Raw genomic sequence first — 57671 nt, forward strand, 5'->3', positions numbered from 1 at the left:
AGGTTGATACCATGGTATCAACCTTCCTCTATGTTTTATATCTAATATAATGCGTTGTAGCGGGAGCCTTTACTGTCCCTTTCAAGAAATATTACAGAATCATATAATATATCGTCGAAACAGAAAAAGGGCCCCGAAGGACCCTTTTCGTAGGAGTTTATTCGTTTTCATGACCTTTGTGCCACCAAGTAATACCTTTTTGAGTTGGTAAAATAGCGCGGTCGAAGATTGGATCTTCAATACCTTTAGATTTTTGATTCATGTAATCTTTGAGTGCAATGGTTACTAATTTGCCTAAACGCAAGATAGAGGTAATATTGCAAAGCACTAAGAATGCCATAAACAAGTCAGCTAAGTTCCAAACAAGATTTAATTCAGCAATACAACCAACATAGACCATGATGATAACAAGAGCACGGAATAGGTTAATAGCGAATTTGTTATTTTTTGTCATGTGCGCAATATTCACTTCGCCGTAGAAATAGTTGCCGATAATGGAACTGTAGGCAAACATGAATACAAATAATGCGATGACTGCAGGAGCCCAAGAGCCTAATTGGTGTCCAATACTGTGTTGAACAAGGGCAATACCTGTTAGATCTGTGTGCACATATTCGCCAGATACAAGAACGATGAATGCAGAGGCAGTACATACAAACATGGTATCAACGAATACCCCAAGGGACATGATTAAACCTTGTTTTACAGGGTGGTTTACATCAGCAGAAGCAGATGCATTTGGTACAGAACCTTCGCCGGCCTCGTTGGAGAACAAGCCGCGTTTGATACCTTGCATTACAGCAGCACCGATGAAGCCGCCTGTCGCAGAATCAATAGTAAAAGCCTGTGTAAAGATAGCGGAAATCACAGTTGGTAATACAGAAATATTAGAGATGACAATGTATAAGGCAATTAAGAAATATAAACCAGCCATAAAAGGCACTAAAAATTCAGCTGTTTGAGCGATACGTTTTGCACCACCGAAAATAACAAGAGCAGATAAAGCTGCTACGATAAGACCTGTTGTAGAGGCGTCGATATTCCATGGTTGCACAGCGATAGCAATGGTATTTGCTTGTACAGAGTTGTAGATTAAGCCGTATGTAACGCTGATTAAGATGGCAAATAAAATAGATAAGAACGGACTGTTCAAACCATGGCGAATGTAATAGGATGGACCGCCACGGAAGGAGCCATCAGGTAAGCGCTCTTTGTAGATTTGTCCCAATGTGTTTTCGATGAAGCTAGTAGCTGCGCCAAGTAGCGCGATAAACCACATCCAGAATACAGCCCCTGGACCACCTAAGGCAATAGCGATAGCGATACCAGCGATGTTACCAACACCCACGTGAGAGGCCACGCTAATACAGAATGCTTGGAATGGAGAAATGTGATGGTCACCTTTACTTTTTTCTCCTGCACCAGATTTTAAAATACGGAACATTTCTGGTAGTTGTCGTAATTGTACGAATCGTGTGGTTGCTGTAAACCAAACACCGGCAATGATGAGGAGAGCGATGATGATGTTATTCCAGAGGAATCCGTTTACATCGCCCAAGAGTTGAATGATTTGTTCTTGCATAAGGACATCCTTTCTTTTATATGGACATAGCATATTTTCTATAGTATATCATAGGAAGATAGGGAAATGATAGAAAGTTATAGGAATAGGAGAAAAATTGTAAAAAAATATCTATTCATACGGAGGAAAAGGTGTTACAATGAATCGATAAAAGAATGAAGTCGCTTAACTACATCCGAACCCATTCCGTACGGACTAGTTAGGCTAGCGGTTTTGATGACACGGATACTTGAAATGAACTCAAGTGATGTTTGGAAAGGGGATTGATACATGAAAACCACCGCTAAAAAAATGTCTGTATTCCAACTGACATCCATTGTGGCAGCCAATATGTTGGGTGCTGGAATTATTATGCTACCGTCTCAATTAGCACAGGTAGGCACCATTTCTATCCTATCTTGGATAATCACTGTACTAGGCTCCTTAACCTTAGCCTATATTTTTGCCCAATGTGGCTTATTTACGAAAAAGTCTGGTGGTCTAGGAGGCTATGTAGAATATGCCTTTGGTAGGACGGGTCATTTTATGGCGAACTACTCCTATGCAGTATCCTTGGTCATTGCCAATGTAGCTATCGCCATATCCATTGTAGGGTATGGAGCTGTATTGTTTGATGTGCCGCTTTCACCATTAGAAGTAAGTTTAGCAACAATAGGATTGCTCATGGTGGCAGCTCTAGTCAATGTGCGTGGTAACAAGAGCACAGGACGGATTAGCAATATTACGATTTGGGGCACCATGTTGCCGGTCTTATTTATTGGCGTGTTTGGTTGGTTTTGGTTCGATCCAGAGATGTTTGTGTCTGTTTGGAATCCGCAAGAACTACCCGTATTTGATGCGGTCAGTCAGTCCATTTCCCTTACATTGTGGGGGTTTTTAGGCTTTGAATCGGCAGCAGCAAACGCAGATGCTGTGGAAAATCCTAAGAAAAATGTACCGATTGCGACATTTTTTGGCACTTTAGCCGTAGCTGTGGTATATATTGTATCGACAAATATTATGGCAGGGATCATTCCTAACATTGAGTTAGTGAACTCCACTGCTCCATTTGGCCTTGTTTTTGCCTATATGTTTGATGGTACAGCAGGTAAAATCGTAATGGCGCTTATGGCAGTATCCTGCTTTGGGGCCATTATGGGGTGGCAATTTACTTTGAGCCGTGTTTTTAAAAGCTGTGCAGAAGCAGGTTTCTTTCCTAAAGTATTTGCCCGGGTTAATCGCGTAGATTCTCCTGTACGGGGTATTTTTATTTTGTTGGCATTACAAGCTATTTTGGCTTTGATGACCACTGATGAAAGTTTAAATGAACAATTTGCACAACTTGTTAACCTAGCAGTTGTGACAAATGTATTTCCATATATTCTTTGTTGCGTGGCGGTGAACAAGATGCTATCTGTTGAAGGGGCTAGCGTCGGATTACGTCGTCTAATCTATGTGATGAGCGCCGTAGCTATTGCCTATGATAGTTATGCTATTTATGCATGTGGAGCAATTCCTGTACAAGGTGGGGCTTCCGTCATTTTATTTGGCTATGTAGCATACCAGGCAGCATTCCATTGGCGGCCTCGTCTAGTGAAAGCTATTGGTAAAAGCTCTGCTTATTAATAGCAACATACATAGTTTAAAAATGAAGATTTCATGAACTTTGATTTTCTTCATTTTTTCTTCATGAAGATTATTTACAATTGCACATATGATTAATTGTTACAGTATTAAATCTAAAACATTTAATACTGTAATTTTTAATTTAGGAATTATAAACAATTTTATTGATTATTTTATCGTGAAAAAGTAAAGGAAAAGAACATGTTAAAAACAACAGAAAAACAACAAACATTAAAAGCGGCAGTGTTGAGCGCTGTTATGGTTATGAGTGCTATTGGAATGAATGTAGCTGATGCTGCAGTGAATACGCCAGGTACAGGTGATGATAAAGGCATTGCGTATGGTGTTGGTGCCAATGCAAAAGGAATTCAGGCAATTGCTCTTGGTGTAAATGCCCAAAGTACAACTAATAATACAATTGCTATCGGTGAAAATGCCTATGCAGGGGACAAAGAGGGAGATGGTTCTGGTCAATCTGCCATCGCTATTGGTCGTGAAGCAAAAGCGTTAAAAAACCGAGGCGTAGCTATTGGTGATAGCTCTTCTGCAGACTGGTATGGTACAGCATTAGGTTCTCGCTCTGTAGCTGCGGCGAATAGCGTAGCTATCGGCGGTGGTAGCAATGGTTCTCACGCAGAAGCAAGTTTGAAAAACTCTGTAGCTTTAGGTACTTTTGCTAAAACAAAAGAAGGTGTTAACACAACGGAAGCTTCTGTTGAATCCAATGGAACAACATTAAAATTAACTGATTTTGCAGGTACTGTTACTAATGATGCTGGCAATAAAGTAAGTTATGTAGTTTCTGTTGGTGATGAAGGTAAAGAACGTCAAATTCAAAACGTAGCAGCAGGTCAAGTGACAGCTACATCTACAGATGCTGTTAATGGTAGCCAATTACATTCTGTAGCAGCAGCAGTGGCAAATATGGCTGGTTCTGTAAAAGACATCATTGGTGGTGATGCAACAGTAGATGAAACTGGTAAAATTACTGCTACTGATATTGGTGGAACAGGAAAAGCTACTCTTCATGAAGCTATTGAATCTGTAAAAAATACAGCCGATTCCTTGAAAACAGTATTAGGTGGCGAAACTGAAGTAGATAAAGATGGAGCTGTTACTGTTAAAGATCTTGGTGGTACAGGTAAAACAAATGTTAATGATGCCTTAAAAGCTGTAAAAACAGAAGTAAAAGCAGGTACCAATGTGACTGTTGCAGAATCAAAAGGTGCTAATGGTCAACCTGTATACACAGTAGCAGTAAAAGATGATCTTACATTAAATAGTGTAACAATAGGTACTACCAAAGTAGATGGAAGTGGAATCGCTGTTGACGGTAAGCAATTTGTCACAAAAGATGGAATCAATGCAAATAATACAAAGGTTACTAATGTAGCTAATGGAGACGTATCTGCAAATTCTAAAGATGCTATCAATGGTAGCCAATTGCATTCTGTAGCAACTACAGTGGCAAATGTAGCTGATTCTGTAAAAAATACAGCAGACTCTTTAAAAGCAGTATTAGGTAAAGATGCTGTTGTTGTTGGTGAAAATGGCTCTGTTACTGTAAAAGATCTTGGTGGTACAGGTAAAACAAATATTAATGATGCTTTAAAAGCTGTGAAAACAGAAGTAGGAAACATTGAATCTACTATTAATAAAAATTTAGAAGATATCAATACTAATATTACAAATGTCAATAACAAAGTTGATAACATTAACCAAAACATGGGTTCCATGGAAAGTCGCTTGAATTCTCGTATGAACAAAGCAGTAGCTGGTTCTGCAGCGTTAGCAGCATTACATCCATTAGAGTTTGATGGTAATGATACATGGAGTATTGCAGCAGGTTATGGTAATTACCGCAACGGTAATGCATTAGCTTTAGGCGCATTCTATCGTCCAAATGAAGACACTATGGTTAGCCTTGGTGGTACTGTAGGAAATGGTGAAAAATTAGTTAATGTAGGCGTAAGCTTAAAAGTTGGTCAACGTGGACATATCCCTATGACTAAAGTGGCAATGGCAAAAGAAATTGATACATTAAAAGCTCAATTAGAAGCACAAGATCAAAAAATTGCTATGCTTATGAATGCTATGGCTGCAAAATAATTACATATAGTTAAATACTAAAAAAGAAAGTTGATATAATTTTATCGACTTTCTTTTTTTGCGAAAATTAATGTTGTATTTTAATGTTTAATGGACCATAGAAAACCCTATATTAAAGGGTTTTACGGCTTTGCGAAATGAATATTTTAAAACTTGATTTTAAATATCTAGTTATGCTATATTTGAAAAGCAATATACATAATAAAAGTATATGCTAGGTTTGTTGTGATCATGCATTATGCATTTCACATAATACTAATTATAGGTAAAGGACTGACACTTGTGTCAGTCCTTTCCTATTAGCATTATGTAACTCTAAAATTCAAAAATCTAAAAGCTAGTATGTATTGAATTTAACATTCTTTGATAGTTAATTCAGCTGTACAATGTGGACAGCGTGTTGCATCGTCAGCAATAGCTTCACGGCAATAGTCACATTTACGGATTTCCACCGGTGCTTCTGCAGGTGTAAATCGTTTGATTTGGCTGATGATAGCGAAAATACAAAAAGCAATGATAAGGAATTCAAAGACTGTATTTAAGAACATACCATAAGCCAAGACAGGGATACCAGCCGCTTTAGCTTCTGCTAAAGTCGCTGGAGCAGTACCAGTAGTTAAAGGGATGAATAGATTAGAAAAGTCCACTCCGCCTAATAATAATCCGATAGGAGGCATAACCACATCGTTTACTAAAGAAGTAACAATTTTACCGAAAGCGGCGCCAATGATAACGCCGACTGCTAAGTCTACTACATTGCCGCGCATGGCAAAGTCTTTAAAATCTTTCAAAAAGCTCATACTAATCTCCATTTCAAAATTCATACAATAAAAAGTATACCATACATTATAATAGAAATATATCGAAAAAGCTAGATGTAATCATGTACATGAAATAGTTGGATACACGACCTTGTATAGATTGTAAAAAAGCTGTCATACCGTTAGACGTTTAGGTCTAGGGATGACAGCTTTTGTATTAACGATGATGATCAACTTCTTGAATGTTTGCATAGTTCCGATATAATTCATTGGGTAATTTAGTAGTAATAATAGACGCCTTATCAATGGTGGCAAAAGTAACAGATGAAATGCGATCAAATTTAGATGGATCTGCTAAGACAAAGGCATTGTGACATTTATGTAATGCTTTTTCTTTCACAGCAGCATCGAGAGGATCTTCTGTGGTAAAGCCAGATTTATAACTTATACCATGAGCACCAAAGAAGCCTTGTGTAAAGTTATAGGAATCTAATTGATTAAGAGCTACACTACCGACAATAGATGATGAAATAGGATTTACAGTGCCACCTAATAAGATGACTTTCATATGCCGCGATGCTAAATGGGTAGCATGATGAATGCCATTAGTCACAAAGGTAGCATTGGTGTGCGGTACATAATGTAACACCATTTCAGTGGTACTACCAGCATCAATGAAGATAAAACCAGAGGAACTGATTAATTCAGAGGCAGCTAAGGCAATAGATTCTTTTGCATCGCGATACATAACGGATTTCGGGATTATATCTATATCCGTTGTGGTATGGTCAATGGTGAGGCTGGCAGCGCCACCGTGGACCTTTTGCAATAAACCTTTACTGTGGAGATAGGCTAAATCTCTGCGTATTGTAGGCGCTGAAGAAGATAAGGCTGTCACCAATTCGTGTACAGTGACCACCCGGTTTTGTTTCAAGCGTCGTAGAATCGCAGAATAACGTTCTTCAGGAAGCATAGTAAAATCACCTCCAATTTATGATTAACCTAATACTGCTTAGGAAAACGTACCTATTATTTTTCCTATATTCATGGTAATATAAATGGCAAATAAATTATAGTAGCCAATGATGGATTTCATCAAAATGTATAAAAGCAAAGGCTATATTTTGCGATAAATTAATAATCCGCTCTGTGCGGACAGGAATTGTATAATACAGATGAGGAGATATATATGAAAATAACAAAAATGCACGGTTTAGGAAATGATTTTATCGTTTTTTTTGATGATGGTACAGTACAATTTGATGTGACGGACATGGCACAACGTCTATGTGATCGTCATACGGGTATCGGAGCAGATGGTCTGGTCATTGTTATGCCTTCTAAGGTGGCAGATGTGCGTATGCGCATTATCAATTCTGATGGCAGTGAAGCTGAAATGTGTGGCAATGGCATTCGCTGTTTTGCGAAGTATGCCTACGACCGCAAGATCATTGATACAGAAGTGTTTACTGTAGAAACGTTGGCTGGTATTATGACGCCAACGATTATTGCTGAAAACGGTGTGGCTAAATTGGTGAAAGTCAACATGGGTAAACCTACATTTTCTGCGAAAGACATTCCTATGGACATAGAATCAGATAAAGTCATAGACTATACTATTGATGTAGACGGCACATCCTATGTGGTGAGTTCTGTACTGTTAGGGGTACCGCATACAGAAGTATTTGTAGAGGATGTAACAGCAGTTCCATTGACAGTATTAGGGCCGAAGATTGAAAAGCATCCACTTTTTCCAAAAGGAACAAATGTGAACTTTATACAAGTGGTGGACGAGAAAACTGTGAAAGTCCGTACTTGGGAGCGCGGTGCAGGGGCTACATTGGCTTGCGGTACAGGTTCTTGCTCTAGCGCTGTTATGGCTCATGAAAAAGGGTTAACTAGTCGATCTGTAGATGTGGAGTTATACCTAGGTGTTTTACATGTAGATTATGACGAAGATGGCACAGTATATATGACAGGACCTGCTACAGAAGTGTTTAGCTTGGAGTTGGAGGATGTCACTTGCTAGATGGGGACTAGCAATACAATGCGCTTCCAACACAAAAGAGGAAAGTTGATCAAGTGGAGTCAACTTTCCTCTTTTTGTATGAGTTATTATGAATTAGTTTTTAGCTGAACTTTCTTTCCAAACTTTTTCATAAATGCTGTCTGTGTCGTAGCATCTAATTTGTCTACGGTTAGAATTAAGCCGTCTACATTCGGTGTTGGTGTTACAGCTAGGATAGTGCCATGGGGCTCCAATTGACGATACAAGTAAGCGGCATCGGTTTGTAAATTGTCAAAGTCACCTAAGTTATAAGTACCAGTAGTAATGATGTGATTATCTAAGAAGTGTTTGTCTTTAATATAGGCGGTTTCTGCAGTGATAGCTTTCACATCGCTAGAAGATGTAAAGGAAATGACTAATTTACCATCACGCCAGAACATAGCGCCACGATGGTGGAAATCGTAATTCTCGCCAAATGTTTTCTTGATCAGAGCGCGTGCCGTTTCTTCCATTTGTTGTTGCTGAATTGTGCGCTGAATAGCAGTAGCTTCTTTAGAGAAAAGTAAACGATATGTAATTTCTGCAGCTTCACCACGAGTGATATATTTTTCTGGATTGAATAAGCCTTTTGTGCTGTAATTGATGAATCCCCATAAAGCTAGTTCACGTACTGATGATTGAGCCCAAGGAGCGATAAATTTCTGATCACTAAAGTGGATGGTATCGAGAGCTGTTGGGTCTTCAGTACGATATCCTTGGTAGTGTAAAAACTTATCAGCAACCACGGCAAATTCTTGGCGAGACATATATTGTTCTGGACGATACGTATTGTCACCATAACCGCTGATAATATTAGCTCTTGCTACACTTTCAATAGCTAGAGAAGACCAACGGTCGGAAGTGATGTCTGAAAATGAACTAGCTAACATAATAGATGGAGTATCTCCAATCATATTGCTAAATAAAGAGGCAGCTTCCTCACGAGATAGTGGGTCATTGGGTTTGAATGTGCCATTACGATATCCACTCATTAAACCTTCTTTTGTCATTTTAGTAATTGATTCATAAGCCCAAAAGTTACTAGGTACATCAGTAAATCGATATTTTTGTACTCGATCAAAGGTAGAAATCGTATTTGGTTGAGAATATGTAAATGTGTTAGGTGTGGTTACCATAGTGCTTGTAGATAGTGAGTTGCTAGTTTGTGCTTGTAATAATACTACAGGCAATACAGTTAGCAATAGTGCAGAATAAATGCGTTTCATGGTGTGCCTCCGAATTAGGAAACTAAAAATGTTTTACTATATGTATCATACCATATTTGAAAGATTCACTCCATGCGAAAAGAGTGATATTTATCAATGAATTTACTATAGAAAAAATTGAATTATAGAGCGATGGTTATCTCTTTCATGAGTTTTGGTTATAGCACTAGTTTTAAGTAGGAATTAGAGACTGAAAAGACATGTGTGTTTTAATAGAAGATTTGATATGTATTAAAATACATAAAAATTATATAATCCTTGATGCTATAAGGATTGATGAGACTAGGGAAAACGTGTGATTTTTGCTACAAATGAGCTGGTTGATAATGACTAGCAAAATGGTATAAAAATGGCTTCTTGCTAATATTGCAAGTCTTTTGTAATTACAGAAAAATTACTATATAATAAAATCATCGGAAAACTATTTAGAACCTACTGTTCTAATAGTACATAGATGGAAAACGATTGTTGCATTTCGCCAATCAAGTGATAGTAGTTTACTTTAAAGTTGAGGATGTGAAAAAATGAAAATTCATTTATTTCAACAATGTTTGATTGATATGTTCTACCCTCATGTAGGCATGGCAGGTGTAAAGGTTCTTGAAAACCTTGGCTGCGAATTAACAGTTCCTAAAAAGCAAGTGTGCTGTGGTCAGATGTTTGTTAACTCTGGTTACAACGAAGCTGCAAAAGGAGCTATTAAAAATACAATTGAACAATTTGAAAATGCTGACTATGTAGTGAGCATGTCTGGCTCTTGTGCGTTCGCGATTCGCGACGAATATCATCATATTTTGAAAGATGAACCAGAATGGTTAGCACGAGCTGAAAGATTGAGCTCTAAAATTTATGAGTTTACACAATTCATCGTAGACGTATTAGGGGTAACTGATGTGGGTGCTCGCTTTAACGACAAAGTGACATACCATAAATCTTGCCACGTAACACGTTTGATGGGAATCAAAGAACAACCTATGAAACTATTAGCAGGCATTCAAGGTTTAGAATACTTACCATTGCATCGTGCAGAACGTTGCTGTGGATTTGGTGGTACTTTCACAGTAAAAAATCCTGAAATTTCCGCTGTTATGACACGAGAAAAAGCATTAAATATTGCTGATTCTGGTGCTAACATTGTAGCAGGTTCCGACATGGCTTGCTTGATGAATATTGAAGGTATGTTAGATCGACTTTACAAAGAAGGCGAAATTGATCGCCATATCCGCGTAATGCATATTGCGGAATTATTGAATAGTCGATAGGAGGAGTCACCATGAGTAATATTGTGTACGATAAACGCCCGTTTAAGACACGCGTTAATGATGTGCTTGCTAATGACTTCAAAGTAAAAGCCATTCAAACAGCACAGGATGTATTCTATGAAAAACGTAAAGCTGTAGTAGATCAAGTAGCAGAATGGGAAGACTTCCGTAATGAATCTGCTGATTTGCGTGACCATGTATTGGCTAATTTGGATTACTATTTAAACCAATTTGCGGAAAATGCTGAAAAAGCTGGTGCTCATGTGCACTTTGCAGCTGATGATAAAGAAGCAACAGCAATTTGTTTGGAAGTACTTCGTGCCAAAGAAGCAAAAATGGTTGTTAAATCCAAAACCATGGTATCTGAAGAAATCGGATTAAACCATGAATTAATTGAAGCAGGCATCGAAGTAAATGAAACTGACTTGGCAGAATTTATTTTGCAAACAGCAGATTTCGATCCTCCATCTCATATCGTAGTACCTGCATTGCACTTTGAACGTAACCGTATTCGTGATACATTTGCGAAAAAATTAGGTTATGAAGGTACTGAAAATCCAGAAGAAATGACTCGTTTCGTACGTCGCTATATTCGCGATCGTTTCTTGCGTGCAGACGTAGGTTTCACTGGTTGTAACTTCGGTGTAGCTGAAACTGGTACTATTACTATCGTATCTAACGAAGGTAATGGTCGTATGGCAAGCTCCATGCCTAAAACGCAAATTGCATTGATGGGTATGGAACGTTTGGTGCCTGACTTCGCATCTTTGGATGTGATGATGGAAATGTTGATTCGTTCCTCTGTAGGCGCTAAAATTTCCAACTACTTCTCCATGATCACAGGTCCTGCTCGTGAAGGGGAAGCAGACGGTCCAGAAGAATTACACATCATCATCATTGATAACCGTCGTTCTGGTATTTTAGGTGGTGATTTTGAAGAAATGTTACGTTGTATCCGTTGTGGTGCATGTATGAACATTTGCCCTGTATATCGTCATATTACAGGTCATGGTTATGGCTCTATCTATCCAGGTCCAATGGGTGCTGTATTAACTCCACTATTGGTTGGTTATGAAGAAGCTGGCGATCTTCCTTACGCGTCCACATTGTGCGGCGAATGTTGGGAGCATTGCCCAGTTAAGATTCCATTGCATGAATTGTTATTGAAACATCGTCAAGTGATTGCTGATAAATTACAAATGCGTCCAGCTATCGAACGCAGTATCTTCCACACAGTGGCAGGTGTATTTGCGAACTCCTTCCTGTTCGATATGGGTACCAAAATGGGTGCTATCGGCATGAAATTAATGAGTAACAATGGCCATATGGCAGATTGGACAAAAGTATTACCAGTAGTTGGTGGCTGGGTGAAAGCAAAAGATATGGGCTTGCTCAAAATGAGTAAATTCCGTGATGAATATGCAAAACACGTAGCACAAAAGGGAAAGGAGAAATAAAATGGATCAAGCAAAAAAACAAGCCTTTTTAGGTCGCCTATCTCGTGCGTTAGGCCGTGACTCAATTCCTACATCTGTAACTCCTTTTGATTTTTCAAAAGGACCTCAAGAGACAATGTATTCTGACCTTAGCCATGAGCAAGTAGTACAGATGTTTAAAACAGAAGCAGAACGCTTAGGTACTAAACTTATCGAAGTGGATGCTTCTCAAGTAGGTCAGGCATTAGTGGACGAAATTGTGGCTCGTGGGGGCGGTAGTGTTGTGTACCCTAAATCTGCAGAAGTAGAAACATATGGTTTAGAAGCTGCATTCCAACAATTAGGGGAAGACCAAGCTACATTCTATCAATGGGATGCTACGAAAGGTCGTGAAGCGAACATCAATGTGGCGAAGGATTCTAATATTGGTATTACATTCCCAATCTTGGGGATTGCAGAAACAGCAACAGTAATCCAACCAAGTACAGAAGAATCTGGTCGTTCCTTGGGCTTATTGCCTTTAACGCATATTTCTGTATTGCGTGAAGATACAATTCATCCACGTATGACACAAACGATGGCAGAATTAGCGAAAATCTATCGTAATGATCCAGCTAAGTTCCCTACAAATGTGGTTCATATTTCTGGTCCATCTAACACAGCGGATATCGAGTTAGTTCGTGTCGTTGGTGTACATGGTCCGATTAATGTAACTTTCATCTTAGTTAAATAAGAGCTATAGTTCATAAACAATTAGGATATAGGGTAGTTGATAGGTATATCAACTACCCTATATTTTTTGGTTCGAGAGGTTTTTTGTTACCTGTTGGTGACAGCAAGTGTTTCTATACTAAATATGGAGTTATCCGTGTCATAACAGATATCATATTTGACAAAAGACCTTTTTTTTGTATACTTAAAGATAATATATTTACAAGTTTAGTTTGATAGCTATCATAGAATGTAATTGTATGTGGGTTATCTATTATATACTGTGCGTTAGTTATTGCAACATAGTTATAGGAAAGGAATAATGTATGTTATTAGCAGAAGAAAAAGTTGCCACAGCCACAGCGGTAGGCACTGAAAAGGTAGCAGAGCATGTAGAGGAAAGTATTTCCTTTGTTAATCATGTGCAATCCTTATTACTGGAATATTTACCTAGTATTATTTTAGCCATCATCGTGTTGATTATAGGCCGCTATTTAGCTTTATTTGTAAGACGGTTGTCAGTACAATTGATGAGTCGCACTGGTTATGATCAAACCGTGCGCAGCTTTGCGTCTCAAATTATTTACTACACTATTTTGTCCGTAGTCGTGCTGTCAGCTTTGTCCTTAGTGGGATTTCCGACGAATAACTTCTTGGCAGCTTTTGGTGCCTTCGGTATCGCCATTGGTTTAGCGTTGCAAAATAACATGTCCAACTTAGCTTCGGGATTAATTATTTTGGCGTTCAAACCCTTTAAAGCAGGGGATTGGATTTCTGTGAATGGTGTGGAAGGCTCTGTGAAATCTATCCATTTAATTAACACCGCCATTGCGACGAAAGAAAATCGAATTGTCTTCATCCCGAACTCGGCTATTACATCCAATAACTTGATGAACAGCAACTATGAACTAACACGCTATATTACGTTTGTCTTTGGTATTAACTATAATGCGGATCATCATCGGGCCATTGAGATTATCAAAGAAATTCTTGCGAGCACAGGCAAGGTTCATAATATGGATACCTTAGAAATCGGTATCAAAGAATTTGGCGATAGTTCTGTGAACATTGTTGCCTATCCTTTAATTAACGCCAGTGATTTCAGAGAAGTCTATTATGGTGTTATGTCCGATGTGAAAGATCGTTTTGATGCAGAAGGCATCGATATTCCGTATCCTCAACGTGTGGTACATATGGCTAACTAATAGCCTAAGAGAATCCTATTCCGTACCCGCAAGATATAGGTGGGTACGGAATATCCAAGGGCAATGCGATTCCATGCCTATCATGTATAGTGCATATGGTAAATAATACACTAAGACGATGGCATACTTGTTTACGTCGATTCGTACTCAATGAAGAGGAGGCAATCCTATGAATGAAAATATATATGAGTCTATGAAAGCTGCTGTAGCAGAATTGGCTACGACAGCAAAACTGCAAGAAGGTAAACTACTGGTAGTAGGATGTTCCACTAGCGAAGTGAGAGGTGGTCATATTGGTAAGGATTCCTCTCTCTCTGTGGCATCAGATTTGTTTACAGCGTTGTCTGAAGTACAAGATGAATATGGCTTTGACATAGCAATTCAATGTTGTGAACATCTCAATCGGGCCTTGGTAATGGAACATCATGCCGCAGAGGCTAGAGGCTATGAAGAAGTAAATGCTGTGCCTACGCAACATGCAGGAGGCTCCATGGCAACTACAGCCTATGCAACTTGGTCGGATCCTGTGGTGGTAGAGCATGTAAAGGCTGATGCAGGCATCGACATTGGAGATACTTTTATTGGTATGCATCTAAAACATGTGGCAGTGCCTGTGCGATTAAGCGTAAAAGAAATTGGAGCAGCTCATGTAACAGCAGCTCGTGTGCGGCCTAAATTTGTAGGGGGAGATCGAGCGCAGTATAATGAAGCGTTAAAGTAAGAACTGTGAGGTAATTATGGAATTTTATACCTATGCTTATGTGGTGCAACGAGGAGAGTTTACATCTCTGTTGCAATACATTATGACATCTATTTTATTAGTAGCATTGCTAGTAGTAGGTGTAAAAGTTATGTATAATCGTTTTGATACTAAGTTCCGTGACTTGGGCATTATCATTGTATTGGGGCTTGTATTTTTATTAGGATTGCAAGTTAATGATTATACTCGTGATGCTAATAGTGCAGAAGAATCGAGCTATATGGTACAATTCTTAAATAATTTAAGTGAACGTGCCGATGTACCTAAGGATAAGATTCGCGTTAATACATTGCGCGTGCAAGATCGTATGATAGTCAATATCGAGGAAGCCTATTTTGAGGTGACTTTTACTATGAATAAAGATGGCTATTCTTTGCGACCTGTGGAGATGATCAACAGTAATCCTAAGGTGGTAGATGTGAAGAAGGATGGGCAATAATATGTTAACAGGATATACATTAGTATTTATTAAGCTAGCCCTTGGTATTTTAGCTCTCATTTTACAAATGAACTTGATGGGTAAGGGAAACTTGGCGCCGAACTCGGCTTTAGATCAGGTACAAAACTATGTACTAGGTGGTATTATTGGTGCTGTTATCTACAGTGAAAGCATCGGCATCTTACAATTCTTCCTGGTATTGATTGCTTGGACGATTGTAGTTATGGGCTTACGTTTTCTTAGCGCTCATGTGCGATGGATTAAGACACTTATTGATGGACGACCTAGCATTGTCATTGATCGGGGAAAGATTCGTGTTGGAGAATGTTTGAAACGTGGTCTTCGTGGCAGTGATTTGCAGTTGAAACTTCGGAGCGCAGGGGTTACCCTTGTGAGTGATGTACGCCGTGCTGTGCTAGAGCAAAATGGTCAATTAACGCTGGTCATGAATGGTGACGATATCATTCGCTACCCTGTTATTGTAGATGGCGTAGTAGATCCAGATATTCTAGACCTAGCCGATAAAGACATGGCTTGGTTGGAAGAAGAAGTGCGAGATCAAGGATATTCCATTAGGGATATCTATGTAGGAGAATACTTCAAAGGAGATTTAATCCTGCACCCCTATGAAGGGCATCGAGTATAGTCCCATTGTATGTTAGAATAGAAGGGTGTATACTTGGAGCAGAAAGATATAAGAAGTTAGAGCATTCTTTCATAAACTCAAAAAAGGACGGTGGCAGCCGTCCTTTTTTCTTTCTATTTTCTACTCTTGTAATACTTCAGAATTGCATATGTCAAAAAATAACAATCAATCCTTGTAGAATAGGGACAAGAAAACTAGTACATATAAAGGGATACTTAAGAGATAATTATCAAATTAATTCTGTTATAATAATAGCATCTAATGTATAGCACAATTTATGATGGATTAGGTATATACCCTTGAATAGGGATAGAAAAACATGTATAATGATAGGGTAATAGCATTGGAATATGACAGTTCTATGGGGCTTGTGCAAGGAGAGCCTGTGAACCATGTCAGGCCTTGATTGGAGCAGCATTAAGCGGTCACTCTCTTGTGCCACGAGGAAACCTATAGGGCTGTCAGATTCGAGTGCTATGGTAAAGCAGCTAGCTTAGCTGCTTTTTTTCATATCTTAAGGGAAAGGAGGGGCTATGAGTTATTTAGCGTTATATAGACGATGGAGACCGAAACAGTTTACAGATGTTGTGGGTCAACATCATGTGTCGGATACATTACAACGAGCTATTCGTGAAGATAAAGTGGCCCATGCCTATTTATTTGCTGGTCCTAGAGGTACGGGCAAAACGAGTATGGCAAAAATATTTGCGCGCGCTATTAACTGTGAACAGGGACCTACAGATACACCTTGTGGTCAGTGTGAATCGTGCCAGCAAATGTTACAAGGACAAGCCTTGGATGTGATCGAAATTGATGCGGCTTCCAATCGAGGTATTGATGAAGTGCGTGCCTTGCGGGAACAGGTGAACTTTTTGCCTGTAGTAGGTCATAAAAAAGTATTTATCATTGATGAAGCACACATGCTCACCAATGAAGCATGGAATGCCTTGTTGAAAACTATCGAGGAACCGCCAAGTCATGTGATGTTCATTTTTGCCACAACAGAATCGGAGAAATTACCGGTTACTATTTTATCTCGTTGTCAGCGTTATACATTCCGCCGTATCACAGCAAAAGATATTACAGCCCATTTATTGCATGTGGCGAAGGAAAGCAATATCTCTCTTGACCCTGCGGCGGCACAAGTGATTGCAGTCCATGCAGATGGTGGGTTACGGGATGCCTTGAGTATTCTGGATCAATGTTCCGGTATGACCTCAGATATGATTACAGCTCCTTTAGTAGAATCTATGATTGGTTTAGTGAGCAAATCCTGGGTGCTAACTATGGTAGATATATTGAAATCCGGTAATGGAGCGGCTTTACTGCAAGCTGTAGATGAAGCGCTACAAATGGGTCGTGATGCTCGCCAAATTGTAACGGCCTTAGTAGAACATCTGCGAGCTATGATTGTGGCGAAAGTATTACCTGAGGCAGAAGAGTTATTGGCTTATGATACGCATAAAGAGCGATTATTGGCGCAGGCCAATGCGTTATCTATGGAGGAGATAGGACGCTATATCAATGTATTACAAACGGTGCAAAATAATGCAAAGCAAGTGGATAACCCTAGGGTCATTGTAGAAATGGGATTGCTTTCACTATTACAATTGGGAGGAGGCACTTACCAAACCTTGGAAGGTCGCATGACGACGATGGAACAGTTTGTGAATCGTCAAGAAGATACATTGCTCCAAAAGTTGAATGAGTGGGCGGAACAACGACCTGTAGTTGCCAGCTCTGTAGTAGAACCTGCACCACCTGTGGCGGATACGGATGTATATGATGGTGTCTTGGAGGATATTCCTCATCCAGTAGAGGATGAGGTGTTGTTGCCACCTGTCTCACCAGTGAGAGCTAGAACTGTAAAAGCAACATCCCCGTTACCACCGCCTCGTGTAGCTAAAGTGGCCGATTCTGTTGGTAAAAGCTCCTTGCCACCACCATTACCGAAGAAAGCATCTCCATCGGTAAAGCCTAAAACGGCGATATTTGACACGGCGCAAGAGCTAACTGTAGGACAGGGGATGGTCAGTCCTCATGAATATAGCACGATTTTAGCAAACGTGATAAAATGGTTGAGAGGCAAGAACTATGGATTGCTAAATACGATCTATCAGCAAGGAACCTTGGTGTACTTAGATCAAGAGCAAGCTATCTTGGTGTTTCCTACACCAATTGCAGGGCCTATTCTGGTGCAACCGCAACATGTAGAATGTGGGAAGAAAGCGTTTCAACAAGTGATAGGACGGCCGATTGTGGTGAAAGCCATCGATAAGAAGGACCCTAAACTGCAGGTATACTTAGAGGCAGCAAAATCCTTTGGAGGGGCTTCACAACAAAGCGGACAGTGGCAGGTACAACCAATGGTAACGACTCCTGTGGGGAAAGGTACTAAAGAAGCTGAAGGGATAGGACGACCAATTGTTGCGGCGCAAGAAACGACACCGGTGACAGCTGATGAGGAGATGCCAACTGTATCTGTAGAAACGTCGAGGCCTGATAGTGGAAAACCTACTTATGTAGGGACAAACACCACTTCAAAGGTAGGCGCCGGTAGCGACCCTACCAATGTAGATGGCATTATTGATGATTTTCTCACAGTCTATGAGAATCCAGAGGAAGTATTAAACCCCTACTATCAAGAAATGGGGAAAGGCATGCTTTCAGAAGAAGACATAGACGAGATACGAACATTGCCGAAATGGTCTTCAGCCGAGGCCAGTGATGAAGAAAAACAAGAAACTCTACTCTATGATGCTTTACAACACATGGAGGCTAGCGGGTATGATATTTATGTGAAAGAAGTAGACGATTTGTCTAAGTAATGAAGGAGGTTCACTATGTTTGGTGGCGGTAATATGCAAGGTATGTTGAAAAAAGTTCAAAAAATGCAAAAGGATATGGAAAAAGCACAAGAAGAAATTAAAAACACCGTGGTAGAAGCATCTATCGGTGGTGGTGCCGTATCTGTAACAATGAATGGAGAACAAGAAGTATTGTCCATTAAAATTGCTCCTGCTGCAGTAGATCCAGAAGATGTGGAAGCATTAGAAGATTTAATCTTAGCAGCTGTCAATGAAGCGAACCGTAAAGCAAAAGAAGTGGCAGAGAAAAAATTAGGGGCTGTCACAGGAAACTTGAAACTTCCTGGAATGCCAGGTATGTTCTAATATGACAAATCCTTTAGAACGATTAGTAGAAGAGTTGCGTCGCCTACCAGGGGTGGGGGCTAAATCGGCTAGACGATTAGCATACCATCTCATTGAGGCAGATGCAGAAGATGTACAACGCTTGGTAGAAACCATCCTTGCAGCGAAAGAAGCCACACATAGATGTTCCCAATGCTTTAATTTATCTGCTCAAGATCCTTGTGAATTTTGTGCGAGCTCTAAAAGGGACAGATCGATGATTTGTGTGGTGGAAACATCCCGTGATGTCATCGCCATCGAACGTAGTGGTGACTATAAAGGGTTATACCATGTGTTGGAAGGGGCTTTGTCCCCTATTGATGGGGTAGGCGTAGAAGACATCCGCTTGAAAGAGCTCATGTTGCGCCTTCAAGATAATACAGTGCAAGAGGTTATCATCGCCACAGATCCTGATGTAGAAGGGGAAGCAACGGCTCTATATATTGCTCGATTATTGCAACCTACGGGGATTAAGGTCACTCGTATTGCCCGTGGTATTCCCGTGGGTGGGGATATTGAATACGCTGATGAGGTGACCTTGAGCGGTGCTGTATTACATCGTCAAGAAATGAGGTAATGATGGATTACATATTACAAGCTGTAGTAGCTGTTGTTGTAGCTTGGATGATTATTAAGGTAGCATGGTTTACTATCAAACGGGTAGCAACCAATGTCTTTTTAGGTATGATTACCTATGCAGTGATTACAGAAGTATTCCATATTCCCTTGGATATGAATATTATGTTGTGGGCACTAACAGCCGTGTTAGGTCCTATACCAGTGCTAGGGTTAGCGTACTTTCATTGGTAAAATAAGGAGCAACTATGCAATCAAATACTGTGGTACTTAATGACATTCAACAACAAGTTGTACAGGAATTAGATAGAAATATTGTATTGCTAGCTTCTGCAGGAACGGGAAAAACAAATACATTGTCCTATCGGGTGGCACATATCTTGGAAACGGGACGTGCCACTGGGGATCAAATTTTGTGTTTAACATTTACGAATAAAGCGTGTCGTGAAATGAAAGAACGCATGATTGCGATTGTAGGGCAAGAGGCACAAGCTGTGAAAGTATCTACATTTCACAGCTTTTGTTATACCATTTTGCAAGAAGAAGCAAAATTACAAGAAGATTTGTTTAAAGAATTTCTCATCTTTGACGAAGAAGATGTAGAGGAATTATTGAGTGAATGTTTGCCAAATATTGTGAAAGCCTATAGTGAAGAGCATGGTTTTATGGCATTTAAAATACATGCCAAAACGATTCGTGAGGTTATCAGCGAAGTGAAAGAGCATCAATCGAAGTATCAATATTATTCTGCTAATATACAAGAGGATTACGCACGGACAATCAAGCGTATGCAACGGGAACAGTCCGTTTGGTATAGCATCATGTCAGAAGATACTGCCGAATTTTTAGAAGAAAAAGGGCTACAAGTATTGATGGAATACGAATGGCGATTACGTTCGTTGAATGGGCTAGATTTTGCAGATTTAATTACGAGGGTACACCAAATCTTTCAGCGCCCTGAGGTAGCTAATCGTTGGCGTCAGCGCTATTCCTATATTGCAGTAGATGAAATGCAAGACACTAGCGAGTTAGAATATGAAGTGATGAACACCATGTGGAAGGGTAACCATATCTTGCTCTGTGGGGATTACTTTCAAACTATTTATGAATGGCGTGGTTCTAATCCGATTACATTAATCGATCGGTATCGCAGAGAGTATAACCCCATAGAATTAGTGTTTGATACAAACTATCGGTCTAATCAGATGCTGTTTAAGGGAGCTTTTTCCATGTTGAAAGATATGTTCCCTCAACGGGTGCGAGAGTTGTATCAAAAAGAACCGAAAGCGATAGCCATACAGCAAGGTGAGCCTATTTCGATATATGCTGCTGCAGATGCTCAGGATGAGGCTAGGTATATATTTCAATCTATTCAACAGCTGAGAATTGGCGAAGAGATGCCTCCTGTAGGAATTTTGGTGCGCACCAATAAACAGGCTATACAATTGAGTGAGTATTTTAAACGATGTAATCGATCCTTGCCAGAAGAGAAACAATTGAAGTTTATTTTGGCAGATGAATTAAAATTTTTCCGACGTTTGGAAATCAAGGATGTATTGGCATTTTTTAAATGCTTAGTGAACCCTTGGGATTTGATGAGTACAAAACGGATCATTCGAACCTTTGTCAAAGGAGTTGGTGATAAGCGCATAGAGGAATTAGAAAGCACAGCAGTGAGAAAAACTGGGTTGCGGATCACCGATTTTATGAGCACAAATATCTTTACACGAGAGCCTTATGAGCAATTAGAAAAAGGGCTAGTGACTAAAGATATCATTGTATTTGATGTGGAAACGACAGGTGTAAATATCATGGAAGATCGCATTGTGCAGATGGCAGCTATCCGCATCGATGAAGAAGGCAATACCATTGATACCTTCGAACGATTTATCAATCCCGGCGTGCCTGTAGGGGATTCAGAATTAGTCCATGGCTTTAGTGATGCGCACTTACAAAAGGTTGGTGGTGATGCACGAACTGTACTGGAAGCATTCAGACAGTTTGCTGATGGGTCCATGATTGTCGGTCATAATGTGCAGTACGATATGAGCATATTAGAGCAAGAGTGTAGCCGACATGGTGTAGCTATGCCAAGGGTACAAGCCATCTATGATACCTTAGATATATACCGTAGGTTCTATCCGAATTTGCCGAACCATAAACTAGAATTTTTAAGTGGATACTTTCCCATTGATCATCAGTCCACTCATAATGCCATGGACGATATTATAGCGACGGGTAAATTATTGGTGTATGCAATGAAAGAAAATATCCTTCCTACGAAAGCACAGCGTATGGCATTTATAAATAAATATAGAGATACATTTGCCAATATTGCTGCCTCTATGGATACTTTACGAAGTAAGTGGACTACGAGTAAACCTACAGAAATTCTTACCTATATTATGAAAGATATGGGCCTAGTGGAGCATTATCAGAAAAAAGTAAAAGAAGATCCCACTGGGGAACGTAGATTAACTAGTATTCGCGAACTATACCGCATCATGAAAGAGTTAGAAGCGGAACATTCACATTATGTAGGACGTGATGGTGTGAAAGAGATATTGGAAATCTCGGCCCTTCACTCGGGAGAGGGCATGTTTCGACGGAAAGGAGATAGCCGTATTCCCATCATTACGGTCCATCAAGCCAAAGGCAGTGAATTTGAGTATGTCTTTATTGCTAGCGCACATGATGGAGGACTTCCCTTCTACTTTGCCGTTAAAGATGGTAAATTAGAAGAAGAAAAACGTATTTTCTATGTGGCGTTAACCCGTGCTAAGAAACACTTGACCATTACCTATGCAAAGGTTAATGCAAATGGGTATTGGCAACAACCAAGTCGATTCTTATCGTCCATTCCAGAAGAATTTATAAAGCGGTTGGGCTCATCATAAAGATATGGGAATTTGTAGGGAATAACTACCCCAATGTTTTCAATCTATGCTATAATAAAGTGTAAATAGTGTACGTTAGGCGCCTATTTACGAAGGTAATACTAATAATGGAAGAACTTTTAGAGCGATGACTTAATGTAGTCATTACGATAGAAAGTTCTATGATGTAATGGAGGCAATTCATATGGGAACCAATGTAGCAACAAGTATGGTAATTGGCACACAATGGGGCGATGAAGGTAAAGGTAAAATCGTTGATTATTTATCTGAACGCGCTGATGTGGTAGTACGTAGCCAAGGTGGTAATAATGCAGGTCATACAGTAGTCGTAGATGGTAAATCTTTCGCATTGCGTTTATTGCCTAGCGGTATTCTTTACGATGATAAAATGAATATCATTGGTACTGGTGTCGTTGTGGACCCTAAGGTATTGTTGGAAGAAATTGTAAACCTTGAAAAAGAAGGTAAAAGTGCAAAATCCTTATATATTTCTGACCGTGCTCACGTGATTTTACCGTATCATAATCGTTTAGATGAAGCGGAAGAATCTGTGAAAGGCGATGCTAAAATCGGTACTACAAAAAATGGTATCGGTCCATGCTATGCAGATAAAGTCAATCGTATTGGCATTCGCATTTGCGATTTAATGGATCCAGTTGTATTTGAGAAGAAACTTAACTTCAACGTAGAATTGAAAAATAAAATGTTAACAGCCGTATATGGTTTTGAGCCAGTTAACTTTGAAGAAATTTTAAAAGATTACTTAGGCTATGCAGAACAATTACGTCCATTTGTAAAAGATACAAACTTTGCCGTGATTGATGCTATCAAATCTGGTAAAAAAGTATTGTTTGAAGGGGCCCAAGCAACGATGCTTGACCTTGATCATGGTACATATCCATTCGTAACTAGCTCTCATCCAGTAGCAGGCGGTGCGTCTGTGGGCGCTGGTGTAGGTCCTAACTACTTAAAAAATATCTTTGGCGTAGTAAAAGCATACTCTACTCGTGTTGGTGAAGGGCCATTCCCTTCTGAACTATTAGATGAAACTGGTGAATACCTTCGTAAAACAGGCCATGAGTTCGGTACTGTTACAGGTCGTTCCCGTCGTTGTGGTTGGTTGGACTTGTCCGTAGTATCCTATGGCGCAGCATTGAACAGCTTAGATTACTTGGCGATTACTCGTTTAGATATCCTAGATGGTTTAGATGAAGTTAAAATCTGCGTAGGTTATACTCGCAATGGTGAGCCTGTACAAGGATTCCCTGCTAGCTTAGATGTATTAGCAGAATGTGAACCAGTATACGAAACATTCCCAGGTTGGAAAACAGATATTTCCGGTATCCGCAAGTATGAAGAATTACCAGAAGCAGCACGTCGTTATGTCGAACGCATTGCAGAAGTAACTGGCGTACAAGTAGGTATTGTATCTGTAGGTCCTGGTCGTGATCAAACGATTGACTTAGTGAATGTATTTGCTTAATCGCAATGAACCATGTAGAGACCCGTTTTGGGTCTCTATTTTATTTATGGCAGATTGATGTGTATTTGAAAGTAAGGAGCCCCGCGATGAAACGATTGTCCATAGCACTCTCTCAGGATGTGACAGAACTGTTGAAAGAGTACATAACATATCCTACGGTGGATGTGGAGACGGCAGACTTTACGGAGGTGTCTGCCATTGTGGTCAGTGATACGTATGTTAAAGATGTGGTTCACCATCCACAGGTGCAAGCCTTTTCCATTCCTCTCTTTGTAATCACAAAAGATGGAGATGCTCTTATTAAAGCTGGTGATGATTTGCCGAACATGAAAATATATACAGCACATAGACTCGATGAATCCATACTAGCAGAGGATGTTGAGACGGCAGCCATACGCTATGAATATGGGGTGTTGCCACCATTTTTTAGGGCCTTATCTAAGTATTCTACCAATGGCAATCTTCAATTTGATTGTCCCGGACATCAAGGGGGTGACTTCTTTAAAAGACATCCCGCAGGGCATGCTTTTTATGATTTCTATGGCCCTAATATATTTACCAGTGATTTATGCAATGCAGATGTGAAATTAGGAGACTTACTCATTCATGAAGGACCTGCTTGTGATGCACAACAGCATGCAGCGGATGTATTCAATGCGGATAAAACCTATTTTGTATTGAATGGTACCTCTTCCGCCAATAAAATGGTTCTCAATGCCTTGTTGGCACCAGGAGATGTGGTGCTCTATGATAGAAATAACCATAAGTCTATTTCTCATGGTGCTTTAGTGCAAGCGGGGGCGATACCAGTGTACTTGGAAACGGCACGAAATCCATTTGGATCCATCGGTGGGATTCTAGATCATTGCTTTGAAGAAAGCTATATCCGTCAGTTAGTGGCGCAAAGAGATCCAGAGAAAGCAAAGGAAGAACGGCCTATTCGGTTGGCAGTGATTCAGCTAGGTACCTATGATGGTACTATTTATAATGCACGACAAGTGGTAGATCGGATTGGACATCTTTGTGATTATATTTTGTTTGATTCTGCTTGGGTAGGATACGAACAATTTATTCCTATGATGAAAGATTGCAGTCCTTTATTATTAGAATTAGGACCAAATGATCCGGGTATTCTCGTGACGCAATCAGTACATAAGCAACAAGCGGGCTTTTCTCAAGCCTCTCAGGTGCATAAAAAAGACAGACACATCAAAGGACAAGCGCGGTATGTAAACCATAAACGGATGAACAATGCCTTTATGATGCATGCCTCTACATCGCCCTTTTATCCCTTGTTTGCATCCTTAGATGTGAATGCTAAAATGCATGAAGGATTAGGTGGTCAATTTCTGTGGAAAGAGTGTGTGAAAGTGGCCATCGAGGCTCGTAAATCAGTGCTAACACGATGTCAGTACATACGACCACTAGTGCCACCTATGGTGCATGGTCAACGTTGGGAAGACGGTAATACGGAACGCATGGCAGAGGACCTATCCTACTTCCGTTTTGAACCGAATGGAAAATGGCACTCCTTCCAAGGCTATGGAGAGAACCAATACTTCATTGACCCTTGTAAGTTTCAACTGATTACACCTGGTATTGATGTAGAAACAGGAGACTATGAATCTTTTGGTATACCGGCTACGATTTTGGCGCATTACTTGCGAGATCGCCATATCATCCCAGAGAAATGCGATTTAAATACCATATTATTCTTAATGACACCAGCGGAAACAAAGAAAAAGATGGATCAATTAGTATCTCATTTAGTGGAGTTTGAAAGGCTCATCGATAGAGATGCTCCGTTGGAAGAAGTATTGCCCTATGTGTATCATCAACACTGGAAGGCCTATGATGGATGTACAATTCGTCAACTTTGCCAAGAAATGCATGATTTTTATAAAGATCGTAATGTGAGTGATTTACAACGGAAATTATTTTTACAAGAGTGTTTTCCTGATTATGTAAAATCACCGCAAGAAGCGAACTTTGATTTTGTTCGAGGCCATGGCGAGTTAGTGCCTGTGTCTGAGGTAGTGGGGCGTATGGCGTTAGAAGGAGCCTTGCCATATCCACCAGGAGTGCTCTGTGTACAGCCAGGTGAGCGCTGGTCAGAGACGGCACGAGATTATTTCTTAGCCTTAGAAGAAGGGATTAATCGATTGCCTGGCTTTGCCCCAGAAATTCAAGGGGTGTACTTGCAAGAGCAAGAGGATGGCACTAAAAAAGCCTTTGCCTATGTTTTACAAAAGTCCTATGAATCGCGATAGTATAGAGGATTCTATATATAAATTTGTACTCACAATGAATAGAAATGGTGTATCGTACTTGTATGATACACCGTTTTTATATATACTTGTATATGAATGCATAAAACTATTTCATAGCGTGTAGACCGTACAGAATGCCTATAGGCTATAAAGTAGTTATAGATACAAATATTCTTACATAGGTATAGGAAACTTGAGCGAAAAGCTCGCTAGATTAAATAGGAGTGTATATGTTAATACAAGATAAACATGCAGTAGAGCAACGGTTGTTAATTCAATCGGCCATACTCATGTCATTTGTGGCTATAGGGGGCACTATGATGGGGGTCTTTAGCGGATCTAGTGCCATCTTGTTAGATGGGGTCGTGTCCTTTATTGCTGTGATTATTAAAGTGATGATGATCATCACATCCCGATTAGTATCAAATGAAACAAGCAAACGCTTTCAGTTTGGCTATTGGCAGTTTGAACCCTTAGTGTTGATTGCAGAAGGTAGTTTTACCTTGTTGATCGTAAGCTATGCCTTTTTATCAGGACTGACGGATTTATTGGGTGGCGGTCGTGCTGTTCATGTGGGACCTGCTATCATCTATGCTACAATTTTTACCATTGCTGATACGTGCTATTATTTCTATGTGCACCAAATCAATAAAAAATTACAATCTAATTTGGTAAAATTCGATAATATTAGCTGGTCCATCGATGCTATGTTAGAAGCTGGGATTTTAGTTAGCTTTTTAGTGGCTTTTGGGCTAGAACATTTTGGCTATGCAGAATGGGCGGTCTACGTGGATCCTATTGTGCTCATTATTTTATCGTTACAAATGATGCCGTCTGCTTTAAAAATTATCATTCCATCGGTGAAACAAATTATGGGTGTAGCGCCTTTGAAATTACATAATCGAATCCAATTTATTATGGATTCTTTCATGGAAAAGTATAAATTTAAAGATTATGTCACTAGTGTACAAGCCTATGGGAATGTAAAAATGATTGAAATTGATATTTTAATTCCTAAGAATTTCCCAAAACAAACCATTGTAGAATTAGATGAAATTCGCAATGAAATTGACCTTGCCATTGGTGGTGACCCTGCAGAGAAATGGGTGACGATCACATTTACAGCTACGAAAAAGTGGATGGCAAAAGATTATTTATTAGATGAAGAAGATGAAGATTGAGATTAATAACTATCTTCCGATGAGGAGACAACAGTGGATTATGTATTGACCATCATGGAGACATATGGGTATGCAGCCATGTTTATTTGCATGGTGCTAGAAAATGCGAACATTCCGATTCCTAGTGAAATTATTTTAGGGTTCGCAGGGTATTTAGTATTTCAAGGCGTATTTGATTTGAATACAGCTATTATTGTAGGTGTTGTAGCGGGTATTGTGGGTTCTGTATTATCCTATTGGCTAGGGGAATATGGTGGCAGACCTGTATTGATGAAATATGGGAAATATATCTTATTTAGTGAAGATAAATTTGGTGCTGCAGAAAAATTGTTCAATCGCTATGGTGGTGCCGCTGTGTTTATTGGCCGTTTATTACCGGGGGTGCGTACATTTATTTCCTTCCCTGCAGGAGTGGCTAAATATCCGATGACCCCCTTTGTGATTTGGACTACTTTGGGCACAATCCCTTGGACTATCTTGCTAGTTTGGCTAGGTATGAAATTAGGAGAACATTGGAAAGACTTGATTGAGTATAATCATGAACTATTAATTGCTATGATTGTAGTGTTTATAGTGGTAGCTGTAGTATATGGTTTGAAATATTGGAAACGTCGTAAACAATAGGGAGATGCTTATGAAATTACATCGTGTAACCTATGTAGTATTTCTCTTTTTCTTAGGAGTTTATGTACTAGGGAACCATCTATTACCAGTGTCGGATCCAGTAGAGTCGAATTACGCTTTAACCGCAAAAGAGATGGTCCTTTCCGGAGATTGGTTGTCCCCACAAATTTATGGGCACTATTGGTTTGATAAACCAATTATGATTTATTGGCTATTAAGTTTGTCCTATTCTGTATTCGGTATGACAGACTTTGCAGCACGTTTTCCGTCAGGTCTTTTTGGGGCTTTATCAGTGGCTATGGTTTACCAAGGGGTGCGCACCCTAACAGGGCAACGATTAGGCGCTTTGTTATCAGCATTCATATTAGGCACATCTCTCATCGTATGGACCATTGCCCATGGTATCATCACAGATATGGTGTTGTTATTTGCCACGGTAGGTACCTTTTATTACGCCTATCGTGGACTACTAGTTAAGAATCCATGGTATATGGCAGTAGCCTATGGCTTTGCGGGGATTGCAGTATTGACGAAAGGCCCTGTAGGGCTGGTATTACCGGGATTGTTGTTCCTGATTTATGCAGGGGTTAAACGATCTTGGTCTATGGTGAAAGCATTATTTCCATGGCAAGGTATCCTCATATTCTTAGCTATAGTCTTGCCTTGGTATGGATATATGTACCATACTCATGGTATGGAATTTATCAATGGGTTTTTAGGACTTCATAATATAACGAGAGCAACCCAATCTGAACATCCCGAGGTAAATCATTGGTGGTATTATCTACCTATTTTCCTAGGGGGCTCTCTCCCTTGGACGGGGGCTATTCTATATGGCATGTATCGGGGTTGGAAAACACGAACTGATGCCTATCTATATACCATGATTATGGGCTGGGGAACGATTTTGTTCTATACAATGATGGCCACGAAATATCCAACCTATGCTTTTATTTCCGCCATTCCTTTTAGTCTATTAGGGGCTTATGGGGTGATTTCTTTGAAAGATGCTAGTCACCGTGCTTGGTGGTGGGTATTAGGACCGACTTTAGTGTTATGGTGGGTTCTTGGGATTGGAACATTCTTTGCACCGTGGGGCTTTTGGTGGATTCTTCGAGCTGTTGTCGTAGTCCTTACCTTATTCCTAGGGGGGTGTTATTGGTACCGGAAACGATTGATGATGCCTTTCACAGTGGGGATGGGTACCTTGATAGTACTAGGTATTGTGCTTATGGAAGGGTTGGTACCATTCTTGGGTTTGCGTTCTTCTGTGACCTATCATGAACAGATACGCAGCTTTCATGGACCTGTGTATTATTATGGGGAATATGCGGCGTCAGTGCCGTATTATTTAGATGTGACACCAGTGCGAGTAGAGCCTAGTCCAGAACGATTGGCGAAGTATAATGTACAGCGCAGTGCGAAGTGGAACGGTAAGAATGTGATGCCTCAAATTGAGGAAGAAGAATTATTTAAACGCTTGCAATCTGGGGAACAGATGCTCATAATTACCAATAAAAATTATGGTAAAGAATTAGAGGAATCTTCAGTAGGTCAATATTTAGAACGTGATGAAAGTAGTCCTAAGGTAGTACTATTGCATTCCAAATAGTGAGGTATCTATGTCAGTAGAACGATTGATGCGACAATTAAAAGGATTTTCTAGTCCTCATGTGTATAATCCTTGGAATGACTTTGATGGACGCTACGATACGAATCAACGAGCGAGTTCTATTCGTAGAAAGCAGTTGCAGGCTTATTTGGAGCAGCGATTAGAGCGTGCTAAAATTCTCATCATAGCAGAAGCGGTGGGCTATCAAGGAGGGCGATTTACAGGGATTGCCATGACCTGTGAAAGAATGCTCTTAGGGCATCACCCTACGGTAACCCCCTCTATGGTATTTACTGGATTGGAGCCGAAACGAACTAGTAATCCAAAGAACGAGTATATTATCAAACCGACACAAAAAGAAAAGGGCTTTAATGAGCCTACTGATTCTGTGGTGTGGAATGCCATGTTAGAAGCTAATATAGATCCTTATGAAGTGGTGTTATGGAATATTTTTCCATTTCATCCCTTTAAAGGAACAGATGGCTTGACGAACCGGACACCTATAAAGCAAGAATTAGACTTAGGGTGGACCTATACGAAACAACTGTTAGATCTATTTCCACAGGCTCAGATTATTGGAGTGGGTCAAAAAGCGAGTCTTACCTTGGCGGAGTATGGCGTAGAAGTACAAGCTACCTTGCGCCATCCAGCTAATGGAGGGGCGGGGCTCTATAAAGAACAATTTAGGGAATTTTGTAAAACCTTATAGAGTGAAAAGCCGTGGCGCTTCTAAAAAGACGAAAAGCCGCAGCGCTTCTGAAAAGTAGAAAAGCCGCAGCGCTTCTAAAAACAGACCTACGCTAATGTTTTTAGTAAGCACTACGGCTTTTCTTGCGGTGGATTAAAAAATAGAGGAAGGTTGATATGGCTCAACTTTCCTCTATTTTATTTGGAGCTTATTTTGTTGTGCTCCTTTTATGGGAATTCAAGAGAAGCTTTGTTATAAGGTCTTTTGTATTGGTAGTCTTTGCAATACTTGGATAACTCTTTGTAATTCTTCTTCTGTGTGTGAAGCGGTTACGGTTAAGCGCAATCGTCCGGTGTTGACAGGGACTGTGGGAGGGCGAATGCCACTGAGGATAATGCCTTCTTTTTTACATTGGAGACTGGCTTCTAATGTATCTTCGTTAGAGCCGATGATGATAGGAAATATCGGTGTATCATCGCTGCTAGGGATTCCTAGTGATTGCAAAGCTTGGTTCATATATTTTGTATTGCTTCGCAGGCTTTGATATACACTAGGCTCCTCAGCTAATACTTCTAAGGCACCGATGCTTGCCCCAATGTCAGCAGGGGACAAAGCGGTGGCAAAGATAAAGGGACGACTGTGGTTAATGATATAGTCTATGATGGTTTGGCTACCGCAGACGTATCCACCTATGGACCCTAAGGCTTTACTCATAGTGCCAGTGGTGATGATACGTGGGCTTTCACAGTGAAAGTGATGTGCTGTACCACGGCCCTCACCAATGACGCCAGTAGCATGAGCATCATCCACAATCAGTAGGGCATCGTAGCGTTCTGCAAGTTCCAATAGTTCAGGCAAAGGAGCTATATCCCCATCCATGCTGAATACTCCATCAGTGATGATAAAACGCATACCATAGGGCTTAGATTGGCTTAATAAGGATTCTAGACCTGCCACATCCTTGTGAGGGTAGACTTGTACTTTAGCGCCGCTGAGACGACAGCCGTCAATGAGGCTAGCGTGATTCAATTCATCACTAAAGATAATATCCCCTTTATGCACTAGGGCAGAGATTGTCCCTAGATTTGCCATAAACCCAGCTGTGAAAGTGAGTGCCTTTTCACAGTCTTTCCACTGTGCGAGACGGTGCTCTAGTTCTTGAAATAAAGGGAAAGAACCAGAGGTAAGTCGAGCGCCACCAGAACCAGTGCCATATTGTTGGATGGCCTGTAAGGCTCGATCTTTCACGTGGGGATGATGGGTTAAGCCTAGGTAATTATTTGATGCCATCATTAGATAGGTGGAACCTTCATACATAACATGAGTAGCATCGATAGGAGTATAGGTGCGAGGAGAACGAAATTGTGATTCCTCTTGGCGCTTGACTAAGGCTTCGGAGTATCGATTAAACATGGTGAATCCCTTTCGTTGTGACCCACGTAGGAGTGGATGTAAAATACTGTATTACTTCTTCTATCGGTGCATCGTCAGTGATAAAGAAGGCACGACCACCAATAGGACTACCATAGACTTTCATAGGGCTTAACCGATGGTAGGTAGTGCCATAGGACACATAGCCCGTCGTATACTCTGGATCATCGGACCAACATAGTTCACCTAGTACGTAAGGCGATGCGAGGACCTTGCTTGCTAAGATGAGAGCCTCCCTAGAATGGATGGAAGAACAACCATAATATTGCAAATGGTGGTGTATGTCTGCATCTGATTCGGCATCCATACGGGACACGCGTACTGTTTGGGGGTATACCTCACCAGTAGTAGCATTGACGAGCCAAGCACCACTTATAGTTTCTGTGTTTTGGCTGAGTTTGGTAAAAGCCTTTTGAATCGCCTGTTCATGGATCTGTGTTTGTTGTAATAGTTGGGTAGCTACCCGATGAGAGTCCTCGATTGTTTCTGATTCTGTAGTAGCCACCATGAGAGCAGGGACTTTCACGATGGAGTCATCAGGAATCTCATCAATTTGTAAATTGATAAAATCTGGACGACCTTTGCTGTGTTGTAATGCTCGTTGTAAAAATTCTTCTGAAATGCGTGATAAGGATTCTAAAGAGACGAGACGTTCCGCTCCAGAAATATGAGAACCTCCTTGTTCATGAGGGCCGCCCTTAGCAGCGCGCATACGAATGCTGTAAACCATAAGTGACTAACCTTGATGTACTTTCAACGTAGTAGCCAAGCGTGGTAGACGTCGCAAGATACTATAGAAGATAGGGCTTACAATGACTGTGAAAATCATGCCAGGTACTGCCATCACAAGCATAGGAATGACCATTTTGCCAAAGGATAAACCAATGGTGATACGGGCGATAGCAGACGCAATAGGACCAGAGATAAGAATAGACCACATGCGATTTTTGCCAATCCATAAAATGAGTCCTACGATGAGGCGGAATTGCATGGCAATGGCAACGTTTAATAAGTTTTGTGTGCCTAATACAAGACCAATCAAACTAGAAAGACAGCCGCAGATGATGTACTTGCGGAATCCGAAGGCAGCGCAAATTGCTACCGCTAAAGGAGCAGATAGTTGGAACTCTACACCGGGAATTAAGTTGGGAATTTTGATGCCTCCTAGAATTGTCATCATCGCCGTTAAGATAGCGATCTCTGCAATTGTGTGAATACTTACATTTTTCATTTTGTGACCTCCTATTGTAAACTTTCAAAAACCTTACTTAGTTTACATTATAAAACGCAATTGCATATAGTGCAATATTCAATTGCAAATTTTATGGATTAGGGAGAGGCGCCTTAGTTGCTTAGGGTGGATTTTCTATAGTATAATAAAGGTAATTATTTTGATCGGCTTATGAACCTTATGGGTTCCCAAATGTTTCACAGTAGAAGTATGTATAGAGGGTATATGCTTTGCTGTGTAGAAGAATGTGACATAGATAGTGAGAAAGGTTTCTCACAGTGTTTTGCTGTATGAATACGAACAGAAATAGATACTTATTTGTGCTTACATGCCGATACATGCTTAACCATCTGAGGGTGGGATTATATAGTCTTGGACTATGGTAGTATGTATAGACAGTACGACTATAGTCCTGTAGGAGGAAATTTTGAATATACAAGAAGAAAGAACAAATATAGCTGCACCGGTAGGTGAAGCTACGCAACAACGACCACGTTCTACAACACGTACACGCCGCACGACGGGTCAAAATCGTCGTACCACTGTGAAAGCTGAGGGGGAACGTACCAGTCGTCCGCGTCCACAAGGCGATAATGGCGAGCGCCGTCAATCTAATCGTGGTCCGCGTAAACCACAACGTGCCAATACAACTGTGGAAAAACATGAACAAATAAATCGTTCCCATGCGCGAAAAGATAAATTGCAAATCATTCCATTAGGTGGCCTAGGTGAGATCGGTAAAAACATGACCATTTTCCAATATGGCGATGATATTGTCGTGTTAGATGCGGGATTAGCATTCCCAGAAAATGACATGTTAGGGGTAGATATTGTAATCCCTGATATGAGTTATTTAATCGAGCATAAAGATAAAGTACGTGCCGTGGTGATTACTCATGGTCATGAAGACCACATTGGATCCTTGGCGTATTTATTAAAAGAAGTGAACGTACCTGTGTATGCTACGAACTTAGTATGTGGCTTGATTGAAGGTAAATTAAAAGAACATCATGTAAAAGCTAAAAAATTACAAGTTGTAAAAGCTGGTGATGAATTTAAAATTGGCTGCTTCAAAGTGGGCTTTATCCAAACAAATCACTCTATTCCAGATGCATGTGCCATCTTTTTAGAAACTCCAGTAGGTACTGTGGTACATACGGGGGACTTCAAAGTGGATCAAACTCCTGTAGATGGGAAATTGATGGACGTTCACAAATTTGCAGAACTTGGTAACAAAGGCGTATTGGCGCTTATGTCCGACTCCACTAATGTGGAAAAGCCAGGGTTTACTCCATCTGAAAGTTCTGTAGGACCAGCGATTATGCGTGCTGTCGCAGAAGCTACGGGTCGTGTTATTTTAGCTACTTTTGCATCTAATGTGTCCCGATTGCAACAAGCTATTGATGCAGCGGTAGCCACAAAACGTAAAGTAGTGGTATTAGGTCGTTCCATGGTAAATGTTACAGAAATCGCTCAAGAGCGTGGTTATTTAACAGTGCCAGAAGGAACTATCATCGGTGATGATGAAATGAATCGCTATCGTGCTGATGAAATTATGATCTTAACAACGGGGTCTCAAGGGGAACCAATGGCAGGTCTATCTCGTATGTCTACAAACAATCACCGTACCGTAGAGATTACACCAAATGATACTGTTATCATCTCCGCTACACCAATTCCAGGTAATGAAGCGGCCGTAGGACGTACCATCGATAACTTATTGCGCCAAGGTGCTCATGTAGTATACGGCAAGGATCGTGGTATTCACGTATCTGGTCATGGTAGCCAAGAAGATTTAAAAACTATGTTGAATTTGGTGAGACCTAAATTCTTTATTCCAGTTCATGGTGAATACCGCATGTTGAAAAAACATGGTGAACTGGCTGTGTCCATGGGGATTGTAAAACCTAGTAATGTCTTGGTAGGTGATAATGGACAAATTTTTGAGTTTACTACTCGTACAGGTCGTTTAGCAGGTCGTGTGCCAGCTGGTAAAGTCTTTGTGGATGGATTAGGTGTAGGCGATGTAGGTAACATCGTTATCCGTGATCGTCAGCAATTAGCGCAAGAAGGTATGGTTGTGGTTGTTATGGCAATGGACCGTGCTTCTGGTACGATTGTAGCGGGACCAGATATGTTATCTCGTGGCTTTGTGTATGTTCGTGATGCAGAAGAATTATTAAGTGAAGCACAACGTCGTGTAGATGCAGCAGTAGAGAAATGTGAAATGGATCATATCAAAGATTGGACAACGATCAAAACTGTGGTGCGTGACACATTAGGAAAATTCTTCTATGAAAAAACACGTCGTCGCCCAATGATTCTACCAATCATTCAAGACGTATAGAGAATATGATATAATAGGCATATGACGATAGTCATATGTCTATTTATTGTATTGGCATAGAACTATGTTGAACCTTTGAGGAGAGACATAGTATGGGGTTAGTATATGAATCAAACAAGTACAAAGTCCGTCGTAGAGTCTGGTATCTTAACGGCATTGATGATTGTCTTTGCCATGATAGGTCTCAGTGTACCTATGCTTGGATTTTTTGGATCTATTTTTGTGCCTATGACGATTGCCATTGTAGGTGTACGTCATGGCTTTCGTTGGAGCCTATTATCTGTTGTATCAGCGATGATAGCCATTGCCTTTTTATTAGGACCTTTGACGGCCATAGTAGAAGGGGGAGTCTTTGGTGTGATTGGTATTTTAATCGGTTATGGATTAAGCAAGCACTGGTCGATTTCTAAATTGTTGATGATTCCTGCTGTGGTATTAATGCTAGCAGTAGTAGTTCAGTTTTGGGCATCTGCTTTGGTGATGCAGGTAAGTCCTACAGAGATGTGGTCATCTTTGGAAGAACAAATTACAGTATCCATGCAAGATATGTATGTGCAACAGGGGCTTTCAGAGGAACAAGTGACAACGGCGATGACCGCCTTACAAGATCAAATTGAAATCATGAAAAAAGTATTGATTGCAGGTTTATTTTGCTCTGGTGTGGCTATTTCTTATATTATTAATCGTCTTACGTATATTGTGCTCAGTCGTATCGGTACTTACCATATTCCTGAAATGCCTACTATTAAAGGTTGGCGTGTACCAGATTGGGCATTACATATTTTTTTAGTGGGGGTCATTTCTTATTTTGTGAAACAATATATTCCGCTCCTTGAATATGTAGGCTATAATTTGATGTACTTAGGTGGTATAATGCTATTTATACGAGGCATATCTTGTGCTTGGCGTATTAGTAAAAGTTATCATCCACCGAAGTTTGTACCGTGGATTGTACTAGGTTTATTTATTATGATGTCACAGTCCGCCGCTATATTAGGAGCTCTAGATGTATTCTTGCACCTAGAGGAACGATGGGGCAGACGAAGTGAGTGAAATTAGAGGAGGTAGTATGGATATACAAACTGAATACAGTTCTATTGAAATTACTGCTGCCGTTCTCATTCTTATCTTATTAGGTATTATTTTCTATTTGAATTGGCAACTAGCCATGTTGGCTTGTATAGTGGTAATCGCTGCGTATTTGTACGTGGGACGTACCATTCGAAGAGGACGACATTTTAGAAAAGCTCAATTTGACTGTATGGCGAAAGGAATTACGCAGGCCTCTACCTTTGCGCTACAAAACTTGCCAGTAGGTATTGTTATCATCGATGAACATAATGTTATCTGCTGGAGTAATAGCGTATTTAGAGATTGGTTGCCCAGTGATTCTGATAAAACAATGAAATTAAGTGGATTTATTCCTACCTTGCGGATTGATAAATATTGGGGCAAGTCTGGGTTCTTTCACGAGGAAATTGATGGTAAGTATTATCGCGTACTTTACAAAACCTTGGTAGCACCAAAGTCTAACTATTCTGATGTAAAGAGTGATGAATTAGAGTCTTATATGGCATTTTACTTTGATGATATTACAGATATTGAAGCAGAAAAACATAAGGCTATTTCTATGCTTCCAGCTCTTGGTTTCATTGCTATGGATAATATCGAAGATTTGCGTTCTGGCTTGAGCGATATTGAATATACACAATTGTGGTCCGATATGAACCGATTGATTGTGATGGAAATCGATCAACATGATGGTTTTATTCGGAATGCTACAGAAGATACGTATACCTTTAGTATTAGTAAGGCTGCCATGTTGCACATGATGGAATCGAAGTTTAGTTTATTAGATAAAATTCGCGCTTTAACTACATCGAAACATATCCCTCCAACCATCAGTATGGGTATTGCTTTGACAGAGGATACTGTGAAAGTACAAGGAGAAAAGGCAAAAGCTGCCTTGGAGATTGCTTTAGGACGTGGTGGCGACCAAGTTTGCGTATACCATGGTGAAGAAGTCAAGTTTTTTGGTGGAAAATCATCAGGAAATGAAAAGAATACTCGTGTCCGTGCTAGGGTCGTATCTCATGCATTACATGAAATTATGTTGGATTCTGATCGTGTGCTTGTGATGGGTCATGATCGGGAAGATTATGATAGTATTGGTGCTTCTGTAGGCGTAGCAGCGATGGCAAGAGCTCTTAAGAAACCAGTGAATATTGCCTTGAGTTCGCATCCTACAGCAGTTCGTAAATTAGTAGAAGTATTGGTAGAACATCCAGATTTTCAAGGTCTAATTATTGATGAAGAAGAAGCAGCTCAGTTTGTAACAGATAATACAGTTGTGATTGTGACAGATGTGCATCGTTCTGAGATGGTGGCAGCTCCATCAGCTTTGAAAAAGGCAAATCGTCGTGTTGTCATCGACCATCATAGAAGGGGTTCAGACTTTATTGAGTCTCCATTATTGACCTATTTGGAACCATCTACATCATCTACTAGTGAACTGGTAACAGAGTTAATTCAATATTTCCCAGAACATGTAGAGATTAAGCATATTGAAGCTAGTGGTTTATATGCGGGTATTGTAGTAGATACAAAAAACTTTGTGGTCCAAACAGGGGCGCGCACCTTTGAAGCAGCCTCTTTCTTGCGCCGATCAGGTGCAGATGTATCTTTAGTACGACATTTATTTATGGATAGCTTTGAAGGTATGCGTATACGTTCTGCTATGCTAGCGTCTGCAGAAGAAATAGAAAATATGGCTTTTACAGAGGCACCGCAAGATGCGAAGAATGCAACAGTGATAGCAGCTCAAACAGGTGATAAATTAATTACGCTAGAGGGTATTGAAGCTAGTTTTGTATTTTATGTATTGCCAGATGGTGGCATTGGAGTCAGTGCTAGGTCACAAGGCAAGTTAAATGTACAGTTAATTATGGAATCTGTCGGTGGCGGAGGTCATCGTACCGTGGCGGGCGCTCAGATTTACAATATGTCTATGAAGGAGGCGCGTCAATGGGTGACTGAAGTAGCCGTATCCCATATGACAGAATTACAAAGAGAAACGAAGGAGGACTTAACATGAAAGTAATTTTATTAGAAGATGTTAAAAAAGTTGGTAAACGTGGCGAAATCATAGAAGTTTCTGAAGCTTATGGTCGCAATGTGCTTATTAAAAAAGGTGTTGGCCTTGAAGGAACTCCTCAGAATTTGAACAACGCGAAACAAAAATTGGGGGCTCAAGCTCATAAAAAACAAGTGGACTCTGATGAAGCTACTGTATTGGCTAGCCAATTGTCGAAAGTATCTATTACAATCCCTGTAAAAATGGGAGATGGTGGCCGTGTATTCGGTTCTGTAACAGGTAAAGATATTTCTGATGCATTGCAAGCGCAAGTAAAAGTTGATGTAGATAAAAAGAAAATTGACTTAAAAGAGCCAATCAAAACATTGGGTACTCATGAAGTGTTAATTCGAGTGCATCCAGAAATTACAGCTAAGATTACTGTAGAAGTAGTTGCGGGTTAATAGAAAGAGGGGCTAGGCCCCTCTTTTTTGCATAAAATATGTAATTGTATATAGGGAGGGTATGTATGTCAGGACGGATCCCACCGCATAGTATAGAAGCAGAACGAGCCGTACTAGGAGCTATTTTGCTCAATAAAGATGCCTTTGATGCAGTTAGCTCTATTGTAAAAGCAGAAGATTTTTACAGTGATAATCATCGAGTAATTTATGAAGCGATTGCTAGTATTGTAGGAAAAAATCAGCGAGCAGACTATGTTTTATTATCTGAAGAATTAAAAAAATCCCAAAAATTAGAGGCTGTAGGAGGTATTTTATACCTTACAAATCTTACAACAGATATTGTAGATGTATACAATGTAGAAGATCATGCAAAAATTGTGAGAGATAAAGCCCATTTGCGTAAACTTATTCATGTAGCGAATGCAGTGGAATCTATGGCCTATCGTGAAGAAGAAGAGACAGAAGATATCGTCAATCGAGCAGAACAAATGGTATTAGATGTAAGCGGCACCACCAAAGGAGAATCCTCGTTTAGTTCTATGCGAGATGTGGTGTATGAAACGATTGATCGTATCAATGAATTACAACGGCATAAAGGGATATTGACTGGCGTATCTACGGGATTTAAAGACTTAGATAACCTAACTAGTGGATTGCAAAAATCAGATTTAATTTTAGTAGCAGCCCGCCCTTCTATGGGTAAAACAGCATTTACATTGAACATTGCTCAAAATGTAGCTATGAAATCGAAGAAAAATGTAGCCTTTTTCTCTCTAGAAATGTCTAAGACACAGCTTGTAGCCCGTGTGTTGGCAGCAGTGGCAGGTATTAACTCTGGACGAATCCGGAATGGTCAATTGAGTCAAGAAGACTGGGGAAAAGCGATTAGTGCCTTGAATGATTTAGCAGAAGCTCCCTTATATATTGATGATACTTCAGGTTTGACGCCACAGTTAATGAAGAAAAAATTGCGCCGTTTAATTCAAGAGCATGGTGAATTAGGACTTGTGGTGGTGGACTATATTCAGCTCATGGAAAATGGCGGTAAAAAAATAGCGGATAATCGCCAACAAGAAGTATCTGCCATTTCTCGACAATTAAAAATTATGGCACGAGAATTTAATGTGCCATTGATTGCCTTGTCGCAGTTAAGTCGTGGTGTGGAAAGCCGGGCAGATAAAACGCCGATGTTAAGTGATTTGCGTGAATCTGGCTCTCTAGAACAAGATGCGGATATCGTTGCTTTCTTGAATCGTGAAAATTATCAAGATACAGAAGATACTAGTGATGGTGTAGAAACACAAGTTATCATCCGTAAGCATCGTAATGGTGAGTTAGGGATTGTAAAACTATGGTTTGAAGGGGCATATACACGGTTTAGAGATCTGGCGTATCGTGAAGATGACCCTGGTATATAGAAGCAGGAGGGAGAGCTAATGAAAGAGACTTGGAAACGTATGCTGTGTGCAGCAGTGTTGACTATGGGTATTACATCTACAGGAATACTTACAGTAGAAGCTCATGGATTGTGGGAGGCTCTTGGTAAAAGTGTATTAGGAGGCATTTCTGTGCATCAACATTTGAGTGACCTAGACAATACAGAAAAAGGTCAACAAGAAATGTTGGAAAAAACAAAAGACCGTACAGGCGTTTATGATAATTACGCCTATCAAATGCGGGCGAAGCGTATTGTGGATGAGCTTTCTAAATCCCCTCATGTAAAACGTAGTTATGTGGTGTATGTGAATCCAGATGAAGATTTCAATGCATTTATGACTTTTGGTCGAGTTATGTCTATTAACAAAGGCACTATGGATTTACTAGATGATGATGCTTTAGCGGCAGTAATTGGTCACGAGTTAAGCCACGGTGAGCATAAAGATTTAGTAAATGGAGCCAAGAAAAGTAGTATTTTATCTACCGTGATTGGAGCGGCTACCTTTAACTCAGGTGATTTAGGGCAAATTGCGGCGGGACTTACTGGAAAATATTTAGATAGTCAAGTATTCACTATGTCTCAAGAAAAAAATGCTGATGAATTAGGCTTTAGCATCTTAGCGGATTCTTCCTATAATGTTGGTGGTGCGGCCCTTGCTATGGAAGTGATCAAAAATAAATATGGTGATACCTACCGTGAAGGGTTTGGTAAAATTTTAAATCCCAACGACCATCCAAAAACATCGCAACGAGTATTGGATAATTTACAACGCTTGTATGTATATTCTGGCAATCATGTAAAAGTAGAACAACAAACAGTTTTTATCAATGGTAAGCCTGTTTATGAAGGAACAGCAAAAGGTAATTATACGGCGCCAATGCGAGCTTACTTAGTGGCTGGTAAACTGGCTAGATTGTATCATGATAATGCCATTGGAGGTGCTCGTGTAGATGGATCTACTGTAGCGATTGGAATGACTAATATTGTGACTATGCCAACCTATGACGCAGCGTTTAACATTGCCAAACAAATGAATGCAGCTATCAGTGATGAGTCTGGTATTGTAGCAGATAAAAAAGTAGATAAGAAAGATAAAAAGGACAAAAAAGATAAAAAGGACAAAGAAGATAAAAAAGATAAAAAAGATAAAAAAGAACAAAAGTAATAAGGATAGATAAAACTAATCGTTATAGTAGACTATACAATAGGTCATTATTATCGATAGATATCGATAGAGAAAAACGATAAATATAGATGTTCTTTTATGGAATTCGATATAGATATGAATATATATGAACTTATGAGGAAGAACATAAGTGAAGCATAACTAAAAGTAATGATTACTTTAACCTTATAAAATAGCTGTTTTTAGGTTATTTTTTAAAGGAATTAATTAAATTATCCCTTAACTATGCATATATGATAAGAGTAAAACGCCTACAACAAGGGGATTTCTATTCCATGTGGTGTACATGTGTGCTATAATTTACGTATCAAGAGTAGTGACAATCTGTTGAGGAGTACTACAAGATGTCACAATTTATTTTATGGTTAGGGAAAGAGGTTTTAAAGATGGGAAATTTTGTTTACATCCAAGAAGAAAAACTTAACGCATTCTGTCAAGACGCATTTGAAGGATTTGGCTTCAGCCCTGAAGAAGCTGGCATCATTAAAGACGTATTGATGATGTCTGACATGTACGGTATCCAATCCCACGGTATGCAACGTGTAGTTCGTTACCACAAAGGTATTGAAAAAGGTCTTATCGATATTAAAGCAAAACCAGAAGTAGTATTCGAAACTCCAGTGTCCGCAGTTGTTGAAGGCCATGATGCAATGGGTCAATTAGTTGGTCATTTCGCTATGGAATTAGCAATTAAAAAAGCTAAAGAATCTGGTATTGGTATCGTATCCGCTCGTAACTCTAACCACTATGGTATCGCTGGTTACTATGCTGATCTTGCTTTAAAAGAAGGCTTAATTGGTTTCTCTTGCACTAACTCTGAAGCAATCATGGTTCCTACATTTGCTCGTAAAGCAATGCTTGGTTCCAACCCAATCGCTTTCGCAATGCCAGCTGAACCATACAACTTCTTCTTCGACGCTTCTACAACAGTAGTAACTCGTGGTAAATTAGAAATGTACAATAAATTAGGCAAAGAATTGCCTAACGGTTGGGCATTAAATAAAGACGGTAAAGCATCTCAAAATGCTGCAGAAGTATTGGGCAACATCTCCGACCACGTTGGTGGCGGTATCATGCCTTTAGGTGGCAACACTGAACAATTAGGTTCCCACAAAGGTTATGGTTACGGTATGCTTTGCGAAATCTTCGCATCTATCTTCTCTCAAGGTGGTACATCCAATAAATGTATGACTGGTGGCCGTTCCAATATTTGTCATGGTTTCATGGCTATTAACCCAGCAATCTTTGGTAACCCAGAAGAAGTTAAAAAACACTTCTCCACATTCTTACAAGAACTTCGTGAAGCTCCTAAAGCTGAAGGTGCTGAACGCATCTATACTCATGGTGAAAAAGAAGCAGAAGCTATCGAAGTTTGCCGTAAAGAAGGTGTGCCAGTTATCGACAAAACTGTGGCAGAATTGTTCGACGTATGTAACTTGTTGAAATTGGATCCTAAAAAATACTTCGGCGACTATGAACCACCTAAAGCAGTTGCTTCCAACTACTAATTTGCAGTTCAATAGCTGACAATTACAAATCTTTATCGATGCAGAATCAGTAGTTTTGTATCCCTAAGGAATACTTCTTAGAGACTGGTAACAGTCAACATCTTTGAACATATGAGAGAGGGAATCTGTGGATTTCCTCTCTTTTTGTTTATATCACACTGTGCGTATGCTAGAATTGAATTACAGTGATTCACACTATAGAAAGGGATTGTTAATATGGATATATTTTTAGCAGTCTTGCCGATCCTATGGCTTATCGTAGCATTGGCAGTATTAAAAATGCCTGCATGGAAAGCATGTTTGGCAGCAGCAATTGGTACATATATTTTAGCTGTATTCTACTATGGAGAAAATGCATATATTATGTACACAGGAGCTATGGAAGGTGTAGCTCTTGCAGTTTGGCCAATTCTTTTGGTTATTACAGCAGCAATTTTTACATATCAATTAGTAGTTCATACAAAAGCTATGGAAACTATTAAAGTTATGTTATCTTCCGTAACTAGTGATATGCGTATCTTAGCCGTATTGTTAGCATGGGGCTTTGGTGCTTTCATGGAAGGTATGGCAGGTTTCGGTACAGCCGTTGCGATTCCAGCAGCGATGATGGTAGCAGTAGGATTTGATCCATTGAAATCCATCTTGGCTTGTTTAGTAGCAAACTCCGTACCAACTACATTTGGCTCTATTGCGATTCCAACAACAACATTGGCATCTTTGACTGGTCTACAACCAGCTGAATTGGGTACATTCATTGCAGTGCAATTATTCTTCTTAAACGTAATTACTCCATTCTTCATCGTAGGCATCATTGCGGGCGGTGTGAAAGCAATTAAAGGTGTATTTGTACAAACTTTATTAGCTGGTTTAGCATTGGCGATTCCTGAATTATTGATTAGCATGTATGCAGGTGGTCCTGAGTTAGCCGTTATGGGTTCTTCTATTGTAATCATGGGTGTCATCATTGCTATCGCAAAATTAATGCCTGTTAATGATCCAGAATACAAAGTTGAAACTGGCGCTGCACGTACAGTATCTGCTAAAGAAGGTTTAATTGCAGCATCTCCATTCATTTTGATTTTCATCTTGTTAATTGGTACATCTAAATTGGTGCCAGCTGTATATAATGCTTTGATGGTATTTAAAACATCTGTACCTATCCATGCTGGTGTAAATGCAAAACCTTACACATTCGTTTGGATTGCGACTCCTGGTATCATGATTTTCATTTCCGCTTTAATTGGTGGTTTTATCCAAAAAGCAGGTCTTGGAACTCAAAAACAAGTATTAACTAATACTTTCAAAACTTTGAAATTAACGTATGTAACAATCATTTCTGTAGTAGTAACTGCAAAATTGATGACATACTCTGGTATGACTGGCATGATTGCGAATGCATTAGTAGCTGCTACCGGTAGTATGTACCCTGCATTTGCTCCTGTAATTGGTGCATTGGGTGCCTTCTTGACAGGTTCTGGTACAAATGCGAACGTATTGTTCGGACCATTGCAAACAGCAGCGGCTCATCAATTGACACCTGGTCATGATACATTAGCATTGTGGTTGGCAGCAACTAACTCTGGTTCCGCTGGTGTTGGTAAAATGTTCTCCCCACAAAGTATTGCGATTGCCATCGGTGCCGTAGGTCCTGCTCTTAACACATTCATCGAAGAACACAAAATCGATGCACAAAAAGCTGACCAATTACGTCATTCCATCGATGCAAGTTCTATCATGGTTCATGTAGCTAAATACTTCTTGTTATACTTAGTTATTTCTGGTATTTTTGCTTACTTCGGTCAAGAATTCTTCCCACAATTGGAAGGTATCTTAACAATGGTTAAGCACTAATTACTATCTAGCATACTAAAACAGATAAAGAGACAACATTTCGGTGTTGTCTCTTTTTGTATTTATAGCGTTTATATAATTTAAAATAGTTTTTACGATGATATATCAATATTGGGGCTCTTTGTCAAATGTGGGAATATATGTATGTAATAGGGGATACAACTTCATCTAATATTCATTGTAACTTCATGGTCGGCTCATTCTTTTTTCATAATTGGTTCATATTCATAGGATATGATATAAACAAGTTAGAAATAACGAATATTCCTTAATTAAAAACCAAGACACGATGCATCGGGCACGTGAAGGAGGAGATTATGAAAAAAATGTTTCGTTTAGGAGCTGCTGTGATGGCTCTAGGTGCAGGCCTTATGATGGCAAGTGGTGTAGCAAATGCTGCGAACACAAGTATGATGAAAAATATGCCAGCAGATCAAATGGCTAAAATTAATTCTTGGAATGGTGTAGGTAGCGTGGTGCCTAGCGTATTACCATTGAGTGATGTAGATTATAAAGGGGTAGTTACAAAATTTAAATCCTTATATCCGGATGCACAAATTGTAGGTATTTCTTATGATGGAAAACATAACCCAACTTACGAAGTAGATGGTATCGTGGATGGTTTAAAAATTGAAATGCATATCCGTGAAAATGGAGATATTTTAAATACAGAAGTAAAACCTTTGAAACAAGGTAAACATATGAAACAACAGGGTTCCATGATGTATGGTCAAGCTATGAACGGCAACCATAGTATGTCTAAAGCTTTTGATGTAAATGATATCATTATGCCAGAAGTGGCAGAAACAAAAGCTCAGGAAAAAGTGGGCGGCACATTTGAAGCAATGGATTGGTCTGTAGAAAAAGAGCATGGACGTCTAGTCTATGAATTAGATATGATCGATGGCAGTGGTAAAGAAGCTGAAGTCAAAGTAGATGCAATGACTGGCGAAATTATCAATGTAAAAGCAAAAACTAGCAAGTACTAATTCTAGTGAAATTCTCCTTATAATTCCCTTACTTTAAATACAAATAATACACAAATATACTCCCTTACTATATAACTACAACCCTTTGAGAATACATATGCCACTAGCTCTATTGTAGAGCTAGTGGTATTGTATTTTTATAAGAAAGCAGATCTATTCATTGTGTAATAACTTGCTTAATTTGCGAATTCATATAATATTCATGCAATTTTCATGTAATATTCATTCAAAATTCATTATACATTCATATGTAGGCGGTATCATACCAATATAGAGATGCATAGATATATGCAAGAAGTATTAGCTTATTATGTTTGCGAGAGAGGTAATTATGAATTTAAAAACATGTGTAAAAGCAACAGTATTAACAATTGGATTAGCAGGAATAGTAACAGCTGGTATAGTTAATGCAGAAGATATCACAAATCCTACGACGGAAAATCCTATGGCTACGGAAGCTACCATAAATGATACAAACACGAATCAGAATAGTATTTTACCAGGTGATAGCCATACGACTTCTAGTGTTAAAAGTGAAAAACGTATTGATTACAAAGGAGCTACAAGTGCGTTCTTAACAGCCTATCCTAATGCTAATATTACAGCGGTATCCTATACTATGAAGTATATGCCTATGTATGAAGTAGAAGGGTTTGTGGATGGACAGAAGATATCTGTGAATATAACGGAGTCTGGGGAAATTATCAAACAAAAAGTGAAGACAATACAAGATGGCGATTCCTTAGAGCACATGGCTAAAGAGGGGTGGAAGCAACTTAAGAGTTTTGCGCAAGGAAAGGGGTTTTTAACGGCAGAAGAACGATTGATGAGTAAATCCTTTGATGTTAATAACGTTATCACTCCTGACCAGGCGAAAAGTGCGGTAGAAAAGGCTCTGGGAAGTGAGTTTAAGGTAGCTAGTTGGGAGCTAGAAAAAGATAAAGACTTGCTTGTGTATGATTTAGATATGGTAGATAGTACAGGTAAGAAGGTTGAAGTTACAGTAAATGCTACGAATGGCGAGATTATTCGTACAGACATGAAGAAACATAAACACTAATTAAAATAGAGGAAAGCTGATTAAGTATCAACTTTCCTCTATTTTTAATACGTTAAAGGTGTGTTTTTTTGATAAGGAAAAAGCGAGGGGTTTCTTTATTTAGAAAAAAGAAACGCCACTAGTGTTCCACACGTAACTGCGCTCCTTAGGAGGAATAGCATTTTAAAATGATCGTTTGCCTAGACTAGGGTGTTTACATGGTTTTAATGTATATCGGTCGATGATTCGGCACGCTTCGTCTAGGGTTAGGTCTTCTTTTGCAGGCCCTTGTTCGAATATGCATCTAGGGTCGCTAGAACCAACCTCTCCTGCTGGTAGGTATAGGTATTCTTCGTTATGAGGGTCGCCAAAGATGTAGCCTGCTTGTAAGTGTTCTTTGTGGATACGGCTCATGGTATCTCCTTCATCATAAAATTAGCAGCATCTGCTGAGACTAAGTGTAATTGTGTATGCCCCCAATGAGAGGGTACTTTTTGGAAGGATGTTTTGTCGTGTAAATGACCAAATACACAGTGATCTACATGGTACTGTTCTAATAGGTCCGTAAATCCATTGGCATGATTTTCTAAGGTGGGTGGATAGTGCAGTAACAGTATGCGTGTTATCTGAGAAGGGTCATCACCACTTTTAGTAATAGCAGTTTCCATAGCATCTAGAGCTGCTTTAGTACGTATTAATTCCCGTTCATAGATATGGCGGTCATCTTCTTCTTTAAAGAAAGGATCTTGTGGATAGATATAGCCTTTCGTGCCACCGAAAGCGATGCCATTGTGATACAAACCTCTACCTTGCAAGAAGGTGATACGCCCTTCCATAAGAGTATTCATTTTTTGCAGGCTTGTCCACCAATAATCGTGATTGCCACGAATCATAAACTTTTTCCCAGGCAGGGTTGCAATGGTATCTAGATCTACCTTTGCATCACTAAGGCGCATAGCCCAAGACATATCACCTACTAGAAAGACTAGATCATCAGGCTCTATATGTTCTCGCCAGTGTGCTTGGATACGTTCCCAGTGGTTATCCCAGTGTGGACCGAAGATGGTCATAGGTTTTGTTGGTGGTTGCCCAGATAGGTGTAAATCGCCAATGGCAAAAACTTTCATTAAACCTCCAAAGAATTGTGTAAATATGACTGTATATGACGGATGACCTCTAAGGCGCGTGTTTCATGACACACTTGTGGAATTCCATAACCGATGAAAAGTGGTGATGTTATATAGCGTGGCACAATTTTTAGATAGTGATAACCGTCATTTATATCGTAGAAAAATAGATTATAAGATTTTACATATTTAGAAAATCCTTCTAATACATAGCGTAAGGTACGTTGTAAATACTTGGCTAATATGGATGTATCTAATTGGGGATCAAACCGCATATTAAATTCAAAGAATCCATGGATAGGATGATTGGATAAGGTTATACGAAGACCATCCTCTTCATAGATGATCCATCCCTTAAAATGTTCTCTGTGAATATCTTCACGGTAATCATAGTCCTCTAGGCCAATGATTTGGCTGTGAGGGTGATAAATAGAGCCTCCAGACATGGGGCCGTAATTTTTAAAGAATAAGACGGAGGTAAAACGAGGGTCGGATTTTACCTCTTCCCATTTCATTCTCCCAAACTCTAAAATATGGACCGCATCTAACAAGGGCAATTTAGAATATTCTGTATGCACATGGGGTGGAGTTTCGATGATAACTGTAGGCCATGTGTGTTTTAATACAGGGTATTTATTCATGAGCCAAATGATGGACCCAGATGTATCTAGTATATCGGTTAATTGCGAGGGTTCGCAAAATGGGCAGTGCCCGTCGCGATTGTACATGCTGTTGGGCTTTGTTTGTCCCAGAGCAATATCAAAAATTAATGGTTCTTTCATAGTTCACCTCACTATTACTATAGTATCATAGGGGGCGAGGTTTATGAAAGTGTGAAACATGATATAATAAAAAAAGAATAGGAGGAACTAATGAGACCTACAACATTATGTTTTCCAAAACGGGAGAATTTATTTTTATTAGGACGTAAAAAACGCGGCTTTGGAGCCGGCTATTATAATGGATTTGGTGGTAAAATTGAGGATGGTGAAAGTTTCCGTGCTTGCGCCGTGCGAGAAGTCTTCGAAGAAGTATCCTTACTGGTGAAAGAAGAGGACCTACAGGCAGTGGCGCTATTGGACTTTCAGTTTCCTTACTCACCGGAGTTGAGCCATATTAGTTATGTATATATGGTAGAACAATTTCAAGGCATTCCTTTGGAATCAGAAGAGATGGAGCCTCATTGGTTTACGTTGGAGAACACTCCCTTTGACCATATGTGGGCTGGTGATGAAGAGTGGATTCCACGGGTTTGGCGTGGCGAGAAGTTGAAAGGTATCATTACTTTCAAAGAAGATAATAGTACGATAGAATCCATGCAATTTATAACTGTAGAAAAGGTGCTAGAAAGCGACGATGTAGACCGTATGACGGCTTGGATATATGAGGGCATGAAGTGAAACAAGTAGAACAGCAAAGCCAAGTGGCATGGACGAGACATTTATTAGATTGGTATGATGTGCATAAGCGTGATTTGCCTTGGCGTGAAAGTAAAGACCCCTATCGGATTTGGGTGTCGGAAGTGATGTCTCAACAAACTCGAATTGAGGCCATGCGTCCTTATTTTGAAAACTGGGTAATACAATTTCCAACACTTGAAAGTTTAGCTAGTGCCGAAGAAGATACGGTGGTTCGGGCATGGCAAGGTTTGGGGTATTATTCTAGGGCTCGTAATTTGCATCAAGGTGTGAAAGAAGTGGTAGAAACCTATGGGGGACAAGTACCGAGATCGCGGAAGGAAATGGAATCTTTAAAAGGCGTAGGCTCCTATACAGCTGGGGCAGTGCTCTCCATTGCGTATAACCTTCGTGAACCTGCTGTCGATGGGAATGTACTTCGTGTCTATGCTCGCCTATACAATATCCATGAAGATATTTTAGGGGTCGTAGGGAAAAAAGTGATTACTTCCTTGGTAGAGGATACTATGCCCTACGATCGACCAGGCGACTTCAACGAAGCCCTTATGGACTTTGGGGCATCTATTTGCATTCCTAAAACACCTCGTTGTGAGGCCTGTCCGTTAGTACAGGATTGTGCAGCAAAAGCAGTAGGAACAGAGCAACAGTTACCTATACGGATTAAGAAAACAAAGGTACAATCTGTCCAATTATACGTAGGGATTATTTCTACAGTAGATGGGTACTACCTATTGCATCGAAGACCCAAAGAAGGATTGCTGCAGAATATGTGGGAGTTTCCCAGCGTAGAAGGTGGCACAGCAGAGAGTCGCAAAGTAGAATTAATTGAGGGGTTACAATCCATTGGGGTTACCGTCACTATGGAACGACCTATGGCAAAGGAAGTAACCCATATTTTTAGCCATCGCAAATGGACGATGAAAGGCTACCGAGGAGAAGCTACAGAGGTGGCAATAGATTCGTCGAATACAATTATGCTAGAAGGTGATGAAGCGGTGCAACAAGCTGTAGCAGAAGGTCAGATTATTCCTCTGAAGGAGGATTGGATTCTCTGTCGTAAAGAGGCCTTTCACGTCTTACCTTGGGCAGGGCCTCATGGCAAGTTCATTGATCTTTGTTAATCTATACCGAGGAGTGATATAGATGAGAATATATATATTGATGGGAATCTTAGTACTTGGAATGGCTCTTTTTGGAACTATGACAGGATACTGGGTAACCTTATTTAGAAATAGTTCGAAACGAAAGGGCCTAATCTATGGTGGTGTACTGGGGTTAGCCCTTGCAGTAGGAACGATTGTCCTACAACGCCTTATGTACAGCATCCATGGTGGTATGATGATGGATCTAGTACGCCCGGTCCTAATCGGACTGAATGGATTAGTCGTAGCACTGTTCAGCACCTTTGCAGTATTGACGATCTTCGGTGTATTCTACGGACTTATGCGTTTAGGGGCTCGCTCTGACAGCGGAGATAGCCATATCGACGAATCACGGAGGAATTTCTTTAAACGTACTGCTGTGGTGGTACCTGCTGTAGTAGGTGTCACAGGATCAGTAGCGGCCTTTCAAGGGAATGGTGAACTGCAACTACGCAAGATACAGTTGGCTTTGAAAGATAGACCAGAGGTGTTGAAAGGATATAAAATTGGGCAACTTAGCGATGTTCATATAGGCCCTTTCATCGGCATGGACAAACTGAAAGAAATGGTAGATGCCATTGCTAGTGAACACCCGAATCGACTGGTTATCACTGGAGATTTAATCGATGATTTGGGGTATCTTGATGAAGTGGCAGATTATCTAGATAGCCGTGTACAAGATTTTCCTGATGGCATTGATTATATTTTAGGGAATCACGAATACCGCGTCGATGTAGAGCGTGTGTGGAAGCGGTTCCACCAAACGAAGATGCACATGTATCGTAACAGTCATCAACAGATATTAGGTGGACCTCGCCCTGTGTATTTAGTGGGCATGGATTACCACTTTAAAGACGATGTGCAAGAGGAAAATGTGCGCTTGTTGGACAAAGCCATGAAAGGTATGCCCGACAATGCATATCCTATCTTGTTGGCGCACCATCCGAACTATATCCCTGAAGCATTCCGTAGACATATCCCATTAACCTTATCTGGACATACCCATGGAGGACAGATTAATCTATGGGGCGTGAACCTAGTGCCGGTGTATAAGCCGTATTGGAAAGGACTCTACGAAGAACAAGGATTATTTGCCTATGTAAGCCGAGGGTCGGGACATTGGTTCCCTGTGCGGTTGAACTGTGCTAGAGAAGTGACCGTGTTTACTGTTTTATAAAGATCTGGATATCTTATTTATGTTGTAAAATTGATTAGTTAATATTTTGCAATACGTAAAATTTTGTTATACTATAGATGTTACCTCCCCAATACTGGTGACAGGAAGGGGGTGCACCGATGGATTTGTTAATCAACGTAACAGTCTCTGTTGTGGCAGGGGTAATTAGTTATTATCTTTGCAAATGGCTAGACAAGAGATTTAAAGGTAACTAGCCTCATATAGAGGTCGCTCTCTATAAAAAGCAGAACCCCCACAGCTGGAACTGTGGGGGTTCGTTGTCCCGATGGACTTAATCAACGTTTATATCCATAGTATATCACACCTATAGAAGCTTGTCATCTATATGATAGGAATTTAGGTGCAATAAAAAAGTTGAAAATAATATATTTACATCCAAATAAACAATACCCATTATCATAAATATAAATGATAATAAAGGTAATAGCTAATTCTTTCGATCTTTGAAAGATATAATTAAAAATTTATATTGAGAAATAGTATCAGTTGTGATATAGTATAGCTAAGTAAGACTCATGGAATTTTTAATTTAGGGATAGTACGGGACATCCCACATGTTTAGTAAGGGAGGAAAGACCATGAAAGAATTTAAATTATGGCGGTTGTTCATTGTGTTTGCCGTTTGTATTATGGCTATTGCAGGCTGTGGAAAGCAAGCGGATACGGTACAAGATAGTAAGCCATTACAAGTGGTAACTACTACAACAATGATTACAGATTTAGTACAAAAAATTGGTGGTGACCATGTAACAGTACAAGGATTGATGGGGGCTGGGGTAGACCCACATTTATACCAAGCTAGTGCAGGTGATGTATCTACTTTACAAAAAGGCGATATAATCTTCTTGAATGGTATCCATTTAGAAGGTAAAATGGGCCAAGTATTCCAAGAATTAAAAAAATCCAACAAAACAGTAGTGGAAGTGTCTAAAGATATGGATCCATCCACATTGTTAGCTTTTGAAGAAGAAGGTCCAGATGCAAAAGACCCTCATATTTGGTTCGATGTACAAAACTGGAAATTAGCAGCCAAAGTAGTAAAAGACACATTAGTAGCAAAAGATCCAAAACATGAAAAAGACTATGTGGCTAATTACGAAGCATACATGAAAGAATTAGATGCAGCCGATCAATATATTAAGGATAGAACGAAAGAAATTCCTGAACAATCTCGTGTATTAGTCACTGCTCATGATGCATTCCATTACTTTGCTCGTGCTTATGGCTTTGAAGTAAAAGGCTTGCAAGGTGTGAGCACAGCTACAGAAGCGGGCACAAAAGATATGAACGACTTAGTACAATTTATTGTAGACCACAAAATCAAAGCTATCTTCGTAGAATCTTCTGTTCCTCATAAAACAATCGAAGCTGTACAAGAAGCATGTAAAGCTAAAGGTTGGGACGTAGCTATCGGCGGTGAATTATACTCCGACTCCTTAGGTTCTCCTAACACAGAAGGCGGCACTTACATTGGCATGGTCAAAGCCAACATCGATACCATTGTAGGCGCTCTTAAATGATGAGTGACAGCAAGTGTATTTTGAAAGTGAATCATCTTTCAGTAGCCTATGATGATACGGTGGTGCTGAAAGATGTATTCTTTCAGATTGAACAAGGAACGATGACGGCCATAGTTGGTCCTAATGGTGCCGGCAAATCAACCTTGGTGAAAGCCATGTTAGGACTTGTGCCATTAGTAGAAGGAACGATTGAGTTAACATTAGATGCTAAAACAGTTTCTGCTTATGGAGGCGTGAAAACGAATAGTATTTATAACCATATTGCCTACGTACCACAAACCTCAGCAGTAGATTGGGATTATCCCATTACGGTGTTTGAGGTGGTATTGATGGGCACCTACCGTAGACTAGGTTGGTTTACACGCCCAGGGAAACGTGAACGAGATGAGGCGACAAAAGCCTTGCAAACGGTAGGCATGTTAGACTATGCACAGCGGTCTATCTCACAATTGTCAGGAGGACAGCAACAGCGTGTATTTCTAGCTCGTGCCTTGGTGGAAAATCAAGATGTGTATATACTAGATGAGCCTTTCAAGGGTATCGATAAGACGACAGAGGCGGTACTCGTAAAGATTATGAAAGACATGCAAGCAGCAGGAAAAACATTGCTAATCGTACATCATAATTTGCAAACTTTGGAAGCTTATTTTGATCAAGTTCTCTGCGTGAATCGTAGATTGGTGGGCATGGGGCCGGTTCGAGATATAGTGGGATCCCCTATCCTAGATGAGACATATTCATACTAGGAGGCACCATGGAATTATTACAACAATATACATTTCAAATCGTAGCACTGGGGACGGTGATGTTAGGCTTGGTATGTGGCGTCATAGGAACCTTTGCAGTATTGCGTCAAGAAAGCTTACTAGGTGATGGCGTAGCCCATTCCACACTACCTGGGGTAGTGGCAGGATTTCTTCTAACAGGTGTGAAAGACACCACAGTGCTATTACTAGGTGCGATTTGCACGGCCTGTTTGTCAGAATGGATTATGTATAAAACATCCCAAAAAGGAGTTCGTTTTGATGCAGCCTTAGCTACGATTTTAGCAACCTTCTTTGGATTTGGTACAGTGTTATTAACGCGAGTACAGTCTATGGAAAATGCTGGACAGGCAGGTCTGAATACGTTTATCTTTGGACAAGCTGTAACCATGATGCAAAGTGACATTTGGGTGATGGCCATTTGTGGAACCTGCATTGTAGGTGGGGTTATTGTACTTTGGAAAGAATTGAGTCTTACCGTATTTGACCCTATTGAGGCGCAGTTGATGGGTATCCCTGTGTCAAAGGTACGATTTTTTTATCGAGCGGCGCTCGTAGTGACTATTGTGATAGGCATACGGACGGTAGGTGTTATTTTAATTAGCTCCTTGCTGATTGGTCCAGCCATGATTGGTCGCCAGTGGACTCATTCCTTGCGGACCTTGGTAATTATTGCTGCCATTAGTGGTAGTGTAGTCGCCTTTATGGGAACTTTTGTGAGCGCCTTATGGGGCAATCTTCCTACGGGCCCTATTATCATCATTGTCATGACTGGTATGATTTTATTAAGTTTAGTATTGGCTAATGGTAAACGCCTCATGAGGAGGTGTTTTGGATGAGTCATATCTTAGAAATTTGGGGTATCGCCACAGTGACAGGTATCAGCTGTAGCCTTATAGGTACATTCTTGGTGTTGCGTCGTTTATCTATGATGGTGGATGCCATTACGCATACTGTTTTTTTAGGCATTGTATTAGCCTTTTTGGTGACAAAAGATTTGAACTCGCCTTGGCTTATCATTGGTGCTACCGCTATGGGGGTAGGGACGGTGTATGCCGTAGAGTGGATGCAACGGCGTCGTTATATTAGACCAGATGCAGCTATCGGTATTGTGTTTCCCTTCTTATTTGCCTTAGCCATTGTGTTAGTTACCTTATTTGGTAAACACATACATCTCGATGTAGATACGGCGATTTTAGGCGATTTAGCCTTTGCCACATTTCAACGCTTCACCGTAGATGCCTATGACTTAGGACCTATGTTGTTATGGATTGCCATTCTGGTATGCCTTATCAATGCGGTATGTATTGCGCTGTTTAAGAAAGAATTAATCCTTACCACCTTTGATCCTGTGTGTGCTAAGATATATCAAGCGATGCCTATGGCAGTGTCCTATGGACTGATGACGTTAACCTCTTTAACTACAGTGGCATCCTTCCAAACAGTAGGAGCTATCTTGGTAACGGGTTGTATGATTGGGCCACCAGCGACAGCATTTATGCTAGCTCGTTCTGTGAAAGCAATGATTTTGATCAGTGCGTGTATATCTACTATAGCGGCAACCATTGGAGTGGCATTAGCCTTCCTGTGGGATGTATCCATTGGTGGTATGATTGCCACAGTCATCGGATGTATCTATGGACTGGTGTGGATCTATAAATATGGTAGAAACAATGGATAATAGTATCATTGTATTTCTTTAGCAAAATAAAAGAGGCTGCAACCATAGGGTTGCAGCCTCTTTTGTGATATGTGTAGTGTTTTATTTATTCATGTTTTCGATTGCTTCTGCTTCTGCTTTGTTGAATTTAGAAGCAATAACGATGCGAATTAAGCAAAGTGCAACGAAGATGTATGCTGCAAAGCCTAGCCATTCAGCTGTATCACCATAGGATTTTGCTTCAGTGAAAGCCAATTGAAGTGGAGCTTCGCTACCACCTGTACTTACGGAGAAGGCGATGATACCAGCGATGATAACGCCGATGATACTTTCACCAACGATCAAGCCAGAAGCGAACAATACGCCACGGCGGTTAGATTGTTCTACGTCAGCATCTGCATAAGCACCAGCACGTTCTTTCGCACGTTTTGTAATATAACGATTTACGAAGTAACCGATGATGGCACCCATTACAAGAGGCATTTCCAAAGTTGGAGGTAAGTAGATACCCATACCAATTGCAAGTGGTGGTAATGTTAAGGATTTTGTTGTAGATTTTAAAATTAAGTTTACAACGATAGCTACGATACCTACTACGATGCCGTAGAAAATGTATGTCCAATCCATATTAGCATTGAAGATACCTTCTGCGATTTGACGCATCAAAGTAGCTTGTGGAGCAGATAATGCTTGAGCAGGATCCATTCCTTCACGAGGCATAGCGCCTGTAAAACCATATGCATGGTATAACAAGTCAAGTACTGGAGCAATCGCTACGGCACCAGCTAAGGAACCAATTAATAGAGCTACCTGTTGTTTCCAAGGTGTAGCACCCACTAATTGACCAGTTTTCAAGTCTTGTAAGTTATCGTTGGAAATGGCTGCAATGGAGATAACCACGGATGTCATGAAGATCGCCAAGGCAGTGGAGAATTTTACGCCTTCTGGAGTAGATAATAAGTCATTGGCAGAACCGATGGCAAATACTACTAGAGAAGATACGATGATACCGATGATACCGATACCAGAGATTGGACTTGCAGAAGTACCAATCAAACCAGCCATGTAACCACAAGCAGCAGCTACGAAGAAGCCGATTAACAATGCCACTACGATACCTGCAATTACTAATGTCCAAGCAAGACCTGCAGACATTGGAAGAGCAGACACGAAAGAGTAGAAGCAAATGATTAAGCCAATAATAATTAATGCAAATACAACGCCAATAGTAGATGGTTTCATATCTGTATCCATACGGTGTGTGTCACGATATTCAGCGCTTGCCGTCATGGACTTAATAGATAATTTAATACCTTCAATAATTGGTTTGATCAATGTTAGCAATGTCCAAATCGCTGCCACACCGATAGTACCAGCACCGATAAAGCGGACTTTTGTTTTCCAAACTGTGCTAGAGAATTTGATAGCTTCCAAATTATCTGGGTTTGGTAGATGATTTGTTAAGTATGGTACGAAACCACCCCAAGCAATAATCATACCGATTAAGATAGCGATACCACTAGCAATACCAATTAGGAAGCCTGCGCCTAATAAAGCAGAGGAGAAACCGAAAGGAATTTGTGTAGCACCAGCACCTACAGGGAACCAGAATGATTTAGATTCGCCTAAGACACGTAAACCTTGTGTAACAAAACTGATGATACCAGCCAATGCGCCACCAGATACGATTTCTTTCATACCACCAGATTGTTTTACTGTTTCACCAGGAACACTGGAGCCTACTTTCAAGATTTCAGCAGCGGCACGACCTTCTGGATATGGTAAGTCGCTGTTCATAACCATAGCGCGGCGTAATGGAATGGTAAATAATACCCCAAGACAGCCACCGCAGGCGGATAATAACAATGTTTGCAATAAGTCAAAGTTTTGCCAATAACCAATCATCAATAGACCTGGCAATACGAAAATGACTGCAGATAAGGTACCAGCAGCAGATGCTTGCGTTTGTACCAT

At 40.1% G+C, this 57671-nt stretch carries 49 protein-coding genes and 1 other RNA gene (1 of these 50 running past the window's edge); 39 read left to right on the forward strand and 11 right to left on the reverse strand.

Annotation, left to right across the window (positions count from 1 at the left end; all coding sequences use genetic code 11):
• Positions 1–157: 157 nt before the first annotated feature.
• A complete protein-coding gene (locus HMPREF3032_RS07010; RefSeq protein WP_009353165.1) occupies positions 158–1582 on the reverse strand; it encodes an alanine/glycine:cation symporter family protein in 1425 nt (474 codons plus the stop codon).
• Positions 1583–1852: 270 nt separating this feature from the next.
• Here HMPREF3032_RS07010 and potE point away from each other — a divergent pair, with 270 nt between their 5' ends.
• Together potE and HMPREF3032_RS07020 are read left to right on the forward strand one after the other, a co-directional pair.
• A complete protein-coding gene (gene potE / locus HMPREF3032_RS07015; protein WP_009353207.1) occupies positions 1853–3187 on the forward strand; it encodes a putrescine-ornithine antiporter in 1335 nt (444 codons plus the stop codon).
• Between the two features lie 201 nt (positions 3188–3388).
• On the forward strand, positions 3389–5296 hold the full coding sequence (locus HMPREF3032_RS07020; protein ID WP_062403502.1) for a YadA-like family protein: 1908 nt from the start codon (positions 3389–3391) through the stop codon (positions 5294–5296).
• A 353-nt stretch (positions 5297–5649) separates the two neighbouring features.
• Here the strand turns inward: HMPREF3032_RS07020 and mscL are convergent, their stop codons facing one another.
• Positions 5650–6096, reverse strand: coding sequence for a large-conductance mechanosensitive channel protein MscL (gene mscL / locus HMPREF3032_RS07025; RefSeq protein WP_009353215.1), 447 nt, complete (start codon positions 6094–6096; stop codon positions 5650–5652).
• Between the two features lie 178 nt (positions 6097–6274).
• Positions 6275–7030, reverse strand: coding sequence for a DeoR/GlpR family DNA-binding transcription regulator (locus HMPREF3032_RS07030; protein ID WP_009353154.1), 756 nt, complete (start codon positions 7028–7030; stop codon positions 6275–6277).
• A gap of 216 nt (positions 7031–7246) precedes the next feature.
• On the opposite strand from HMPREF3032_RS07030, the gene dapF reads away from it, so the two are divergent.
• Complete coding sequence (gene dapF, locus HMPREF3032_RS07035; RefSeq protein ID WP_062403504.1) at positions 7247–8086, forward strand: diaminopimelate epimerase; 840 nt, start codon at positions 7247–7249, stop codon at positions 8084–8086.
• Between the two features lie 86 nt (positions 8087–8172).
• Here dapF and HMPREF3032_RS07040 read toward each other — a convergent pair whose 3' ends face one another.
• Positions 8173–9330, reverse strand: a complete 1158-nt coding sequence (locus tag HMPREF3032_RS07040) for an S-layer homology domain-containing protein (RefSeq protein WP_062403507.1) — start codon at positions 9328–9330, stop codon at positions 8173–8175.
• Positions 9331–9854: 524 nt separating this feature from the next.
• Here HMPREF3032_RS07040 and HMPREF3032_RS07045 point away from each other — a divergent pair.
• From HMPREF3032_RS07045 to HMPREF3032_RS07135, 19 genes are all read left to right on the forward strand, one after another.
• Entirely contained in the window at positions 9855–10592 is a 738-nt protein-coding gene (locus tag HMPREF3032_RS07045; protein ID WP_009353202.1) for a (Fe-S)-binding protein, read from the forward strand.
• A gap of 11 nt (positions 10593–10603) precedes the next feature.
• The gene (locus tag HMPREF3032_RS07050) at positions 10604–12049 is read left to right on the forward strand and encodes a LutB/LldF family L-lactate oxidation iron-sulfur protein (protein ID WP_062403510.1); all 1446 of its coding nucleotides are present in this window, start codon (positions 10604–10606) and stop codon (positions 12047–12049) included.
• 1 nt (position 12050) lies between these two features.
• Entirely contained in the window at positions 12051–12761 is a 711-nt protein-coding gene (locus HMPREF3032_RS07055; RefSeq protein WP_009353186.1) for a LutC/YkgG family protein, read from the forward strand.
• Positions 12762–13065: 304 nt separating this feature from the next.
• On the forward strand, positions 13066–13944 hold the full coding sequence (locus HMPREF3032_RS07060; RefSeq protein WP_062403513.1) for a mechanosensitive ion channel family protein: 879 nt from the start codon (positions 13066–13068) through the stop codon (positions 13942–13944).
• 169 nt (positions 13945–14113) lie between these two features.
• Positions 14114–14665 (forward strand): TIGR01440 family protein, encoded by a 552-nt coding sequence (locus HMPREF3032_RS07065; RefSeq protein ID WP_062403516.1) that lies wholly within the window; start codon positions 14114–14116, stop codon positions 14663–14665.
• Positions 14666–14681: 16 nt separating this feature from the next.
• On the forward strand, positions 14682–15143 hold the full coding sequence (locus HMPREF3032_RS07070; RefSeq protein ID WP_062403519.1) for a DUF3290 family protein: 462 nt from the start codon (positions 14682–14684) through the stop codon (positions 15141–15143).
• Between the two features lies 1 nt (position 15144).
• On the forward strand, positions 15145–15789 hold the full coding sequence (locus tag HMPREF3032_RS07075) for a DUF421 domain-containing protein (RefSeq protein WP_062403522.1): 645 nt from the start codon (positions 15145–15147) through the stop codon (positions 15787–15789).
• Positions 15790–16126: 337 nt separating this feature from the next.
• Positions 16127–16267, forward strand: an RNA gene (gene ffs, locus HMPREF3032_RS07080) — signal recognition particle sRNA large type.
• A 55-nt stretch (positions 16268–16322) separates the two neighbouring features.
• Complete coding sequence (dnaX, locus tag HMPREF3032_RS07085) at positions 16323–18617, forward strand: DNA polymerase III subunit gamma/tau (RefSeq protein ID WP_062403525.1); 2295 nt, start codon at positions 16323–16325, stop codon at positions 18615–18617.
• Positions 18618–18632: 15 nt separating this feature from the next.
• Positions 18633–18962: a YbaB/EbfC family nucleoid-associated protein gene (locus HMPREF3032_RS07090; protein WP_009353175.1), complete on the forward strand. Its 330-nt coding sequence runs from the start codon at positions 18633–18635 to the stop codon at positions 18960–18962.
• 1 nt (position 18963) lies between these two features.
• Complete coding sequence (gene recR / locus HMPREF3032_RS07095; RefSeq protein WP_009353178.1) at positions 18964–19557, forward strand: recombination mediator RecR; 594 nt, start codon at positions 18964–18966, stop codon at positions 19555–19557.
• Positions 19558–19559: 2 nt separating this feature from the next.
• Positions 19560–19790 carry a hypothetical protein gene (locus tag HMPREF3032_RS07100; protein ID WP_062403528.1) on the forward strand — a complete coding sequence of 77 codons (231 nt, stop codon included), beginning with the start codon at positions 19560–19562 and terminating at the stop codon, positions 19788–19790.
• 14 nt (positions 19791–19804) lie between these two features.
• Positions 19805–22453, forward strand: a complete 2649-nt coding sequence (locus HMPREF3032_RS07105; RefSeq protein WP_062403531.1) for a 3'-5' exonuclease — start codon at positions 19805–19807, stop codon at positions 22451–22453.
• 184 nt (positions 22454–22637) lie between these two features.
• Positions 22638–23936 carry an adenylosuccinate synthase gene (locus HMPREF3032_RS07110; RefSeq protein ID WP_062403534.1) on the forward strand — a complete coding sequence of 433 codons (1299 nt, stop codon included), beginning with the start codon at positions 22638–22640 and terminating at the stop codon, positions 23934–23936.
• An 86-nt stretch (positions 23937–24022) separates the two neighbouring features.
• The gene (speC, locus tag HMPREF3032_RS07115) at positions 24023–26206 is read left to right on the forward strand and encodes an ornithine decarboxylase (protein ID WP_072270777.1); all 2184 of its coding nucleotides are present in this window, start codon (positions 24023–24025) and stop codon (positions 26204–26206) included.
• Positions 26207–26436: 230 nt separating this feature from the next.
• A complete protein-coding gene (locus HMPREF3032_RS07120; RefSeq protein ID WP_009353188.1) occupies positions 26437–27387 on the forward strand; it encodes a cation diffusion facilitator family transporter in 951 nt (316 codons plus the stop codon).
• A 54-nt stretch (positions 27388–27441) separates the two neighbouring features.
• Positions 27442–28011 carry a DedA family protein gene (locus HMPREF3032_RS07125; protein WP_369813348.1) on the forward strand — a complete coding sequence of 190 codons (570 nt, stop codon included), beginning with the start codon at positions 27442–27444 and terminating at the stop codon, positions 28009–28011.
• A gap of 10 nt (positions 28012–28021) precedes the next feature.
• Positions 28022–29623 carry an ArnT family glycosyltransferase gene (locus tag HMPREF3032_RS07130; protein ID WP_062403538.1) on the forward strand — a complete coding sequence of 534 codons (1602 nt, stop codon included), beginning with the start codon at positions 28022–28024 and terminating at the stop codon, positions 29621–29623.
• 10 nt (positions 29624–29633) lie between these two features.
• Positions 29634–30332, forward strand: coding sequence for a uracil-DNA glycosylase (locus tag HMPREF3032_RS07135; RefSeq protein WP_062403541.1), 699 nt, complete (start codon positions 29634–29636; stop codon positions 30330–30332).
• Positions 30333–30563: 231 nt separating this feature from the next.
• Here HMPREF3032_RS07135 and bioF read toward each other — a convergent pair whose 3' ends face one another.
• The 3 genes from bioF to HMPREF3032_RS07150 are packed head-to-tail and all read right to left on the reverse strand — an operon-like array spanning position 30564 to position 32973.
• Positions 30564–31724: an 8-amino-7-oxononanoate synthase gene (bioF, locus tag HMPREF3032_RS07140; protein WP_062403544.1), complete on the reverse strand. Its 1161-nt coding sequence runs from the start codon at positions 31722–31724 to the stop codon at positions 30564–30566.
• Positions 31717–32472 (reverse strand): 6-carboxyhexanoate--CoA ligase, encoded by a 756-nt coding sequence (locus tag HMPREF3032_RS07145; RefSeq protein WP_062403546.1) that lies wholly within the window; start codon positions 32470–32472, stop codon positions 31717–31719. The genes bioF and HMPREF3032_RS07145 overlap by 8 nt, the downstream gene beginning before the upstream one ends.
• A 6-nt stretch (positions 32473–32478) precedes the next feature.
• Complete coding sequence (locus HMPREF3032_RS07150) at positions 32479–32973, reverse strand: hypothetical protein (protein ID WP_062403549.1); 495 nt, start codon at positions 32971–32973, stop codon at positions 32479–32481.
• Positions 32974–33400: 427 nt separating this feature from the next.
• Here HMPREF3032_RS07150 and HMPREF3032_RS07155 point away from each other — a divergent pair, with 427 nt between their 5' ends.
• The 10 genes from HMPREF3032_RS07155 (at position 33401) to HMPREF3032_RS07200 (ending at position 46889) form a co-directional block, all read left to right on the forward strand.
• The gene (locus HMPREF3032_RS07155; RefSeq protein ID WP_072270778.1) at positions 33401–35320 is read left to right on the forward strand and encodes a ribonuclease J; all 1920 of its coding nucleotides are present in this window, start codon (positions 33401–33403) and stop codon (positions 35318–35320) included.
• Positions 35321–35425: 105 nt separating this feature from the next.
• Positions 35426–36373, forward strand: coding sequence for a YybS family protein (locus HMPREF3032_RS07160; protein ID WP_062403551.1), 948 nt, complete (start codon positions 35426–35428; stop codon positions 36371–36373).
• 16 nt (positions 36374–36389) lie between these two features.
• Positions 36390–38414 carry a DHH family phosphoesterase gene (locus tag HMPREF3032_RS07165; RefSeq protein WP_062403554.1) on the forward strand — a complete coding sequence of 675 codons (2025 nt, stop codon included), beginning with the start codon at positions 36390–36392 and terminating at the stop codon, positions 38412–38414.
• Positions 38411–38857 (forward strand): 50S ribosomal protein L9, encoded by a 447-nt coding sequence (gene rplI, locus HMPREF3032_RS07170; RefSeq protein WP_009353218.1) that lies wholly within the window; start codon positions 38411–38413, stop codon positions 38855–38857. The genes HMPREF3032_RS07165 and rplI overlap by 4 nt, the downstream gene beginning before the upstream one ends.
• A 65-nt stretch (positions 38858–38922) precedes the next feature.
• A complete protein-coding gene (gene dnaB, locus HMPREF3032_RS07175) occupies positions 38923–40275 on the forward strand; it encodes a replicative DNA helicase (protein WP_062403557.1) in 1353 nt (450 codons plus the stop codon).
• A gap of 18 nt (positions 40276–40293) precedes the next feature.
• Positions 40294–41460 carry a M48 family metalloprotease gene (locus HMPREF3032_RS07180; protein ID WP_062403559.1) on the forward strand — a complete coding sequence of 389 codons (1167 nt, stop codon included), beginning with the start codon at positions 40294–40296 and terminating at the stop codon, positions 41458–41460.
• A gap of 407 nt (positions 41461–41867) precedes the next feature.
• The gene (locus HMPREF3032_RS07185) at positions 41868–42989 is read left to right on the forward strand and encodes an Ldh family oxidoreductase (protein ID WP_062403699.1); all 1122 of its coding nucleotides are present in this window, start codon (positions 41868–41870) and stop codon (positions 42987–42989) included.
• 216 nt (positions 42990–43205) lie between these two features.
• Positions 43206–44840 (forward strand): L-lactate permease, encoded by a 1635-nt coding sequence (locus HMPREF3032_RS07190; protein ID WP_062403562.1) that lies wholly within the window; start codon positions 43206–43208, stop codon positions 44838–44840.
• A gap of 317 nt (positions 44841–45157) precedes the next feature.
• Positions 45158–45829, forward strand: coding sequence for a PepSY domain-containing protein (locus HMPREF3032_RS07195; RefSeq protein ID WP_062403565.1), 672 nt, complete (start codon positions 45158–45160; stop codon positions 45827–45829).
• 331 nt (positions 45830–46160) lie between these two features.
• A complete protein-coding gene (locus tag HMPREF3032_RS07200) occupies positions 46161–46889 on the forward strand; it encodes a PepSY domain-containing protein (RefSeq protein WP_062403568.1) in 729 nt (242 codons plus the stop codon).
• A 162-nt stretch (positions 46890–47051) separates the two neighbouring features.
• On the opposite strand, the gene HMPREF3032_RS07205 is transcribed toward HMPREF3032_RS07200, so the two are convergent.
• Genes HMPREF3032_RS07205 through HMPREF3032_RS07215 form a run of 3 tightly spaced genes read right to left on the reverse strand, consistent with a single transcriptional unit; the run spans position 47052 to position 48777 of the window.
• The gene (locus HMPREF3032_RS07205) at positions 47052–47282 is read right to left on the reverse strand and encodes a hypothetical protein (protein WP_062403571.1); all 231 of its coding nucleotides are present in this window, start codon (positions 47280–47282) and stop codon (positions 47052–47054) included.
• Positions 47279–47995 carry a metallophosphoesterase gene (locus tag HMPREF3032_RS07210; RefSeq protein ID WP_062403574.1) on the reverse strand — a complete coding sequence of 239 codons (717 nt, stop codon included), beginning with the start codon at positions 47993–47995 and terminating at the stop codon, positions 47279–47281. The genes HMPREF3032_RS07205 and HMPREF3032_RS07210 overlap by 4 nt, the downstream gene beginning before the upstream one ends.
• The gene (locus HMPREF3032_RS07215) at positions 47995–48777 is read right to left on the reverse strand and encodes a DUF4931 domain-containing protein (RefSeq protein WP_062403577.1); all 783 of its coding nucleotides are present in this window, start codon (positions 48775–48777) and stop codon (positions 47995–47997) included. The genes HMPREF3032_RS07210 and HMPREF3032_RS07215 overlap by 1 nt, the downstream gene beginning before the upstream one ends.
• 90 nt (positions 48778–48867) lie before the next feature.
• Between HMPREF3032_RS07215 and HMPREF3032_RS07220 the strand changes: the two genes are divergently transcribed.
• The 7 genes from HMPREF3032_RS07220 (at position 48868) to HMPREF3032_RS07250 (ending at position 55718) form a co-directional block, all read left to right on the forward strand.
• Positions 48868–49395, forward strand: coding sequence for an 8-oxo-dGTP diphosphatase (locus HMPREF3032_RS07220; RefSeq protein ID WP_062403579.1), 528 nt, complete (start codon positions 48868–48870; stop codon positions 49393–49395).
• A complete protein-coding gene (mutY, locus tag HMPREF3032_RS07225) occupies positions 49392–50534 on the forward strand; it encodes an A/G-specific adenine glycosylase (RefSeq protein WP_062403581.1) in 1143 nt (380 codons plus the stop codon). The genes HMPREF3032_RS07220 and mutY overlap by 4 nt, the downstream gene beginning before the upstream one ends.
• Positions 50535–50556: 22 nt before the next feature.
• Positions 50557–51732, forward strand: coding sequence for a metallophosphoesterase (locus HMPREF3032_RS07230; RefSeq protein ID WP_072270779.1), 1176 nt, complete (start codon positions 50557–50559; stop codon positions 51730–51732).
• A 599-nt stretch (positions 51733–52331) separates the two neighbouring features.
• Positions 52332–53273 carry a metal ABC transporter solute-binding protein, Zn/Mn family gene (locus tag HMPREF3032_RS07235; RefSeq protein ID WP_062403587.1) on the forward strand — a complete coding sequence of 314 codons (942 nt, stop codon included), beginning with the start codon at positions 52332–52334 and terminating at the stop codon, positions 53271–53273.
• A gap of 26 nt (positions 53274–53299) precedes the next feature.
• Entirely contained in the window at positions 53300–54019 is a 720-nt protein-coding gene (locus HMPREF3032_RS07240) for a metal ABC transporter ATP-binding protein (RefSeq protein ID WP_369813349.1), read from the forward strand.
• An 8-nt stretch (positions 54020–54027) separates the two neighbouring features.
• Entirely contained in the window at positions 54028–54876 is an 849-nt protein-coding gene (locus HMPREF3032_RS07245) for a metal ABC transporter permease (protein WP_062403593.1), read from the forward strand.
• Positions 54873–55718, forward strand: coding sequence for a metal ABC transporter permease (locus HMPREF3032_RS07250; protein WP_062403596.1), 846 nt, complete (start codon positions 54873–54875; stop codon positions 55716–55718). Before HMPREF3032_RS07245 ends, HMPREF3032_RS07250 begins: the two co-directional genes overlap by 4 nt.
• An 81-nt stretch (positions 55719–55799) precedes the next feature.
• On the opposite strand, the gene HMPREF3032_RS07255 is transcribed toward HMPREF3032_RS07250, so the two are convergent.
• Positions 55800–57671, reverse strand: partial view of an OPT family oligopeptide transporter gene (locus HMPREF3032_RS07255; RefSeq protein ID WP_062403600.1) — the 3' portion only. 213 nt of this gene lie beyond the right edge of the window; 1872 of the gene's 2085 nt are visible here — the last part of the coding sequence; its start codon lies beyond the right edge, outside the window; its stop codon occupies positions 55800–55802.

Source organism: Veillonella sp. DNF00869 (assembly GCF_001553345.1).
GTDB lineage: Bacteria > Bacillota > Negativicutes > Veillonellales > Veillonellaceae > F0422.

What these genes read in the sequence shown, in the direction of transcription:
- HMPREF3032_RS07010 (WP_009353165.1), bottom strand. Translation starts at nt 1,582, where the DNA reads ATGCAAGAACAAATCATTCAACTCTTGGGCGATGTAAACGGATTCCTC.
- potE (WP_009353207.1), top strand. Translation starts at nt 1,853, where the DNA reads ATGAAAACCACCGCTAAAAAAATGTCTGTATTCCAACTGACATCCATT.
- HMPREF3032_RS07020 (WP_062403502.1), top strand. Translation starts at nt 3,389, where the DNA reads ATGTTAAAAACAACAGAAAAACAACAAACATTAAAAGCGGCAGTGTTG.
- mscL (WP_009353215.1), bottom strand. Translation starts at nt 6,096, where the DNA reads ATGAGCTTTTTGAAAGATTTTAAAGACTTTGCCATGCGCGGCAATGTA.
- HMPREF3032_RS07030 (WP_009353154.1), bottom strand. Translation starts at nt 7,030, where the DNA reads ATGCTTCCTGAAGAACGTTATTCTGCGATTCTACGACGCTTGAAACAA.
- dapF (WP_062403504.1), top strand. Translation starts at nt 7,247, where the DNA reads ATGAAAATAACAAAAATGCACGGTTTAGGAAATGATTTTATCGTTTTT.
- HMPREF3032_RS07040 (WP_062403507.1), bottom strand. Translation starts at nt 9,330, where the DNA reads ATGAAACGCATTTATTCTGCACTATTGCTAACTGTATTGCCTGTAGTA.
- HMPREF3032_RS07045 (WP_009353202.1), top strand. Translation starts at nt 9,855, where the DNA reads ATGAAAATTCATTTATTTCAACAATGTTTGATTGATATGTTCTACCCT.
- HMPREF3032_RS07050 (WP_062403510.1), top strand. Translation starts at nt 10,604, where the DNA reads ATGAGTAATATTGTGTACGATAAACGCCCGTTTAAGACACGCGTTAAT.
- HMPREF3032_RS07055 (WP_009353186.1), top strand. Translation starts at nt 12,051, where the DNA reads ATGGATCAAGCAAAAAAACAAGCCTTTTTAGGTCGCCTATCTCGTGCG.
- HMPREF3032_RS07060 (WP_062403513.1), top strand. Translation starts at nt 13,066, where the DNA reads ATGTTATTAGCAGAAGAAAAAGTTGCCACAGCCACAGCGGTAGGCACT.
- HMPREF3032_RS07065 (WP_062403516.1), top strand. Translation starts at nt 14,114, where the DNA reads ATGAATGAAAATATATATGAGTCTATGAAAGCTGCTGTAGCAGAATTG.
- HMPREF3032_RS07070 (WP_062403519.1), top strand. Translation starts at nt 14,682, where the DNA reads ATGGAATTTTATACCTATGCTTATGTGGTGCAACGAGGAGAGTTTACA.
- HMPREF3032_RS07075 (WP_062403522.1), top strand. Translation starts at nt 15,145, where the DNA reads ATGTTAACAGGATATACATTAGTATTTATTAAGCTAGCCCTTGGTATT.
- dnaX (WP_062403525.1), top strand. Translation starts at nt 16,323, where the DNA reads ATGAGTTATTTAGCGTTATATAGACGATGGAGACCGAAACAGTTTACA.
- HMPREF3032_RS07090 (WP_009353175.1), top strand. Translation starts at nt 18,633, where the DNA reads ATGTTTGGTGGCGGTAATATGCAAGGTATGTTGAAAAAAGTTCAAAAA.
- recR (WP_009353178.1), top strand. Translation starts at nt 18,964, where the DNA reads ATGACAAATCCTTTAGAACGATTAGTAGAAGAGTTGCGTCGCCTACCA.
- HMPREF3032_RS07100 (WP_062403528.1), top strand. Translation starts at nt 19,560, where the DNA reads ATGGATTACATATTACAAGCTGTAGTAGCTGTTGTTGTAGCTTGGATG.
- HMPREF3032_RS07105 (WP_062403531.1), top strand. Translation starts at nt 19,805, where the DNA reads ATGCAATCAAATACTGTGGTACTTAATGACATTCAACAACAAGTTGTA.
- HMPREF3032_RS07110 (WP_062403534.1), top strand. Translation starts at nt 22,638, where the DNA reads ATGGGAACCAATGTAGCAACAAGTATGGTAATTGGCACACAATGGGGC.
- speC (WP_072270777.1), top strand. Translation starts at nt 24,023, where the DNA reads ATGAAACGATTGTCCATAGCACTCTCTCAGGATGTGACAGAACTGTTG.
- HMPREF3032_RS07120 (WP_009353188.1), top strand. Translation starts at nt 26,437, where the DNA reads ATGTTAATACAAGATAAACATGCAGTAGAGCAACGGTTGTTAATTCAA.
- HMPREF3032_RS07125 (WP_369813348.1), top strand. Translation starts at nt 27,442, where the DNA reads ATGGAGACATATGGGTATGCAGCCATGTTTATTTGCATGGTGCTAGAA.
- HMPREF3032_RS07130 (WP_062403538.1), top strand. Translation starts at nt 28,022, where the DNA reads ATGAAATTACATCGTGTAACCTATGTAGTATTTCTCTTTTTCTTAGGA.
- HMPREF3032_RS07135 (WP_062403541.1), top strand. Translation starts at nt 29,634, where the DNA reads ATGTCAGTAGAACGATTGATGCGACAATTAAAAGGATTTTCTAGTCCT.
- bioF (WP_062403544.1), bottom strand. Translation starts at nt 31,724, where the DNA reads ATGTTTAATCGATACTCCGAAGCCTTAGTCAAGCGCCAAGAGGAATCA.
- HMPREF3032_RS07145 (WP_062403546.1), bottom strand. Translation starts at nt 32,472, where the DNA reads ATGGTTTACAGCATTCGTATGCGCGCTGCTAAGGGCGGCCCTCATGAA.
- HMPREF3032_RS07150 (WP_062403549.1), bottom strand. Translation starts at nt 32,973, where the DNA reads ATGAAAAATGTAAGTATTCACACAATTGCAGAGATCGCTATCTTAACG.
- HMPREF3032_RS07160 (WP_062403551.1), top strand. Translation starts at nt 35,426, where the DNA reads ATGAATCAAACAAGTACAAAGTCCGTCGTAGAGTCTGGTATCTTAACG.
- HMPREF3032_RS07165 (WP_062403554.1), top strand. Translation starts at nt 36,390, where the DNA reads ATGGATATACAAACTGAATACAGTTCTATTGAAATTACTGCTGCCGTT.
- rplI (WP_009353218.1), top strand. Translation starts at nt 38,411, where the DNA reads ATGAAAGTAATTTTATTAGAAGATGTTAAAAAAGTTGGTAAACGTGGC.
- dnaB (WP_062403557.1), top strand. Translation starts at nt 38,923, where the DNA reads ATGTCAGGACGGATCCCACCGCATAGTATAGAAGCAGAACGAGCCGTA.
- HMPREF3032_RS07180 (WP_062403559.1), top strand. Translation starts at nt 40,294, where the DNA reads ATGAAAGAGACTTGGAAACGTATGCTGTGTGCAGCAGTGTTGACTATG.
- HMPREF3032_RS07185 (WP_062403699.1), top strand. Translation starts at nt 41,868, where the DNA reads ATGGGAAATTTTGTTTACATCCAAGAAGAAAAACTTAACGCATTCTGT.
- HMPREF3032_RS07190 (WP_062403562.1), top strand. Translation starts at nt 43,206, where the DNA reads ATGGATATATTTTTAGCAGTCTTGCCGATCCTATGGCTTATCGTAGCA.
- HMPREF3032_RS07195 (WP_062403565.1), top strand. Translation starts at nt 45,158, where the DNA reads ATGAAAAAAATGTTTCGTTTAGGAGCTGCTGTGATGGCTCTAGGTGCA.
- HMPREF3032_RS07200 (WP_062403568.1), top strand. Translation starts at nt 46,161, where the DNA reads ATGAATTTAAAAACATGTGTAAAAGCAACAGTATTAACAATTGGATTA.
- HMPREF3032_RS07205 (WP_062403571.1), bottom strand. Translation starts at nt 47,282, where the DNA reads ATGAGCCGTATCCACAAAGAACACTTACAAGCAGGCTACATCTTTGGC.
- HMPREF3032_RS07210 (WP_062403574.1), bottom strand. Translation starts at nt 47,995, where the DNA reads ATGAAAGTTTTTGCCATTGGCGATTTACACCTATCTGGGCAACCACCA.
- HMPREF3032_RS07215 (WP_062403577.1), bottom strand. Translation starts at nt 48,777, where the DNA reads ATGAAAGAACCATTAATTTTTGATATTGCTCTGGGACAAACAAAGCCC.
- HMPREF3032_RS07220 (WP_062403579.1), top strand. Translation starts at nt 48,868, where the DNA reads ATGAGACCTACAACATTATGTTTTCCAAAACGGGAGAATTTATTTTTA.
- HMPREF3032_RS07230 (WP_072270779.1), top strand. Translation starts at nt 50,557, where the DNA reads ATGAGAATATATATATTGATGGGAATCTTAGTACTTGGAATGGCTCTT.
- HMPREF3032_RS07235 (WP_062403587.1), top strand. Translation starts at nt 52,332, where the DNA reads ATGAAAGAATTTAAATTATGGCGGTTGTTCATTGTGTTTGCCGTTTGT.
- HMPREF3032_RS07245 (WP_062403593.1), top strand. Translation starts at nt 54,028, where the DNA reads ATGGAATTATTACAACAATATACATTTCAAATCGTAGCACTGGGGACG.
- HMPREF3032_RS07250 (WP_062403596.1), top strand. Translation starts at nt 54,873, where the DNA reads ATGAGTCATATCTTAGAAATTTGGGGTATCGCCACAGTGACAGGTATC.